The sequence below is a fragment of the Mycolicibacterium wolinskyi genome (assembly GCF_002101965.1).
Taxonomy (GTDB): domain Bacteria; phylum Actinomycetota; class Actinomycetes; order Mycobacteriales; family Mycobacteriaceae; genus Mycobacterium; species Mycobacterium wolinskyi.
On the sequence record NZ_LQQA01000030.1, the window covers coordinates 569024 to 621490 of the forward strand.

Below are 52467 nucleotides of genomic sequence, written 5' to 3' on the forward strand. Positions count from 1 at the left end.
CGCAGGCCGCGGTGAACAAGCCGAGTAACTCCGACATCTACAGCGTCCCGATGGCGCGGTTCGTCGCCACATTCCGCCGGGTACTCGGAGATCCAGCGCTTCCGCATCTGTTCTTCGTCGACGGAGGTGCGCTTGCGGTGGAGAACGCCCTCAAGGTGGCGTTCGACTGGAAGAGCCGGCTCAACGAGGCCCGCGGCGTGGATCCCGCGTTGGGCACCAAGGTGTTACACCTGCGCGGCGCCTTCCACGGTCGCAGCGGCTACACCCTGTCGCTCACCAACACCGACCCGGTCAAAGTGGCCCGCTTCCCGAAGTTCGACTGGCCGCGCATCGACGCTCCCTACATTCGGCCCGGCGCGAACATGGCCGAGATCGAAGCCGAATCGCTGCGTCAGGCGAGAGCGGCGTTCGAGGCCAACGCCCATGACATCGCGTGCTTCATCGCCGAGCCGATCCAGGGCGAAGGCGGCGATCGGCACTTCCGTCCGGAGTTCTTCGCGGCGATGCGCGACCTGTGCGACGAATTCGACGCGTTGCTGATCTTCGACGAGGTGCAGACGGGTTGCGGGATCACCGGAACCGCTTGGGCTTACCAGCAATTGGGCGTCACCCCCGACGTCGTGTCATTCGGGAAGAAGACGCAGGTGTGCGGCGTGATGGCCGGACGGCGCGTCGACGAGGTCGCCGACAACGTGTTCACCGTCAGCTCACGGATCAACTCGACCTGGGGCGGCAACCTGGTCGACATGGTTCGGTCTCGGCGCATCCTCGAGGTGATCGAGTCCGACGGACTGCTGGGCAACGCCGCCGCGATGGGCGACCACCTGCTCGCTCAATTACGGCTGTTGGCAACAGAATTCCCGCACGCGGTGCTCGACCCGCGGGGCCGCGGACTGATGTGTGCCTTCAGTATGCCCGCCGCCGCCGACCGCGACGAACTCATCCGCCGACTTTGGGATCGCCACGTCATCATGCTGCCCAGCGGCTCGAATTCGGTGCGGTTCCGGCCGGCGCTCACCGTGACGCGCGACGAGATCGACGCTTGCATCGGCGCTGTGCGGAACGTACTGACGACGCTGACTTAACCTGCACCGCAGCGTCAAATGGTCGGCCCCGCTTCCCGAATACGGGAAGCGGGGCCGCCTTCCCCCACTGAGCGTGGCTACCGGGTCACCGCCGGTCGCCAGCCATTGGTTTTACTTGTCGCCCGAATCCGACTTCGAGCTCTTCGAATCCGACTTCGAGTCGGAGCCCTTCGAGCTGCTCTTGGAGCTCTTGGATTCGGAAGCTCCGGAGGACGCCTTCGAATCGGACTTGGTGTCGGAACCGGTCGAGCCGCTGCCGGAGTCCTTGCTGCCGGAATCCTTGGTGTCGGTGTCCGAAGAGGGCTTCGACGGCTTCGCCGGCTTGGTCGACTCGCTGTCGTCGGCGTCGCGATCCTTCGGCGAGAAGACGTTCTTGACCGCGTCGGCGACGCCGTCGATGGTCTTCTTGAGCTCTTCGGCCGGCTTCACGACGGCCTTGACCGGCTTGGTCTCCGCTGCGGGCGCAGTCTCGACCGTTTCCTCTGGCGCGGCCACGGTCTCCTCGGCGGTCTTGTCGGTGACCGACACCTTGACCAGGGACGCATCAGCGTCGGGCAACGACGCCGGTCCGGAATCCGACTTGCCTGCCTTGGCCGCTGCGGCCAAAGACGCGGTGGTCGAGTCGGTTTCGGTCTCCTCCTGCGGCGGCGCGACGATGTCGAGGATCGTCCCGCCGACCGTCTCGACGACCTGCTTGAAGACGTCGATGCTGGCGTTGACCAGGGTCACGGCGGTGGCCGCGGCCAGGGTCAGCCCGCTCTTGAAGGCGTCGAGCGTGCCGCCGGTGGCCGTCCACACCGCGAGTGCGATCGACCGGAACGCCTGCTGGAGATCGGTGGTCGTGGGCAGGGACGCCGTCGCCGAATCGGTCTCGGGCGTGGTCTCCACCGCGGCCACCGGGGTGACGCTGCCGGACTCGGTACCGGTACCCGTCTCGTCCGGTTCCTGCTCGACCGGCGGCGCGACGATGTCGAGGATCGTCCCGCCGACGGTGTCGACGACCTGCTTGAAGACGTCGATCGTGGCGTTGACCAGGGTGACGGCGGTGGCCGCGGCCAGGGTCAGCCCGCTCTTGAAGGCGTCGAGTGTGCCGCCGGTCGCGGTCCACAGTGCCAGCGCGACCGCCCGGAACGCTTGCTGCGCACCGGAAATCAGACCGGTCGACGCGACGGAGGCGTCCGCCGGGTCTGGCGCAGGCGGGGCGATGATGTCGAGGATGGTCCCGCCGACCACGTCGACCGACTGCTTGAACACATCGATACCGCCGTTGACGAGCGAAACCGCGGTCGCCGTCGCGAGGGACAGCCCGCTCTTGAAAGCGTCAAGCGTGCCGCCGGTGGCCGTCCACAGTGCCAGTGCGACCGCCCGGAAGGCTTGCTGCGCACCGGAAACCACGCCACCCGCGGTGGTCGCGGCCGGGGGAGCGATGATGTTGAGGATCGTCCCGCCGACGAGATCGACGGCCTGCTTGAAGGTGTCGATCGTGCCGTTGACGAGGGTGAGCCCGGTGGCGGTCGCGAGGACGAGGCCGCTCTTGAAGGCGTCGAGGCTGCCCGCGACGGCCGTCCATGTCGCCAGCGAGATTGCGCGGAACGCCTGCTGCGCGTCCGAAGGCGACGGCAGCAGAGCCGTTGCGGCCGAAGCCTCCTGCGGCGGCGCGATGATGTCGAGGATGGTCCCGCCGACGAGGCTGAACGCCTGCTTGAAGGTATCGACGCCGGCGTTGACCAGCGTGACCGCCGTGGTCGCCGCGAGGATCAGCCCGCTCTTGAACGCGTCGAGGGTGCCGCCGGTGGCGGTCCACAATGCCAGGGCCACGTCACGGAACGCCTGCTGGGCGCCGGTGAACAGCCCGCTGCCCGCGACCTGCTCGGGCGCGATGACATCGAGGATCGTCCCGCCGACCAGATCGAAGGCCTGCTTGAAGGTGTCGATGCCGCCATTGACCAGGGTCACGCCGGCAGCGGTGGACACCACCAGCCCGCTCTTGAACGCGTCGAGGGTGCCGCCGGTGGCGGTCCACAGCGCCAGCGCCAGTTCACGGAACGCTTGCTGGGCGTTGGTCGCGGCCGCCCCGGGCACGGCTGCCAAAGCGGCGGTCGGCGCATTCTGCAGTGTCGCCGCGAACAACTGATTGGTGGTCGGCGAACTGAACGCGGCCGGTGTCACCGCGGCGACCTTGATGTCCGGCGGCGGCGGAGCGATCGGGCTCGCGATGATCGCACCGGCAGCCAGCATCGCGATTCCCGCTGTGGCGTATGGGCGGACAGCTAAGTGCATTGCATTCCCCTCTAGACGAATTAAAGAACCCCCGAATGCGGCAAACAGTACCTGAGAAGAACCTTAGGGCCCAACTTATTAAGAAAAAATCTCGGAGAAGCTTTGTGTTAACCGATGCTCCTCTTCTGATTACCTGGGTTGTCGCTTTGCCATTAATGCCGACGTGCGCCACGCATACGAAATTGGCAAATGCACGGAAAGATTGCTGAAACTCATGCGGGGCGGCGGCGGACATCTGAGCGACACCGATGGTTAACCCATCAAAATTTTGCCAACGCAACCGAGATGGCGAGAAAAGCAGCCTGTCAGGCCAATTATGGCCCAGCAGGCTTTGCGAAGTCTGCGTAGCGTCAGATATGCATCCAAAGTGTCGAACGGTGGGTGCGGATGCTGTGGGACGGTCGGCAATCGGTTTTCCGCCCATCGTTCGAGGCGCTTTTGTTCGCTGTTTGTGATTTTGCTCCGATGTGCCCCTATAACGGTGCGCGGCGTTGTCCGTGTGAGTTGTGTCGCGACCCGGCGACTGACGCTCAGGTAGAAACCTGAGAAGCGCAGCTAACCTCTGCGCGACCGTCATCTGGCGTCGCGCCTATTTCGTACCGGAACGCGTGAATCCAGCTAACAGCTCCGCCGGGCAGGCGTGGCATCTTGACCTCGGCATGGTGACCCCGCGCCGCCGTTTGGGCGACCTCACAGCCCGTACGCCGGGTCCCCGGCACACGGCAAAGCCGTGCATCATGCCGTAGCAACCCACTTCGGGGCCTCGGCTGCGGCGTCAAACCGTCGGATCGGGTGGAACCTCGGTGATCACCCTGCGGAGGATGGATTTCAGGCGTGGCAGTTGGGCTCCGCCGACCAGTTCGCAACCATGTAGCGCGGCGAGCTTGTGAGCGGCCGGGGTGAACTCGTGGTTGGTCACCACCATGGTCTTGGCGCAGTCCTGCATCGGGGCGCCCGCCACAACTTCCTGTACTGCGCCCGCCCCGACCGGGCGGGACTGCCGCTTGCATTGGATCGCAACACGATTGGGTCGATGGCCGACGATCAGATCGACCCCCCAGTCACCGGTCACCGGGGTCATGATCACCGGCAAGCCACAGGAGCGGGCGATGCGCGCGACGTGGTCCTCGAACTCCAGCCCGGACATCTCGGCGCCCGGCTGCTCACTCGGTCCGGGGGTGCGGGCGCCGTCCCACGCCCCCGCAAGGAAATGGGGCGCGGTAACGAGCACGAGCGGCACGGCGACGCCGATGGTGAGACTCCACGGCACATCGACCCCTGCCGCATAACCCGCGATCGCCGCGCAGGCCCCCGCCGCGAGGTACAGCTTGGTCCGGAGTCGACGCACGCGCCGAATGTTAGATGGCCTGTGCGACAAACGATCACTCAATTCCCAGGTCGGCGGGATAACCTTTTGCCATGACGAACGAACCGACCCAGCTCGGCATGCAGTCGTCTGTCGAGCATGCCCTCGCCGGGGGAGAACCCCAGCGGGTCGGATCGTTCCGGTTTTATTTCGCCGACGAGCGCTGGGAGTGGTCGCCGCAGGTGGAACGGATGCACGGGTACGAACCGGGCACCGCGCAACCGACCACCGAGCTGGTGTTGTCGCACAAGCATCCCGATGACTACGGGCAGGTCGCTGCCACGCTGGACGAGATCCGTCGTACGTCCGGGGCGTTCAGCACGCGCCACCGGATCATCGACACCGCCGGCGCCGTCCACGAGGTGGCCGTCGTCGGCGATCAACTCTTTGGCGACGACGGCAGCGTCATCGGCACCCACGGCTTCTACGTCGACGTCACGCCCGCCATCACCGAGGCGCGGCAGCAGGTGGTCACCGAAGCGGTGGCCGAGATCGCCGAGGCCCGCAGTGGTATCGAGCAGGCCAAGGGCATGCTGATGCTCATCTACCGGATCAATGCCGACTCGGCGTTCGAATTGCTGAGATGGCGGTCGCAGGAGACCAACACCAAGCTGCGTCTGCTGGCCGAGCAGCTCGCCAAGGACTTCCTGGAGCTCGACTACAACGAGATCCTGCCCAACCGCGTCGTGTTCGACAGGCTGCTGCTCACCGCTCATCTACGGGTCGGGGGCGAGGTTTAGCCGGTCCCTGTCCCGGGAACGCTCGTGTCGCTTGAGTCAATGCGAACCGGGAGATGGAGCAATGGCGACGTGCGCCACGTGCGGCAACGACTACGACAAGGCGTTCACGGTGAGCTGGGGCGGTCACACCGAGACGTTCGACAGTGTGGAGTGCGCAGCGGTCCGGATCGCCCCCGAGTGCGCGCACTGCGGATGCCGGATTCTCGGCCATGGCGTCGAGGCGGCCGACACGATGTACTGCTGCGCTCACTGCGCCCGTGAGTCGGGGCACTCCGAGCTTGTCGACCGCCAAGCGGTGGCCAAGTAGGCCGCGCCGCGATGTACCACGACGCACAAGACCTGCGTAGCGGTGATGTCGACGTCTGGCAGGCGGTCCGGTTCGGGTTGGTCGCTGCGGCGGCCGGCCTGGGCTTCCTCTTGATGGCCGTCACCTGGGTGAGTACGTGCGCGGGTGCCACGGCCGACTTGGCGGCGTGCGGAGCGCCCCAGCGCACCGCGTTGGCGCTCGGCACACCACTGATCCTGTTCGTCGCCGGGCTCCGGGCGTTCGCCCGGGCTTACCAGGCGTGGAAGAGGCGTGAGACCTGGTGGGCGTGGCACGGTGCCGGGTGGCTCTTGACGTTGCTGACGCTGCTGGTGCTCGTCACGTCCCTGCCCGCGTTCGCTGGCACGGGGATGACCACGGGGTTGACACTGTGACCGCGTCGTCGAAGCTAAAGGCGCTCGCCTTGGTGTGCAGCCTGAAACCGAATCCGGCCGAATCCAGCAGTGAGTTGATCGCCGAACAGGTCCTCGACCGGCTCGGCGCGCTCGGGGTCGGCACCGAGTGCCTGCGCTGTGCCGATTTCAAGATCGATCCGGGTGTCGAGGCCGACATGGGAAACGGCGACCAGTGGCCAGAGATCAGGCAGAAGATCCTCGGCGCCGACATTCTCGTGCTGTCGACGCCGGTCTGGCTCGGACATCCGTCGAGCATCGCGCAGCGGGTTCTGGAGCGGCTCGACGCCGAACTGTCGAACACCGACGACGCCGGCCGTCCGGTGCTGGCAGGCAAAGTCGCGCTGGTGTCGGTCGTGGGCAACGAGGACGGTGCGCACAAGACGGTCGCGGATATCTTCCAGGGACTCAACGATATTGGGTTCAGCATCCCTGCGCAGGGGTGCACCTACTGGAACGGCGAGGCCATGCAGGGCGTCGACTACAAGGATCTCGACGAGGTTCCCGACCCGGTTGCGAGCGCCACGTCGGCCGCGGCCCGCAACGCGGCGCATCTTGCCGGGCTGCTGAAGGCGGGTCAATACCCGAGCTATGAATAGCGGTGTCCGACAAAGAGTTACGAATAACAAGCGAAGGAGAAAGTGGTGACTGATTCGCGCGATCCAGTCGATCATGCCCGAACCACCCGCCCGCATGCCGGTGAGTCGATGAAGGACAATCTCGCGATGCCCGCACTCGTCCTTATCGGCGTCGGCCTGGTGTTGTTCGTCAGCTGCCTGGTGGCGTTCGCCACCGGAAACGCCGGAGTCGGGGTGGTGCTGGCGGCATTGGCCGCCGTCGGTGTCGGGGCAGGCGCGGTCTGGCTGGCGGTCGAGCACCTCAGGGTACGGCGCGTCGAAGATCGTTGGTACGAAGACCATCCCAGCGCGGCGCGGCAGGGCCACAGCGGTTGATCGCCGAAACAACGCGAGCAAAAAGATGACCCAGCCGGATGGCTGGGTCATCTTGTTTGCGGCCTACGGACGCTGGCTGGCCTGCTCGCGCTTCTCGGCGGCTTTCGCGCCGGCGCGGGCGGATTCGGCTTCAGCTTCCTTCTTGGCGGCGTCCTGCTGGGCGTCTGCCTTGTCCTGCTGAGCCTTGCCCTCGCGGACCAGGTCGTCACGGCCGGTTACCGTGCCAACGGCCTCCTTGGCCTTGCCCTTGACGTCCTCGACGGCGCCCTTGATGCCTTCTTCAGGTCCTGAGTTCTTCTCGGTCATGGCTACCTTTCCGCTACATGGAGTGGAGTGGTTTTCAACACGCATCTTCGCGCGCACCCATAGATTTCCCGGCGGTGGGCGGGCCGAAACGTGACCTGACGAATACCAGTTCCAGTAAATCAACCGAGTGGTCGTGTCAACGAACTGCGTTCAGCTGACCAGCTTTTCAACAGATGTTCGGTGAGCCGGTCTTCCAGGGCGGCAAATGCACGGACACCGAAGACGACATCGGCCTCCAACTCCGGTTCGCGTGTGACGAGATCACCGATCACGTCGGTGCGAACCACCTGCTCGTGCGCCGCATCGGTCTTCGCGTGTTCGCGGTAGAACCGCACGCAGGCCTCGGGCGCTGCCAGCCGCTGCAGTGCGGCGACCATGCGCTGGGAAACCGGTGACGACGTGATCTCAGTGGCGGCGAAAAGGCCTGCCGCCGCGCCCCGGAGTCGGCGGTGTAACCCGAACAGCGACATCAGGTTCACCACGGCGAGCGATTCGGCGGTGACCGTGCCCAGATATCCGAGGTAGGTGCTGTCGAGATCGGCTGCGTCCATGAGATCGACGAACAACTGTTGATGGCCGCGGGTGCCGCGGCCTGCGCCGTAGTCGTCGAATTCGACGGCGACGAACGACGCTTTGGCTTGACCGGCGAGCCGCGGGATCAGCCACGCGTGGGGATCACCTTCTTTGAGGTGGTAGAGCGATCGATGGACGAAATACTCTCGCATCTGTTCCCAGGTCCCGCCGTCGCGCAAATGGTGGGACGGGCCAAGACCGCCGATCGGTTCCGCCGAGAGCCGGTCCAGCTCGCTTTCCGCGGTGACGTCCGGCGGGATGAGCCCCACCTCTTTGTGGACCGCGGCCAGAAAGACCCGTTCGAACTGCGAACGCAGGTGAAGTAGCCCGGCATTCCACTCCCAGGACGGGTCGACGCCGGCGAACCCCCGGTAGTGCAACTCGTAGCAGACGTGAAGGGCCAACTGCACGTCTATGCCGAGCGGATCCGAATCCCGTAGCGGGACCCAGACGGGCTCGAGGTGATTGTGCGGGGGACGCCCCCTGAGTTGCTCGATGACAGCTGCGGAAACACGGCCCTGTCCGTCGGGTAGCTGCGGCTGTGCCGTTGCCGGGGGGAGAGTCGTCATAGCACGTGGTGAATTCCCTTCCAGGCGAACGGCAAACCTCGTCGCAACGGCCACGCGGGCACGATGCGCGAGATCAACGCACGTCGACGTCCGGGTCGTCGTCGGCGGGCGGCTCAGGGTCGCGCCACTCCTCGACCCGGCTCGACCGGTTGCCCTGCAACGTGCCGCGCAGTTCGTCTTTCAGCTGATCGTCTTTACGTGGGCTGTTCTTGGCGCTCTCGCGTTCCATCACGCGCCTCCTTCGAGTTCATGTGCACACCGGCAGGGCGGTGCGGCACTGCGAGATCGTTGTCCGATTCGGATCGCAGCCAGTCCGACAGCTCGCGCGACGACACGGCGGCGGCGCGGTGGAAGCCGTCCCACAGCGCCGTGTCGAGGCCCGTTCCGGCGGTCATTCGATCGTCCCCGGCGCTCCGGTGCCCAAGCCATGCGTTGTCGTGCTCGCGGTCTGGCGTCCCAAAGCCACTCCGAGCAGGATCATGACGAGCGCCAGCCCGAAGTGCAGCCAGTTGTCAGCGGTGTTGACGGGGATGAAATTCGCGGCGCTGTCCCGGTCGATCACGAGCCCGTAGAGCCACAGAACCGCGTAGATGATGCCGCCGCCGACGAGGAAGGCGCGCGCGGCGCCGGCCGTGCGGGCCATCAGCAGGCCCGCGACGCCGAACAGCAGGTGAACGACGTTGTGGAGGACCGACACGGCGAACACCCCGAGAAGCATGGCGTGGGAATGATGGCCGGCAAAGCTCATGTCGCCGTAGTCCGATGTGATCCCCGGGATGAAGCCGAGGATTCCGACGAGCAAGAACGTCGCACCGACGACAAGCGCGGCCACCTGCACGGGTGTCGCCCTCGTCGTTCTGCCGGGACTACGCGGATTTGGGGTAGTCATGATGCAACCTCTTTCTCCTACATCGGCCGCGGCAGATCGCCGCCGGGTGACCGAACGCATCAAGCGGGTGCGTCGCGCGCGTACCCGCTGGTGATGGGTTACCCTCCGCGGCCCGACCCCACACGCCGCAGGGCATCGGATTTCGTCGTCCGGCCCGGGAGGTTTACCGGCCGAGGAGCACGGGGATCTCCACTGAGGCCCGCCATGCGATGACGGCGGTGCTGTGACGAACGGCTGCAAGCAGATGAAGACGACCCTGTATCACGAGATCGAGCCCCAGACGCTCGACGATGTCAGACGGAACGGCCTCAAACGCAAGGGCGACGGCGAAAAGAGCGATTCCGACACGAAGACGGCCGACGCCTACCTCGATACGCATCGTCCGCCTGAGACGATCCGGGCTCAGCTCTGCCGCGACGGCGTTCTCTACGGGTTCTTGCCGGCCGGCGACGGCATCGTCGACATCAGAAACGGTGCGGCGGTCGATATCGCGACCTTCGACAGGGACCGTCCGCAGACGCTGCTGCGGATCGCGGTGGACCCGACGCACTGCTTCGTTTCAGATCTCGACCTGTACGACCGCGTCAAGCGGGCCTTGAAAACCGCCGAGTCCGACGACGAATGCCATCGACTGGCACAGGTCTACTGGCAGCGGGTCATCCCACTGCTGGACTACGAACCCGGCTCTATCAGGCGGCCCGAGGCGATGGTGGTCGCCGACATCGAACCGGCCGACATCGAGGTGGTGTCGCCCGACGGCTGACCATGCCGCCAGGTTTGGCGCGACCGGCGGCGGGTAACTGCTTCGCATGGCTATCGATGGACCGCGATTGCATGGTGCCTCCGCCCTCATGACGTTGAGCGATCTCGGCTTCGCGTCGATTTCGGCCGGGGTGATCGCTCGGCGCCGCCCGGTGCTTCGGCTGCTGGAACGCATGCAGGCCGATACCCGCGCGGTGAAGCGGTTGCAGCGGTTGCGACGCCAGTTCGGCCGCGGCCCGGTCGAACTCGTGATCCCTGGTCGCCGGATCGTCGTGGTACTCGACCCGGACGACGTAGGGACGGTGCTGAGCCGGTCGCCCGCGCCGTTCGATCCGGCCAACCGCGAAAAGCGCAAGGCGCTGCAGTGGTTTCAGCCGCACGGTGTGCTGATCTCGCAGGGCGCCATCAGATCGCGACGGCGCGCGGTCAATGACGCCGCGCTGGACTCCGGGTCGGACCTGCACCGGTTGGCTGACGCGTTCGCGACGAAGATCGCCGACGAGGCACGCGATCTGGTGAGCGAGGCCACCTCACTCGGGCACCTGGATTCGTCGATGTTCATGTCGGCATGGTGGCGTCTGGTCCGCCGTTTGGCGCTCGGTGAGAGAGCCCGCGACGACGAGGCGGTCACCGACGACCTGTTGCGGCTGCGCAAGGCAGGCAATTGGTCATTCCTGGCACTGCCGCACTACCGGGCCCGGGCTCAGTTCACGGAGCGGCTCTACGGCTACGCAGAGGATCCCGAACCAGGAACCTTGGTGGGGGCACTGGCCGATACGCCTGCCGCCGGGGCAGTCGACCCGGTCGGGCAGATGCCGCAGTGGCTGTTCGCGTTCGACGCGACGGGCATGGCGCTGCTGCGCGCGATCGCGGTCCTGGCGACCCACCCGGTCCACCTGAACCGCGCCGTCGACGACTGTGCAGAACCAGAGCGTCCGCTACCGCGGCCCTATCTTCGAAGCTGTGTGCTCGAGTCGGTGCGGCTGTGGCCGACGACGCCGACGATCCTGCGCGACACCACCGAGGACACCCACTGGCGGGACGGCGCGGATCAGTTCACGATCCGCAAAGGTGCCGGGGTGATGATCGTGACGCCGGCATTCCATCGCGACGAGTCGTTGCTGCCGTTCGCACACGACTTCACGCCGGACATCTGGCTCGACGGCCGGGCTCGCCGGTACCCGCAGCTGGTGCCGTTCTCGGCAGGCCCCGCTGAGTGTCCTGGCCGCAATCTGGTGTTGTTCAGCACCAGCACGCTCGCCGCGAATCTGCTGAGTCGATTGCGCTTCGAGCTGCGGTCCACACCACGCCCGGCGCCCGGCGAACCGCTACCGATGACACTCAACCAGCTCGATCTCGAGTTCTCGGTCCGCGCCGCCGAACCCGCACTGGCCGCCGGTCGGTGAATTCAGCGTGATCGGCGCCGCGGGACCTCGATTCGCGCCAGGTCTTCGGCGACGACGAGGTCGCCGTCGAAACCCTTGGCCGCCAACACCTCAGCGGCTTCCGCGCGGTGTCGGTCCGTGTCGGGGTAACGCTGCGAGAAGTGGGTGAGGACGAGCCGCCGGACGTTGCACTCGGCCGCGACCTGCGCGGCCTGACCGGCCGTCAGGTGCCCGTAGCGGCGCGCGAGCTCGGCCTCCTCGCCGAGAAACGTCGCCTCGATCACCAGAAGGTCCACGCCGTCGGCGAGTGCGTACACGGCCTCGCACATTCCGGTGTCCATCACGAAGGCGAACCGTTGCCCACGCCGCGGCTCACTGACATCCGACAACCGCACGACGCGCGAGCCCGCGCGAACCGAACCGGTCCGTTGCAGCTCGCCGACCATCGGGCCACTGATGCCGAAGCGTGCCAGCAACTCTGGCACCATGCGGTGACCGTCGGATTCGACGATTCGGTAGCCGATGGACTCCACCGAGTGGTCGAGCCGCCGGGTCTCGAGTACGCCGAACGGTCCCGTGGCCACCGGGCCGTCGACCGCGATCGGATGCTCGTGAACCTCCGTGACATCGTGAAAGATGCTGGCGTTGCGGAGCCGACTGAAGAATTCCCGGCCGGACGCCGGATAGTACGCCTGGAGCGGATGGGGTGTTTGGTCCAACGACATGCGTTGCAGCACACCGGGTACACCGAGGCAGTGGTCGCCGTGGAAGTGGGTCAGACACAGCCGCGTGACGGTGCCGGCTGACAGGCCGGCGAGCAGGAGCTGGCGTTGCGTGCCTTCACCGGGGTCGAACAGAAAACCCTCGCCGTCCCATCGCAGCAGGTATCCGTTGTGGTTTCGCTTGCGGGTGGGCACCTGGCTCGCGGTACCGAGCACGACAAGTTCGCGGACCGACATGTGTCAGTTCGCCGCCGTGGCACGGGCATGCCGCTCCTGCTCACGCTTCCCGTACGTGGCATTGCGGACCGTGTAATCGCTTTCGAAACTCGAGCCGAGCGCCCCGGCGAAAGTGCCGAGCGAACTGGCGAGCCACGCGAGTTCGGCGTAGTCGCGCCACGTGACCGGGTGTTCCAGCGTCGCCGCCAGGTAGCTTGGCGGGACTATCGTCAACGCTCCCAACAGCACCACACAGAACAACATGACATACATGGATGCGATGCCGACACCCAAGGTCAGCACGGTCGCGCCGTTGTACAGCACGGCGTTCTGGCGTTGATCGAGGTCACGCGGCCGCTCCCACAGGCCGTTGTAGAGCATGAGCCACAACATCATGGCCAGGATCGCTACGACGCTGACCGCGGCCAGCCGCGTCGTACTCATCGAATCGGCCATGTTCCAGATGCTGGAGTAGAACACCCCGAATGCCGCGGCCGCGACGCCCGCCGCGATCGCGCTGGAGAGGCTGGGCAGGAGCCGCCACGGGCGGTTGACCCGGACCATTCCCAGCAGGAGGCGCAGCCTCCCGTGCACGCGCGTCAGCTCCAGGTAGGCATTCTTCCCGCCATCGGTGACCTCTCGCTTCGTCGGCTCGAATAACGGCCCGACGGTGGCGCGGTTGCGGTCCCTGGCGCCCGCCGTGGTGAGCGCGCCGACGACGTGCACGATGGCGCCGGCGACGTGGCGGCGTAGCCGGACCGGGCCAAGCGCGGGCAGCGATATCAACGCTGTGCCCTCGGCGATGTTCGCCTCGCAGACAACCAACGTCTCACCGAGACGTCTCGTCAACTCCGTCACGCACACCACGAAATCCCATCCGTACCGGGACTTCAGCTCGTCGCTGTGCTTGCGTATCTCGATGTTGCCGTCGTCTTCGAGCGGCAACGCGTAACTGTGGACCGTTACTTTCCAGCACACGTCATCGCGCACGCTGCCCGCCAGCATGGCCGGAAGGGCCGCGGTCAGAGATTCGACCACTTTTGTGGACAAACCCGGATCGGTCACCAGGCCGACGTGTCGCTGCGGCCTCGTTGAACCAGGCATGGATTGCCACTACCCGCGGCTCATCGGGCCGAAACTGCCGCCGCAGGCTGATTGGGGGAGCGCTGAACGGGTAGCCGGGTCGGACGATGCAAGGGCGAGCATCAACAGCTGGAGGACAGATGAACTCGACACGCCCGGGCGACCGCGACGATGCCGGTCATGATCCCGACGCCGACCCCGAAATGCTCCAATCGAAGCGGACTCAACCCGATCAGGCCGAGGGCGCCGACGATCCGGAGGAGACCGGCTCGGGCGATGACCGCTAGCCGCCGAGATCGTCATATCGGCTCCCGTCATCGGTATCGGCGCTGTAGCTATGCCCGTTCTGCGGGCCGGCTATGCGGGTCGCCCGCCGAGCGGGCGAGTTTCGCCGGTGCGCCCCAGGGGTACCTCTCAGGCACACCTGCCCCGCAGTGGCGGCAGTAGCGCGCCGAGAGGAGTAGCGACGATGGGCGACGACGCCAAGGACCCCGTGGACCATGCCAGGACGACGCGTCCGCATGCCGGTGAGACGATGAAGGACACCGCGAACTTTCCGGCGCTGATCATGCTGTATTTGGGCGGTGCGTCCTTCGTCGCGTGCCTGGCCGCGTTCGCCACCAGCCACCATGGCGTCGGCATAGTGCTGGCGTGCATTGCCGCCGTGCTGTTCGTGGGATCGGGTTTGTGGTTCGGTATCGAACATTGGCGCGTGCGCCGCAAGGAACGCGCATGGAATGCCACTCACCCGGAAGTGCACGAACAGCGGCCGTGATCCGCAGTCCGGCCGTCGATCATCCGTCGCCGTCGTGCAGCAGCGGGGAGTGGCGGCGGTAGCCCGGCCGTAGTGTGACGTGGTCGGCGCATACGCGCCCGACATCCTCCCAGGCCGCCAAGAATGTCCCGCGGTGGCGCCAGCGCGCGATCGCCGCGATGAGTGCGGGCGAATCAAGGCTCGTGCGTTCGTATCCGAGGTAGGACGAGCGGGTGCGCGGGCTGACGACGAGACCGGTGACGCGCGGTGTGGGTGGATGGTCGGCACGGTCACCGGCAATACCGAGCCGCACGTCGACCACGATGCCCACCGGATGGTGGCCGGCGTCGATGACCTGTAACCCGAGCAGACTACTCAGCTGCATGAGTGCCCCCGGGAATGCGGGCCACGATGTGATCTCGCAGCCATCTCTCCATCCATTGCACATCGAATTTCATGTCGGTGGGCGCCAGTTTTACTGTCACGCCGATGGAAGCCACGAGTTTCCAAGGGATTTCCCGCAGCCGTGACCGGGGTGGGGTGCCGCCGAAGATGCGGGTCGCCACGACCTGGCCGGACAGCAGCCCGGTGACGCGCGGCGCCGGGCTGCCCGGCTCGATCTCTCGATCGACCTCGACCCCCTCGAGCTCGAGGTCGTCGACGATGCCGACCGGATCGCCGTTGTCGTCGACCAACTGACGGTCCAGCAGGTGCAGGCGTGCGTCCAGTGTCGTCATTGTCCGGCTCCGGTCACGATCATCAAAGGGATGGCAGCCAACGATGCGGCCAGGATGATCACGAGATAGATCGAACCCAACACATTCGTCACCCTTCCGTTCGTCTTGTCGCCCATGTATTCCGGGTCGTTGGACACGATGAGAATCGGCAGATAGGTCAACGGCAGCGCGATGGCGGAGAACACCACGGAGTACTCGGTGACCATGACCGGGTCGACACCCGTGAACAGAACCGCGGCGCCGACGACGATGCTCACGAACATCACCACATGGAATCGCGCCGCCTCGGCGGGGCGGCGGAATTTGCCCCATGGCCAGCCGAGAAACTGCGCGAGGGTGTAGCCGCTGGACAGCGTGGTCTCCAGGGCCGCCCCGAAGGTGGCCGCCACGATGCCGACGATCGCGAACGCCAGTGCGAGCTTTCCACCGGCCACGGCCACCGGCATCACGACCTGGGACAGCGACGTCACCTCGATTCCGTTGGGCAGCAGCACCAACGTGGCGCACGCGGCGATCGCGATCGACAGGATGCCGCCCAGCGGGAAACCGATCATGACGTTGAGTCGCGAAACACCGAGATCCTTTGTCTTCCAATGTTCCTCCACGGCCCCGGAGGAGAAGAAGAAGACTTCGTACGGAGTCATCGCAGCGCCGAACAGCGCGATGGCGTAGTACCAGTAGGTCGCCGACGACTCCGATTCCGGGATGGCCGGCTGCAGCGCCTGATGCGTCAGGTCCGACCAATTCGGTTGCAGGAGAAAGACGCAGACCGCGAACACGATCAGGCTCAATCCCATGATCCCGGCGACGTTTTCCATGATGCTGAACTTCACCCGCCAGATCACGATCCATACGGCGAAGGCGGCCACCGGAATCCACATCATCGGGCCCACGTCGGTCGCGAGTTCCAACGCGATCGCGACGCCGCCGATCTCGGCGGTCAGCGTCATGAGGTTGATGAGGAACGAGGCGCTGAGATTGGCCGCCGCGGTCCGCGGGCCCAGCCGTTCACGGATGATCTCGAAGGTGGCTCGGCCACTGACCGCCGCCACCCGGCCGGCCATCTGCGCGAACAGGCAGATCCCGATGACGCCGACCACCACGACCCAGGCCAGCGCGAGGCCGAACCTGGACCCGACGACCGCGTTGGTGACGAGGTCGCCGATGTCGAGGAATCCGCCGATGGCGGTAAGGATGCCCAGCGCTACCGCGAAGAATTTCTTCATCAGCGGTATCCGGTCTCCAGGGCGTCGGCCGCCGCCACCAGGTCGGCACGGAGCTTGCCGAGGTCGGGTGTCACGGTGACCTCCCGCAGCGTCGCAGACGCGGCGTTGAGCTGCCCGACGATGGTGGTCATCGACTCGGTGAGCAGCGTCTGCCTGGCGATGTCGACGGGGTCCTCGGCCTTGAGTTCGGCGATGCCCTCATAGGCCTTCACGACATCGCTACGCGCGTCCGAGATCTGCACGCTCGCCAGTTGCGGTGTGGACCGGTCCCGCATCCGCAGATCGAGCGCCATGGCGGCGCTGCGGGCTGCCGACACCGTTTCTTCCATCGCCGATGCCAGCTGACCCGGCATCCCGTCGCGATTGGCCGGACAGCGGGTGAGTAACAGCCCCAGCGCGGCAATCATCAGGGCGGTCAGCACAACCGCCCGGATCCGCCGGATTCTGTCGGCTTTCTGCGCCACGGCCGCCCCCTCAGCCGGGGAGCGTCTCGCCGCCGATTGGTGCGAGCACCTCGCCGCTGTAGTACGACGACAGCTGCCCGGACGCGAAGAAAACGTATGACGGCGCGATCTCGTCCGGCTGGGCGGCGCGCCCGAAAGGCGCTTGCTCACCGAAGGATTCGACGCGCTCGGCATCCATGGTCGCCGGGATCAACGGCGTCCACACCGGGCCGGGTGCCACACAGTTCACCCGGATTCCGCGATCGGTCAGGGATTGCGCCAACGAGTAGGTGAGCGCGATCACCGCCCCTTTGGTGGCCGAGTAATCGATCAGGGTCTTGTTGCCCCGCAGCCCGTTGATGGACGCGGTGTTGATGATGGCCCCGCCCTCCGGCATATGTGCGAGCGCAGCTTTGGTCACGTGAAAGAAGCTGTCGATGTTGACGGCGAACGTGTGGCGCCATTGCTCGTCGCTGATCGCGGTGAGGTCTGCCGTAGGTTCCTGGTAGGCAACATTGTTCACAAGAATGTCGATGCCGCCCAGCGCGCCCGCGGTCTTCGTGACGATCGCCCGGCACTGGTCCACTTCGCTGAGGTCGCCGGGCAACCGCAGGCACCGCCGGCCGGCATCCTCGACGAGCGACGCGGTATGGGTGGCGTCGTCGTGCTCCTCGAGGTAGGCGATCGCGACGTCGGCACCCTCCTTCGCGAACGCGACGGCCACTGCCCGGCCGATTCCCGAGTCTCCGCCCGTGATCAGCGCCCGCTTGCCCTCCAACAGTCCGCGGCCCACGTAATCCCGCATCTCGTCGCGCGGTTGCTGGGCCATATCGGACGTATGTCCCGGATACGGGATCACGGTGTCGTTGTCGGGCGTCTCTTTCCGGCTGTCTCCGGTGTTCTCGTCGCTCATTGCCGTTTGCCCCCTATTCCTCGCGGCCGAACTCGTCGAGCTCCGGATCGAGATCGACGGCTTCGCGCTGCTCCTGCCAGTCCGGTTCGGTGGCCTCCAGCGGCGGGGCGTCGGCGGATGGGGTGAAAGCCTCCTCATCCTCGACCGGCCCGGTGGTTTCGCGTTGTTGCTCGACAGCGTCGGCGACTGGCACCTCGTCGGGTAGATCCTCGCGGTCCATGGAGCGTCGGATACCCGGAGCGCTCATGATCAAACTCTTCGCGTGTTTAAGAGGCACTTCGCCGGGTACTTCCGCCCCATGGATGAAGACTTCACGCGGACCCTGCTCGCGTGGCATGTGCACGGCTCCTGGATGGAGTCGTTCACCGCTGGTCGACATCGCTATCTGGTTCCGCTCAACGCCGAGCGGGACGCTGACGGGCGTGGGTTGTGCGGACGGGATTGGCCACGCGCGCAAGAGATTTCGATTGGCGAGCTGCGTGACCAGGATGTCGACCTTGTCGTCCTGCAACGACCAGAAGAGCTGGAGCTGGCGGCAGAGTGGCTCGGGCGCCGGCCGGGTATCGATGTGCCCGCCGTCTACGTCGAGCACAATGCGCCCCGCCCGTTTGCGGTGGACAGCACCCACCCGCTCGCCGGACGCCGCGACATCCCGCTCGTCCATGTGACCGACTTCAACCGGCTGATGTGGGACAACGGTGTCGCGCCGACGACGGTGATCACTCACGGAATCGCCGATCCCGGCAATTTCTACACCGGCGACGTCGCGGCCGCCGCCACGATGATCAACGAACCGCTTCGGCGCTGGCGAACAGTCGGCGCCGATCTGCTGTCCGAATTGTGCGCGCACGTGCCGATCGATGTCTGGGGCATCGACACTTTGGAGCTCAATCGCCCGGGCGGTCGATCCGCGGTCCGCGGCAAGGGAGACGTGCCGCGGAACAGGCTGTGGCGTCAGATCGCCCGGCGGCGGGTGTACGTGCACACCGCCCGGTGGACTTCGCTGGGGCTGTCGCTGGTCGAGGCGATGTATCTGGGAATGCCCGTGGTGGCCGTCGCATCGACGGAGGCCCCGCAGGTGGTTCCGGCCGAAGCGGGGGTGGTGAGCAGCGACGTGGCGACCCTCGCCTATGCGTTGCAGGGCTTCGTCACCGACACGGCCGCGGCGACGGTGGCGGGCAAGGCCGCCCGTGAATTCGCCATGGCTCACTTTTCACTCGACCGGTTCCTCGGTGAATGGGACCGGGTCATCGAGGAGTGCTGCCGATGAGATTCGAAGGAGGAGGCGAATGAAGATCGCGATGGTATCCGAGCATGCGAGCCCGCTGGCGGCACTGGGAGGCGTCGACGCAGGTGGACAGAACGTCCACGTGGCGGCGCTGTCTGCGGCGCTGAGCCGGCAGGGCCACCAGGTCAGCGTGTACACCCGGCGCGATGATCCCGACCTCCCCGAACGGATCGACACGCCAGACGGATACCGCGTGATCCACGTGCCCGCCGGGCCGGCGGAACCGATCCCCAAAGACGAACTGCTGCAGTACATGGGGGATTTCGCGCAGTTCCTGGACCTGGACTGGTCGATGGACCGGCCCGATGTCGTGCACGCCCATTTCTGGATGTCTGGCGTGGCCAGTCAATTGGCCGCACGCCACCTCAATCTTCCCGCTGTGCAGACATTTCACGCGCTAGGCGTGGTCAAACGCCGTCACCAGGGAGCACAGGACACCAGCCCGCCCGAGCGGTTGAAACTCGAGGCGATGGTGGCGCGCTGCGCGACGTGGGTTGCCGCCACCTGCACCGACGAGGTGTTCGAATTGATGCGGTTGGGCCGGTCGCGGTCGCGTACGTCGGTCGTGCCGTGCGGGGTGGATCTGAAACTGTTCAAGCCGGACGGCCCGATGGCACCGCGTGGCTCGCACTACCGCATCGTGAGTGTCGGCAGGTTCGTCGCCCGCAAGGGTTTTGATCTCGCGGTCCGCGCGCTGCCCGGTATCCCGAACGCCGAGTTGGTCATCGTGGGCGGTCCGCCGCCGTCAGCGCTCGAGAACGACCCTGAGGCCGTTCGACTTCGGCAACTCGCCCGCGAACTGGGCGTCTCGGATCGCGTGAAGCTGTGCGGATCGGTGGCGCGCGCCGACATGCCCGCGGTGCTGCGTTCGGCGGACGTCGTGGCATGCACGCCGTGGTACGAACCGTTCGGGATCGTGCCGCTGGAGGCCATGGCATGCGGTATTCCGGTGGTGGCGTCCGCGGTCGGCGGCATGCTCGACACGGTCGTGCACGACGTGACCGGGCGCCTGGTACCGCCGAAACGCCCGGACCTTCTCGCCGACGCCGTGGCCGGCCTGCTGCGCGACGAGTTCCTGCGCAAGAGCCTCGGCGCGGCCGGTCGTGATCGGGCCCGGTCACGCTATTCGTGGGACCGGATCGCCGCCGACACGCTGCGGGTGTATGACCGGGTCGGTCCCAGCGGATACATGCGTCAACCCACGACCAACGCATCGTCGGGATGACGGGGTCAGCGATGACGCCCGTTTCCACGCTCGAGAACCGCGAGCGCGTCCTCGACACCTGCGGGCAGCGTGCGCCGATGCGCCAGCACTGCGGGCAGCCGAACCATCGCCTCGGCCGCCGCGCGGGCATGCTCGCCGTCTCGGGCCGCGGCGCGCAGCAGCGAGCCCGTCGCGTCGACGCACTGTCGCATCGGCCGGCGCAGCCACGTGGTGAGCACGGCATTGCGCAGGCTTCGAGCGTCCTGGGCCGCGGTGGCCGGTCGCTGGGAAGACGGCTGATGGATGGCTTTCAGCTCGGGGCAATAGCACAGGTGCCAGCCCAACGCCGCGAGATCGAGCGCGAGCAGTTGCTCCTCGCCACGGAAGTGCAGGATCTCGCTGAACCCGCCGGCCGCCTCGAACGCCGATTTGCGGACCATCGCCGAACAGGCGAGGAATCCGAGGATCGACGGTCCCGGCAGATCCGGGCGGTGACCCAGCGCGCTGTTGGCCAGCTCCTCGACCATCGGATCGTCCCGGCGCTGCGGCCAGACCTCGGTACGGGCCGCGAGGACCGCGGTGTTGGGGTACCGGTCGAAGATCGCCGCACCACGGGCCGGAGCCGGCGGGTCCCACCACGAGTCGTCATCGCAGAACGCGATGTACGGCGTACGGCAGGCTGCGACACCGATGTTGCGGCCGACGGCACCGAGATTCGATTTCAGGCCGATCAGGACAACCCGGCCACCGGACCGCGACGCGATGCGTCTGACGGCCTCGACCGAGTCGTCTTCGGAGCCGTTGTCGACCACCGTGATGGGGCACTCGGTCTCGTCGAGCAGACGGTGTATCACCGACACCAGTTCGGCCGACCGATTGCGGCTCGCGATCACGAACGAGACCTTCTCGCTTACCGGGGCGCTCTCTTCGGTACAGGTGCCGGTTCGTTCAACAGAGTCCATGGAGTCCATAACCCGGCGAACTACCCGCGACGACGAACGGCAAACCCTCATGCATGAACTGAAGCGTGTCTTGGTAACCGGGGGCGGCGGCTTCCTCGGCGGTCATCTGTGCGAACGCATGCTCGATGAGGGCCTCGAAGTGATCTGCGTCGACGATCTGTCGACCAGTGCCCCCACCGCCGCCGGCCTGCTGCGCGACCGCGAGGGCTACCAGTTCGTCCAACACGACATCAGTGACCCGCTGACCGAGATACCAGCCGTGGACACGATCTTCCACCTGGCATCGCCCGCGTCGCCGGTGGACTATCAACGCCTGCCGTTGCAGACCCTGCGCACCGGTGCGCTCGGCACGGCGAACGCACTCGAGGTCGCCGAACGCTGTGGCGCGCGGCTGGTGCTGGCGTCGACGAGTGAAGTCTATGGCGACCCGCTGGAACATCCACAGCGGGAAAGCTATTGGGGCAATGTCAATCCCGTCGGCCCGCGCAGTATGTACGACGAAGCCAAACGATTTGCCGAGGCGTTGACGTTCTCCTATCAGCGGGCGCGAAACGCCGACATCGGGGTCGCGCGGATATTCAACACATACGGCCCGCGCATGCGCGCCGACGACGGCCGCATCGTGCCGACGTTCTGCCGCCAGGCTCTGGCCGGGGAGCCCATCACCGTACACGGTTCGGGCAGGCAGACCCGGTCGCTGTGCTACGTCGACGACACCGTCGCGGGCTTGCTGGCGCTGGCCCGAAGCGACTGTGCCGGGCCCATCAACATCGGAAACCCGCACGAGCTCACGGTTCTGCAGATCGCCGAACTCATCCGTGAGCTGGCCGGCAGTCAGTCGCCGGTCGAGTTCGTCGCGCAGGGAGATGACGATCCACAGCGGCGCTGCCCCGATATCACCGCGGCGTCCGAACAGCTCGGCTGGCGACCGCGGGTCGATTGCCGTCGTGGTTTGGCGATGACCCTCGAATGGTTTGCCGAACAAGGACTTTAGGAGGCTTTTGTGCGCATACTCGGAATCAACGCAGTGTTCCACGACCCGGCCGCGGCCCTGGTCGTCGACGGACGGATCGTGGCGGCGGCCGAGGAAGAGCGGTTCAGCCGCCGCAAGCACGGTAAGCAGGCAGTGCCGTTCTCGACGTGGGAGATCCCGGTGCAGTCGGCTCGCTGGTGCCTGGACCAGGCGGGCTTGTCGCCTGCCGATCTCGACGCGGTCGGGTACTCCTACGATCCCCGGCTGATGCAGGGCCAGGACACCGATCTTGCCGGGCTCGACCGGGATTGGGAGTACCTGCGGACCCTCTACGCCGAACGGGCACCCAAGTTCATCCAGTCGGCGCTGCCCGGGCTTGACCCGTCGATCGTCCAATATGTCCGTCACCACGTGGCGCACGCGGCGTCCAGCGCATTGGCCTCACCGCATCCGGACTGCGCGGTGCTGGTCGTCGACGGCCGCGGCGAACGTACCTCGATGTTGGCCGGCACCTACACCGAGCACAAGCTCGACGTGCTGGCCACCCAGCAGCTGCCGCATTCGCTCGGTCTGCTCTACGAGGAACTGACCGAACACCTCGGGTTCAAGCGGTCCAGCGACGAGTACAAGGTCATGGCGATGGCTTCCTACGGAAAGCCGCGATTCGCCGACGAATTCCGTGAGCTGGTGTACGCCACCGGGGACGGCGGGTTCCGCACCGAGCCGGTCGACTGGCAGAAGTTCGGAACCGGGTGGGACGACCGGGTGGACCTGGCCTGCAGCGTGCAACGGGTCCTCGAAGAGGTTCTGCTCGATCTGGTGCATTGGTTACGCGCCCGCACCGATCACGACAACCTGTGCCTGGCCGGCGGGGTGGCGCTCAATTGCGTTGCCAATACGAAGATTCACAACAACGGCGGCTTCCGCAATGTGTGGGTGCAGCCGGCGGCAGGCGATTCCGGCACCGCGCTCGGCGCAGCGCTGTCGCTGGCGGCCGAAGCCGGTGAGAAGCTCGAGCCCATGCCGTCGGCGGCGCTGGGCCGCGGCTGGTCCGACGACGAGATCGGGGCGGCGCTCACCGAAGCCGCGGTGCCGCATGAACGCCCCGCCGATCTGGCCGCCGTGGTGGGCGACGCGCTGGCCGACGACCAGGTGATCGGATGGTTCCAGGGGCGCTCGGAGTTCGGCCCCAGAGCACTGGGCAGGCGGTCACTGCTGGCCGATCCCCGGCGCGCCGAGAATCTGGAGCGGCTCAACACGGTGAAGGGGCGCGAACAGTTCCGTCCGGTCGCCCCGATGGTGCTCGCCGAACGCGCGGCTGAGATCTTCTCGGGCGGCCCATTGCCAAGTCCCTACATGCTTTTCGTCCACGACGTCGCCGAGGACTGGCACTCGAGGATTCCGGCGGTGACCCATGTCGACGGCACCGCCCGGATCCAGACCATCGAGCCGAGCGACGCTCTGATGCACGCCACGATCAGCCGGTTCGCTGACCGCACCGGCGTGCCGGTGGTCGTCAACACGAGCTTCAACACCGCTGGGCGTCCGATGGTCGACAGCCCCCGCGATGCGCTCGAATGCTTCGGCAGCGCACCGATCGACATGCTGGCGATCGGCCCGTTCGTCGTGCGGAGGCCCCGGTGAGCGGTCCGGTGAACTTCGCGATCGTGGTGCCCACCATCGGCCGGAAGACGTTGCAGCGCTTGTTGGCAGCGCTGGAGAAGTCGGATGGCCCGACGCCGGAAGCGGTGATCGTCGTCGACGATCGCCCCGAACCGGACCCACCGCTGCTCATCACGGCGAACCTGCCCGTCACAGTGCTCCGCAGCGGGGGCCGCGGACCCGCGGCCGCGCGTAATGTGGGCTGGCGCAGCAGCACCGCCCGCTGGATCTGCTTCGTGGACGACGATGTGCGGCCTCATCCCGGCTGGCTCAAGGCGCTCGCCGAGGACCTGAAGGCCGCTGAAGCCGCCGGTGCGGTGGGCTCGCAGGCCGTCATCGATGTGCCGGTGCGGCCCGGGCGCCGCAGCACCGACGACGAGCGCCGTACGCAGCGATTGGCCACGGCCCAGTGGATCACCGCGGACATGGCCTACCGGCGGTCGGCCCTCGTCGAGGTCGGTGGGTTCGACGAGCGGTTCCCACGGGCCTACCGCGAAGACTCCGATCTCGCGTTGCGAATCACCATGGCGGGCAACAGGATAATCCAAGGCGCGAGGCGATCGAGGCACCCGGTCGCACGTGCGACGTGGCTGAGCAGTATCCGGGCGCAGCGCGGCAACCGCGACGACGCCCTGATGCACCGCAAGTACGGCCGGGGCTGGCGTCCGGCGATCGGCGAAGGACGTGGGCGGTTGCCCGCCCACCTGGCCACGACAGCCGCCGCAATGTTCGCCGTCGCGGGCCGGGGGCGTCCCGCAGCACGGTGGGCGGCACTCGGATGGCTCGCGCTGACCGTCGAATTCGCGGTGCGCCGATTCCTGGCCGGGCCGCGCACCGTCACCGAAGCGGCGCGCATGCTGATCACGAGCATCCTGATCCCGCCCGTCGCGGTGTACCACCGGCTGCGCGGTGAGTGGGATTTCCGTGGCGCGCATCGGGATCCACCACTCGCGGTGCTGCTGGACCGTGACGACACCATCATCGAGGACGGTCCGTACCTCAACGACCCCGACGGGGTCCGGCCTGTCGCGGGCGCAGTCGAGGCGCTGAACAAGTTACGTGAGCGCGGGTTGATGCTGGCCGTCGTGTCCAATCAGTCCGGTATCGCCAAGGGCCTGATCAGCACCAGTCAACTCGCCGATGTCAACGCCCGGGTCGACGCGCTGCTCGGCCCGTTCGACTCCTGGCAGATCTGCGTACACGATGCCGGCGACAACTGCTCGTGCCGTAAGCCGGCGCCCGGGATGGTCATGGCCGCCGCTGAGGCGCTCGGCGTCCAGCCGAGCCGGTGCGTGTTGATCGGTGATACGGGCGGTGATGTGCAGGCGGCGCTTTCGGCGGCCGCCGATGCGGTCCTGGTGCCGACGGATCGCACGTTGCCACAGGAGATCTCGGACGCCCGGGCCAGGGCGCGCGTGGCCTCGACTCTGGAGGACGCGGTTTCTCTCGTCCTGAGGGATGCCCGATGAGTGCGCTGGTGGCCAGGCTGGACAGCGCCGGTGACGTCCTGATCACCGGGCCGGCCGTCCGTGCCGTCGCCGCTGCCCACGGCCCGGTGACGTTTTTGGCCGGACCACGGGGCCGGGCCGCGGCCGAACTGCTGCCAGGCGTTGGTGACATCGTCGAATGGCAGGCGCCCTGGGTCGATTTCGATTCGCCGGAACTGACGGCGGGCCATGTGGAAGCACTGGTCAAACAGCTTCGGGACATCGCACCGGACCGGGTCTTCATCTTCACGTCGTTTCACCAGTCGCCGTTGCCGTTGGCGCTGCTGTGCCGGATGGCAGACGTCGGCTGGGTCGGCGCGATCAGTGAGGACTATCCGGGCACGCTGCTTAACCTCCGCCACCATGTCCAAGGGGGTGTCCCTGAGCCCGAGCGGGCGCTGTCGCTCGTCCGGGCCGCGGGTTTCGACCTGCCGGCAGACGACGACGGGTCGCTCATGGTGCGAACTCCACCGCCGCTGAGCGGTGAGCTGGCCCGAAAGGTCGGCAGCGAGCCATTCGTGGCGTTCCACCCCGGTGCCGCGGTCCCGGCCCGACGCCCGACGGCGGCGCGCAGTGCGGGTATGGTGCGCGCGCTCACCCGGGCGGGTCACCGCGTCGTGGTGACGGGCGACGAGCACGAGCGTGAGCTGACGGCCCAGGTCGCCGCCGGTGTCGCCGTGGACCTGGGTGGGGACACCACGCTGACCACGCTGGCAAGCGTGTTCGCGCAAGCCGACGTCGTGATCGCACCGAACACCGGCCCCGCACACCTGGCCGCCGCCGTCGGAGTGCCGGTGGTATCGCTGTTCGCACCGGTGGTACCGGCTGAGCAATGGAGCCCATACGCACGCAACGTGATTCGCCTCGGCGACCAAGAGGCGCCGTGCCGGCTGACCCGGGCGAGGACCTGCCCGGTGCCCGGCCATCCGTGTTTGGACGGCATCACCGACGCCGAGCTACTGGCTGCGGTCGATCGACTGGGAGGTAGGAAATGATGATCGACACCCATATTTCGGCACTCGCTGCCGCAGTGGACCGCATCGATGGTGAGGCGGCCCGGCTGACCCGGTGGGGCCGACACCTCGCCGAGGTGCTGACCGCCGACGCGCGTCTGCTGGCGTGCGGCAACGGTGGCAGTGCGGCCGAGGCGCAGCACTTGACCGCCGAGCTGGTCGGCAGATTCCGCGACGAACGAATACCGTTGTCGGCCATCGCCTTACATGCCGACACCTCGGCGCTGACCGCAATCTGTAACGACTACGGTCCGGACGAGATGTTCGCGCGCGGCGTGCGGGCACATGGCAGACCGGGCGATGTGCTCGTCGCGCTGTCGACGAGCGGCACCAGCCCGAACGTGCTGGCGGCCGTCAAGGCCGCGCACGAGATGGGCCTGACGACGTGGGCGCTCACCGGGCCCGCGCCGAACCCGTTGGCGGCGATGTGCGACGACGCGATCTGCGTAGAGGCGCCCAGCACGGCGACCGTTCAGGAGATCCATCTGCTCCTGGTGCACTCCCTGTGCATCGCACTCGACGATGCCCTGCCGAACAGTGGCGGTGTGTTGGGAGCCTGCGGTGGGTAGGCCGGTGGTGATCGTCGGCGACTGCATGCTCGACGTCGACATCGAAGGAAGCGCAACCCGGCTGAGCCCAGAGGCGCCGGTTCCGGTCGTCGACGCGGAGCGGGTATGGCAACGGCCCGGCGGAGCGGGCCTGGCGGCAGTGCTGGCAGCGCGGGGCGAGGACGACGTCGTACTCGTGACCGCCATCGCCGACGACGCGGACGGCCGCAGGCTGGCTGATCTCCTCGCGTCCGCGGGCGTCACCGTGGTGGCACTGCCCATGACCGGTACCACGGTGTGCAAGACCAGGATTCGTGCGGTCGGCCAGTCCATGCTGCGTCTCGACCACGGTGACGGCACAGTGACCGACGGGCAACTGCCGGACCGGGCCGCCCAGGTGCTCGCCGATGCGCGTGCAGTCTGTGTGGCTGACTACGGCAGGGGAGTGGCCGCTCATCGCGGTCTGCGGCGGTTGCTCGAGCGCGCCGCCGAACGGGTGCCGCTGGTCTGGGATCCGCATCCGCGTGGCGCCGCCCCCGTCCCCGGCTGCCATCTGGTGACCCCGAATCAGGATGAGGCGCAAGGTCGGTCAGCAGAATCGTTGCGCCGCGACTGGCAGGCGCGCGCGGTGTGCGTGACACTGAGCAGCCGAGGGGCGGTGCTGGCAACCGACGCCGACGGCAGCGTGCATGTGCCCGTCCCCGCCGCCGCGGCCGCGGGCTCCGGACGATCGGACACGTGCGGTGCGGGCGACCGCTTCGCCGTCGCCGCGACGCTCGCCCTGGCCGATGGTCATGACGCCGAGGCCGCGGTCGCCGCTGCTGTCGAGGCGGCGAGCCGCTTCGTCGCGACCGGCGGCGCGGTCGGAGTGTCGAGCCCAACCGATTTCGGTGCGCACTCGGGCGCCATGACCGAACCCGCTGCCATCGTGGGTGACGTCGTCGAGGTGCGCGACCGGTTACGCCGGCGGTCCGGCAGGCTCGTGGCCACCGGAGGGTGTTTCGACCTCCTGCACACGGGCCACGTCCGGCTGCTGCACCAGGCCCGTCAGCTCGGCGACGCGTTGGTGGTGCTGCTGAATTCCGATTCCTCGGTACGGGCTTTGAAAGGCCCGACCCGGCCGGTGATGGCAGCAGCGGACCGGGCCAGGGTGCTGTGCGCGCTGGCCTGTGTGGACGCGGTCGTCATATTCGACGAGTCCTCACCCGAGCATCAACTCGAGCGGTTGCGCCCGGATGTGTGGGTCAAGGGCGGCGACTACACCGAGGCCGACCTTCCCGAAGCGCAAGTGGTGCGCAGGCACGGCGGTGAAGTCGTTTTACTGCCGACCGTTGCGGGCTATTCATCGACCAATCTGATCGCCGCGATGCGGTCATGATCGAGAGGGGCAATTCGTGAACCTTGGCAACATCATCATCACCGGTGGTGCGTCGGGCCTCGGCGCGGCAACCGTCAAAGCCGTTGCGCGCCACGGTGGTACGCCGATGGTCATCGACCGCAAGCCGCCCGCGGCCGGAGTCGCGTACGAGTGCGCAGACCTCGCCGACACCGAAGCCGTCGACGCGGCGGTGCGCCGGCTGGCCGAGCAGGCCGGCGGCGTCGTCAACGGGGTGTTCACGGCGGGCGGCACCGACGCATGCGGCAAGCTCGGCGATGTCGCCGTGAAGGACTGGGAGCGGGTCGTTCACGTGAACCTGCTCGGGACCGTCGCCGTCATCCGCTCCGCGCTGCCCTACCTCAAAGCCAGCAGTGGGCGCATCGTCACGTGCGCCTCGACGCTGGGCATCAAGGCCGTCAGCGACGCGACCGCGTACTGCGCCTCGAAGTTCGGTGTCGTGGGTTTCAGCCGGGCGCTTGCCGCCGAGCTCGCCGGGGAGGTCGGGGTGACCATGTTGATTCCCGGCGGGATGCACACGGCGTTCTTCGACGGCCGTGACGAACAGTACAAGCCGCCGCCGGATGCCAAGCTCAACGATCCCGAGAACGTCGCCGAGACCGTGGTTTTCGCGTTGACCCAACCGCCCGGCTGCGAGGTACGCGAACTGGTGGTCTGTGCGTCCACGGAGTCGTCGTGGCCATGAGGCCCGCCACGGTGACGCCCGACGTGCAGAACATCCTGGTACTGCGCGCGTTGGGTCTCGGCGATCTGTTGACCGGCATCCCGGCGCTGCGCGGTTTACGTCGCGCGTATCCGGCGGCTCACATCGTCCTCGCGGCCCCGCAGCGGTTCGGTGAGCTCGCCATGCTGTCCGGTGCGGTGTCGGGAGTGGTGGACACGCCGGCCCTCGGCCGGCTGCCGGGTTGGCGGCAACCGCCCGACATCGCGGTGAATCTGCACGGCCGCGGTCCCGAGAGCATCGCCGACCTCATTGCGCTGCAGCCGAAGTCGGTGCTGAGCCATCGGCACGCGGACTATCCCGAGCTGGCCGGTCCGCCCTGGCGCACCGACCTGCACGAGGTCGACCGCTGGTGCCACATGCTGGAATGGCACGGAATCGCCTGCGATCCGGCCGATCTGACAGTCGAGCGGCCGCACGGTTATCCGGAGCGGCCGGGGGTGGTGGTGATCCACCCCGGTGCTGCCTTCGCCGCGCGCCGCTGGCCGACCGATCGATACGCCGCGGTTGCCGCCGCGCTGCACGCCGCCGGGCACGAGGTCGTGGTGACCGGGGACGCCCGCGAGATCGACCTCGCCCGGTCCGTCGCCGAACAAGCCGGGTTGCCCGAAACGGCGGTCTTGGCAGGAACACTCGACGTTCTCGGGCTGGTGGCACTGATCAGCGATTGCCGGTTGTTGGTGTGCGGCGATACGGGCGTGGGCCACGTCGCGACCGCCACGTCGACACCGTCGGTGTTGCTGTTCGGACCGACCCCGCCCAGCCGGTGGGGTCCTCGCGGGGACGGCCCGCACGTGGCCCTGTGGGCCGGTGACAAAGGCGATCCGCACGGCGGTGAGCCGCACCGCGGGCTGTTGCTGATCACCGTTCCCCGGGTGCTCGAAGCCGTCGAGGGGGTGCTGGGAGTGCGAACATGAAAGTTGGAGTCGTTGGTGCCGGCTACGTCGGCCTGACCACCGCGGTATGCCTCGCCGAGCGCGAGCATGACACGGTCTGTGTCGACATCGACGTGGACCGGTTGCAGCGGTTGACATCCGGCGAGGTGCCGGTCGACGAGCCGGGTCTGCCCGAACTGCTGGCGGCGGGCCTACGAGCGGGGACACTGCGATTCAGCGGCGAGTACGGCGAACTGGCCGACCGCGACGCGGTCTTCGTATGCGTGCCGACGCCCAGCGGCCCGGACGGGTCCGCCGATCTCACCGCGATCGACCGCGTCGTCGAACAACTCGCCGCGACCCTGCGGCCGCAGGCGATCGTCGTGCTGAAGTCGACCGTGCCGGTGGGGACCACCCGCCAGGTCGCAGACCGGCTGCGCGGCACCGGTATCCGCGCGGTGTCCAATCCCGAGTTTCTGCGGGAGAGCCACGCCGTATACGACTTCCGGCACCCCGACCGCATTCTGATCGGGTCGGTCGATGAATCCGCCGCCGACACCGTCCAGAGTTTGTACGGCGCCGGTGAAGGCGAGACGCTGCGGATGAGTCCGGAAAGCGCCGAACTGTCCAAGTACGCCAGCAACGCATTCCTCGCGGTGAAGATCTCCTACACGAACTCGTTGGCGCAGTTGTGTTCCCGTGTCGGTGCCGACATCGGCGACGTCACGCGGTGCATGGGAGCCGATTTCCGCATCGGCAGGCACTTCCTGCAACCGGGGCCGGGCTGGGGAGGATCCTGCCTGCCCAAAGACACCGCTGCGTTGTTGCACACCGGGCGGGAGCACGGCGTCGCATTGCCCGAGGTGGAGTCGGCCCGCACGACGAATCATGCGCAGACCGACCGGATTGCCGCGGCGTTGAGCCGGTCCATGTCGGCACCGCTTGCCGCCTCGCGCATTGCCGCACTGGGTTTGACATTCAAGGCCGGTACGTGCGATATCCGGGATTCGCCTGCGCTCGCGATCAGTGGTGAACTGACCAAGCGGGGAGCCCAGATCGTCGGCTATGACCCGCGCGTCGCGATGATTGACCACGCTGCTCTGCGTCGCCACGCCGTTGCGGCAGTGGATGATCCGTACGTCGCCACGAAGGAGGCCGATGCCATCGTGGTGTTCACCGAATGGCCGGAGTTCTGCGACCTCGACTGGCGCCAGATTGCCGAGCAGGCGCCGGGCGCGGTCGTGGTGGACACGCGAAACTTACTGGAGCCGAGGATGATCCGGGACGCGGGACTGCCGTACTTGGGCAATGGCACGGTCTCAGGTTTTTGAGGCGGTGTCGTCGCCCTCGTGGTGATGCGCGTCGTGTAGCTGCTCCTGCTCACGCACCTCATGCTTTTCGAGGTCCATGAAATCGTCCCTGGCATCGGTGGTGGCCTGGATCAGTTCGTCGAGTTTGATCAGGATGGCCTTGGTCTCGCGGTTGGTGGTGTACTGAAGCACGAACAGCATGGGAAGGGTGACCACGGCGGCGGTGGAGTGGATCAGCGCCTGCCACCAGTGATCGAACCCGACGACGGTACCCGCTACGACGTAGCAGGCCATGATGGCCAGGACAGCGATCGCGGTCCACCGCGCACCGGTGAACCTGCTGATGGCATCGAGAAGAGCGCTCAGCGCGCGGTGTCGGCCATCTGCGCCTGGAGCCGCAGGCTGGTCGGGTGTCATCACGGTCGCCCTCGAGATCCGGGCCTGTCGGCCCGCAAAGGTGATACCGCATCGGAGGCGTGGTCAAACATCGGGTTTGAGCAGTACGACCGCGGGTACCCAACCGCGGTCGCGCAATTGAGTGGCGAACTGAAGGCCTGCGACGCGAGCCGCATCGCCTCAGCGGGCCATCTCGGACGCGCCGAAGCCACGGGGGCCGCCGACATGGCGGCGTCCTCACCCGGTGGTGAGGGCAGGCGCTAGGAGATGGGAATGCACATGCGGCTCGGAGTTCTGGATGTCGGCTCGAATGCCGCCCAGTTACAAGTGGTCGACGCATTCGCCGGTGCGCCGCCGTTGCCCATTCGGGCGGTGAAGATACCGACCCGGCTCGGCGAGGAGGCCAGCAGCGACGGTGCGATCGGTCAAAGCGGTATGGACCGGATAGTCGCAGCCGTCCGGGTGGCGATCGAATCAGCACATGCCCTGCATGTCGATCAGCTGTATCCATTCGTCACGGCGGCCATCCGCGACTCGAGCAATCGCGACGAGGTGCTGCAGTTGGTCGCCGACGAAACGGGAACACGTCTGCGTTACCTGAGCGGTGAGCAGGAAGCCAGGCTGACCTATTTCGCGGTGCGCAGTTGGTATGGCTGGCAAGCCGGACGGCTGCTCAACATCGACATCGGCGGAGGCTCGATGGAACTCGCGTTCGGGCGCGACGCGATACCCGATCTCGCGGTATCCCTGCCGCTCGGGGCGGGCCGCGTCAGCACCATGTTCCTGCGGCCCGACCCCCCGTCGAAGGCTCAGGTCAAAGACCTGCGCCGGCATGTGCGTCAGCAGGTGCGCGAGGTCGCCAACCGGGTGCAGTGGGAGGGAACGCCACGGCGCGTGGTCGCGACGTCGAAAACGTTCAAGCAGCTGGCCCGGTTCGGTGGCGCGGCGTGCGGGCGCAAGGGACCGTTCGTGCGTCGTACGGTATCGAGAACACAAGTCGCACAGTCCATTCAGAACCTGATGGGCGTCAGCGTGCAGGAGCGGGCCCAGTTCCGCGGCATCAAGCCGGCCCGGGCATGGCAGATACTCGGTGGCGCGGTCGTGGCATACGAGGCGATGCGCTGTCTGGGTATCGACCAAGCCGAGGTCAGCCCATGGGCGCTGCGTGAAGGCATCATGCTGGAATACCTGTCCTCACTGCGTATCCCGGAAGGTGAACTGTCCTTGCAGCCGTTGGCATTCGACCGGTCGAGCGAGGATCCCGCGCAGGCGAATGTCACCACGCTCCCGCGTAAGGTCTAGCTCGCGGCGACCTTGCGGATCATCCGTGCGGTGCTGCGCTCCACGACGGCCTGACGTTCGTCGGCGTCTTTGATCCGCTCGGCGCGGCGGAGGCCCGCGGCGATCGTGATGCCGTCCCGATAGCCCTCGACCACACGCGGATCGACGTACGCGCTGCGCGCGACGGCCGGCGTGTTGCCCAACGCTTCGGCGACTTCGCGCATCACCGCGGACTCGACGCGTTTGATCACCTTGTCATCGACGGGCGGATCGGCCTCGGCGAATGACTCCGCCGCCAGCACCGTCCCGTGCCAGGTCCGCAGATCTTTGACCGTGTATTCCTCGCCGACCATCTCCTTGAACCTGATATTGAGGTCCTCGGCGTGAATATCGGCCCAGTCGGCGGAGTTTCGGCACACCAGAAAGCGATCCCCGGGCTTTCTGCCGCGTTGCAGTGCGCGGGCCGCCCGCACCACCTCGCTGTCGGAGACGATCAGTGTGCGCCGCACGCCGCTCTTGGCCGGATAGTCGAACTCGACCGAATCGGTGTGCACGGTGACGTGTTCGCACTGCAGGGTGGCGATCCCGAAGGAATTGTTCTCCTCGGCGTATTGATCGCCGCCCGCCCGGAAATAGCCGAGATCGAGCAGTCGCAGGCCGAGCGCGAGGACACGATCCCGCGCGAGGCCTCGGGTCGTGAGGTCTTTCGCGATGTGCTTGCGCCAGTCCGGCAGGGCGTCCGACAACTCGAGGACGCGGTCGAACTTCTCCTCACCGCGTTCGGCCTGCCACTGTTGGTGGTAGAGATACTGGCGCCGCCCGGCGGCGTCCGTTCCGACGGCTTGGATATGTCCGTTGGCGTACGGACAAATCCACACTTTCTTCCACGCGGGCGGTATCACGAGGGCCTCGATGCGCTGCAACGTCGCCTTGTCGGTTACCGTTCGGCCGTCGTCGTCCTGGTAGCTGAAACCGCGACCGCGCCGCACCCGGTGCAGGCCGGGCCCGCGCACTACGCTACGGCGAAGGCGCATGTTGATCGGCTCGCGGTGCGTTTAACCTGGGGTTCACCCGGGGTACTAGCCAAACATGACATCGTTAGGTCGTCACTTCGGCGGGAATGGCGAAGTTCGCCGGACACCGGTTGACGGCAACCTTGATGGCGGGGTTGACGGCGGGCTGCCTTTCCCGCGTCCGTTGAGTCTGCTTCACGCGAAGCGTTTACCCCGCGGCACGGTCGATCACACCCATCCGCACGACACCCTGGAGTTCCGCGTACCGGCGCGAATGGACAGGTTGTCGACGGTCCGAACGGTGCTGGCCGCCCTGGCCGCGTTCGATGATCTCGACCTGGACGCGGTCGCCGATCTACGCCTCGCGGTCGACGAGGCCTGCGCCGTGCTGATCGACTCGGCAGCGCCCGGCGCTTTACTGACATTGGTCGTGGAACCACACAGGGATGCGCTCGTGATACACGCATCCACGCCCCGCGCCGACGCCGAGATCCCCGCCCTGGGCGGATTCAGCAGGCACGTGCTGTCGGCATTGACCGACGACGTCCGGACGTTCCATGCCGGGCAGGTGTTCGGCATCTCGCTGACGACGCGGCGAAGGTGGGCGTCGGCGAACTAGTCAACGCTCCTTCGCGACTAGTTGCAGCGGCCGGGGTTCGGTGCGCAGCGACGAGAGAGCCGCCGCCGCGTCCGACGATGTCGGCAGGGCCGCATCGGGGTCGCAGATCCGCAACACCCGGGATACCGCTTTACTCGGTATCAGCACCCAATCGACGTTCTCACCGACGCACCGCACGTTCACGGTGTGCAGCGAGGCGAAGCACGCGGCCCCGAAGAACGTCACCGCACTGAGGTCGAGGACGAGCTTTCCGTCCGTCCGGACGTGCTCGAGGCCGTAGTCGGTGAATTCGGCGGCATTGGCGGCGTCCAGTTCGCCGGTCGCGCTCACCATGGCGGTCGTCGGCCACAGCCAACGAGAGCTGAACTGTGCGCGGTCGTTGCCATCGCCTGGTATCGGAGTCGCCCTTTTGGCGACGCTTATGGTTGGCATTTTGGTGACTCCATCAGTAGAAAAACACGCTTCGTACTGCGGTCACGTCAGAATTAGGCTCTGCTCGCTTAAAGCCCCCAGCGCAGGAGACCCACTGCCTGCACGTCAATGACGATTCCAGCTGGCTGTGAACTCAACCTAGATCAGACTCTACGCCCCATGGTGACGACCAACAATCGATGTAAGACGGTTCTCATAAACTGCTTGTTGACCGGCGACAATGGGCCGAAAATTCTTGCCGGAGAAAAGAAATGACGTGGTTACCCGCGTAAGGGCGGACTGCTCTCCCCGAGCCCGCCCCCGCGGTTCAGCAAACCGCAGCGGGGTTACCGGCAGGACCCCCAACTGCGGAATGGGCAATTGCATGACGTCTGAGTCAATATCACCCAACTGACCCATGGTTGACTGCTCAAACAATCGGCACTGCCCCGGGCATCCGTCGGCTGCCGCGATCTCGACGGGTCCCGGTTTGCCCGCCCGTTCACCGTCGCACCACCAAAGGTGTTGGCAGCATCAAGAATTCCGCCCAGGGTTCGTCGGCCATGCCAGTAACGGCCGGGCAGGCCGAATCGAACCACTCGGGTCATAAAGCTCTGTGACACTGTCAGTTTGGCTGAAATGCAGAGTGGCCAGACTGGTGTCCAGGGCTGTGGTGGCACCGCGGGGGGTGATCGCGTCGGCGTCGTCGACCACCCGCGATGTCGACGATGATCAAGGAGCGGACGCCGTGCGCGGTGCGGTTTGCCGAATGTTTGACAGGCGAACCGTCGGGGTAATCGCGGGTCATGAGACTTGGTGGATTGTTCGGAACACTCGTACTCATCTGGTTGCTGATCGGTGTGCTGGCAGCGTGGCAACGCGACTACTTCCGCACCGGGTCGACAAGTTGCGCGGCGGCGGGCGATATCGCACTCACGGTGCTGGCAGGCCCGCTCAACTACGCCGGCGTGAATCCGAAGGTAGGCGAATGCCGCCTACCCGAACCGAGCGCGATGAACGTCATCGCCAACGTGAAGTGAGGTTGTCATGATTGTCCTCGGAGCGATTTTGCTCATCCTCGGGCTGGTGCTGAACATCTACTGGCTGTGGGTGATCGGCGTGATCCTGTTGGTGGTGGGTGCCGTGTTCTGGCTGCTCGGGTCGATCGGCCGGCCGGTCGCCGGACGCCGGACCTGGTATTGAACGACGGCGGGCACCGAGTAAGGAGGTGAACGATGCCGAATTCATCGATCAAAGACGAGAAGTTGTACGAGGATTTGCGCAAGCAGGGCAACTCGAAGGAGAAAGCCGCGCGCATCTCCAACGCCGCGGCGGCCAAGGGCCGGTCAAAGGTCGGGCGGTCGGGCGGCAAGTCCGGATCGTACGAGGACTGGACCGTTTCCGATCTTCGTGATCGCGCGAAAAAGCTTGGTCTGAAAGGCTATTCGGACAAGAACAAGCGCGAACTGGTCGGCATGCTCAGGAATCACTGAGCGCTTTCCGTCAGCAACTGGCGCCGGTTGCCCGTACCCAACTGGGGATGGGGAGCCGGCGCCAGTTTTCGTGATGTCCGTTTGGCCGCCAGCTGCCGCAGATCGATCTACCGTGGAAAGTGCCCACACCAGCACGGGGCGTGCTATGGCGGAAGGAGCAGCCATGAAAGGCCCGAAAGATCCAGTCGACCATGCCAGGACGACCCGGCCGCACGCTGGCGAGTCCATGAAAGACAACGTCATAATGCCCGCGCTCATCGTGATCGGACTCGCGTTGGTGTTGTTCGTCGGGTGCCTGGCCGCGTTCGCCAGCGGCCACCCGGACGTGGGATTCACCATCGGCGGCCTGTCCGCGGTCGGCTTCGTGATCGGTTCGCTTTGGCTGGCCCTTGAGCACATGCGGGTTCGGCGGATAGAAGACCGCTGGTATGCCGATCACCCCGGCGTCATGAGGCAGGGCCCCAGCAGCTGAGGCCCGCTCGTCCGACCGGCCCAGGCAGGCCGGGCGATAGAGTGCGGCGTGAATGAGGGCCGCGGATCAGAAGGTCAGCGCCAGGACGGCGAAGTCGATGGCCAGCAGGGCCAAACCGGCGATGGGCACGAGGATTCCGTTCCTCAACCGTGCGGTGAAGATCGAAACCGCGATGGTAACCACGGGTACCACCGGCGCACCGTAAAACAGCACACCAAACCAGAATTCGCCCGGCCCCTGGTTCGCGCACGCATCGTCGGCGCATCCCGCCATGCTCATGACCGCGCCCATTCCATACGCGAACACCGCGATGGCCGCCGGTATCGTCAGGAACGCGAGCAACCAGGTGGCAGAAAGCCGGAAGCGCTGCGGACGTTGATCTTGACGTTCCTCGATCTGTGATTCGGTCATGGTCCTCGGGTACCCAGTTTCGTCGCCGCCTGCACGGGTAACCGTCCGATATGACGAGATTCGGATACACCCTGATGACCGAGCAGAGCGGGCCAAAAGATCTTGTCCGCTATGCCGTTTCGGCTGAGCAGGTCGGATTCGACTTCGAGGTGTGCAGCGATCACTTCTCGCCGTGGCTTGCCACTCAAGGACATGCGCCGAGCGCGTGGCCGGTGCTCGGCGCCGTCGCCCACGCCACCGAAGCCGTGCAGTTGTACTCGTACGTGACCTGCCCGACGATCAGGTACCACCCGGCGGTGGTCGCCCAGCAGGCCGCGACCCTGCAAATCTTGGCCGACGGCCGGTTCACCCTCGGGCTGGGCAGCGGCGAGAACCTCAACGAACACGTCGTCGGCCGGGGATGGCCGACGATCGAGCGCCGTCTCGACATGCTCGCCGAGGCGATCAAGATCATCCGGGAGCTGCTCACCGGTGAGCTCGTCGATTTCCGGGGCGAGTACTTCGAGGTCGACTCCGCACGGATCTGGGATCTGCCCGCCGAGCCGCTGACCATCGGCGTCTCGATGACCGGTGAGAAGGCGGTCGAGAAGCTCGCCGTCGCAGCCGATCACCTCATCAATGTCGCGCCGGACCGCAAGATCATCGACGAGTGGCGAAGCCTGCGACAGTCCACCGGCGTGCTGCCCGAAGGTCGCGTCATCGGCCAGATCCCGGTGTGCTGGGACACCGATCGGGATGCGGCGGTGAAGCGTGCGCATGATCAGTTCCGGTGGTTCGCCGGCGGCTGGTCGGTCAACGCCGATCTCCCGACGCCCGCCGGTTTCGCGGGGGCGACCCAGTTCGTGCGCCCCGACGACGTCGCGTCATCCATACCGTGCGGGCCCGACCTCGACGCCATCGTCGCCGCCGTCGACGAATACCGCCAGGCCGGTTTCACCGACATCGCTTTGGTCCAGATCGGCGGCGACAGCCAGGAGCGCTTCCTCGACGAGGCCGCCAAACCGCTACTTGCCGCGCTCCGCGCCGACGCGCGGTGACGGGTCGGCGGGCATCGGCTCACCCGAGCGCATCGCCAGCGGCAGGACGAGCCAGAAACCCAGGTAGATCACCAATGTGGTCACCGCGGCGATTACCCCGGCGGTGCGCCCGGCCACGGTGTCGAATATCAGCTGGGTGACCCCGGCCATCGTGAGGCCGAGGAGCAGTAAACCGGCATAGGCACAGCGGTGTGCGCCGGACACCAGAAGATTGAGCCTGCGCCGGCGGAACAACATTCGATGCATGCCGACCGGTGCGATCAGCAGTGCGGTCGACGCCACCGAACAGGCGACGGTCACGAGGTACACCATGCGCATGGTGTGGTCGACCTCCTCGAAACCGTCGTGGAACGGCAGCGTCAACAGAAGGCCGGTGAGAAGCTGAACGCCGGTCTGCACCACGCGCAGTTCCTGCAACAGGTTTGCCCAGTTGCGATCCAGCCGTTCGGCTTCCGTCTCGTGTCGCGCGGCCTCGTCCCAACGTTGGTTTGCGTCGAAACGGTCCGCAGCCATGGTGTTCATGATCGCACCGCGCGGGTTTCGACGCCGTGGCTTTAGCGCACGGACCAGCCGCGTCAAGTGGGCCGACGCGTTGGCCGAAGGCATCGTGGGTACTCCACTGAACATGGAACGTGCGACGTCGGAAACCCTCAAACGGTTGCTCATCGCGGCCGGCCTCGTCGCGCTGGCGCTGATCCTCGCGGCGGTGGCGGTGTATGCGATCGCGTTCATCATGCTGGCACCGATGATGAGCTGAACGGACTCCGAAATCGGGGGTTTCCCGGGGCGGCCGTCTGGGCATCCCCAGAATCGACCCAACGAGAGGAGTGTTGACCGTGCCGAAGACAACCAAGCAGGGCAAGGCGAAGAAAGACGAACTGCCGAGCACCCTGCAGAAGTCGGAGGCCAAGGCACAACGGACTTTCGCCAAAGCGCACGATTCGGCGGTCGAGTCGTACGGTGAGGGCCAACGTGCCCACCGCGTTGCCTACTCAGCGCTCAAGCACAGCTATGAGAAGGTCGGCGATCACTGGGAAGCCAAGGATCACCGCGGACCTTCCGACACACGGGCGCGCAGCGGTGGACCCAACGCCTCCGGAAAGTCCGCTGAAGGTGTCGATGCCTCTGCCAGCAAAAAACATCTGATGGACCTCGCGCGGCGCCTCGACATCAAAGGCCGGTCCACGATGAGTAAGAGTGACCTCGTCGGGGCCATAGAGAAGGCCAACCGCCGCGAAACGCGGTCCGCCCGTTGAGCCGCCGGGTTCTGATCGGTCGTGAACAGGGCAAACCCGGAGCCGCGCGGTGAGCCCGCGATCGCGCCTACGGTACTGTCGATCAGAAACTCCAGGAGGTCAGATGGCCCAAGGACCAGGCCAACATCAACCGCGCGCCCGCGGTGAGCGGGCGATGGAAGTACGCGTGGCGGCCAGGCTGGAAAACCTCGCCGTGCTCCGGACGGTGGTCGCCGCCGTCGCGACGTTCGAAGACCTGGACTTCGACGTGGTCGCGGACTTGCGGCTCGCGGTCGATGAGGCGTGCACCGCGTTGATCAGGTCGGCGTTGCCGGAATCGACGCTGGCGTTGCTGATCGATCCCCGCCAGGACGAGGTGGTCATATCTGCGTCGACCACGTGCATGGGCAGCGAGGTCGTCGAGCCGGGCAGTTTCAGCTGGCACGTACTGAGTTCGCTGACCGATGAGGTGCACACCTTCACCGACGGAGATGGGCCTGACAAGGGCCGGGTATTCGGGATCGCACTGACCACAAGGCGAGCGAGCCTGCTGCGGTGACGTCGGAATACGCGGACGTTCTGGACATGTTCCGCGAACTCGGTGCCGCAGCCGAGGACTCGCCGGAATACGGTCGCCAGCGGGAGAAGATCGTCGAGCGCTGCCTACCGCTGGCCGATCACATCGCCCGGCGGTTCGACGGGCGTGGTGAACCCCGTGAGGATTTGGTTCAGGTGGCCAGGGTCGGCCTGGTCAACGCGGTGAACCGGTTCGACGTGGAAACCGGATCGGATTTCGTGTCTTTCGCGGTGCCGACCATCATGGGCGAGGTCCGCAGGCACTTCCGGGACAACAGCTGGTCGGTCAAGGTGCCGCGGCGACTCAAAGAGCTGCACCTGCGGCTCGGTGCGGCCACCGCGGAACTGTCGCAGCGGCTGGGGCGTGCGCCCACCGCGTCCGAACTCGCCGAGGAACTCGGGATGGACCGCGACGAGGTGCTGGAAGGGCTCATCGCCGGAAGCTCGTACAACACGCTGTCGATCGACAGCGGGGGCGGCGGCGACGAGGAAGCGCCCGCGATCGTCGACACGTTGGGCGACGTGGACGCGGGCCTGGACCAGATCGAGAACCGGGAGTCGCTGCGGCCGCTTCTGGCCTCGTTACCCGAGCGGGAACGCACGGTTCTGCTACTGCGGTTCTTCGAGTCGATGACGCAGACGCAGATCGCCGAGCGGGTCGGCATATCGCAGATGCACGTGTCGCGGCTGCTCGCGAAGTCGCTAGCGCGGCTTCGTGACCAACTGCAGTAGCTGCGACTCGTTGCGCAGCGCGGTCAGTGCCGCAGCGACCGTGCTGCTGTGACGCAGGTTGCCGTCGGGGTCGCAGATGTGGAGCAGGCGGGTGACCGCATCACTCGGCACCAACATCCAGTCGACTTTGCCGACCGAGCAGCGCGTCTCGACGGCCTTGAGTGCGGAGAATCCCGCGGTCCCGAAGAAGGCGACACCGCTCAAGTCGAGAACGAGACCGTTCGCCTGGGCAGTGTGGCACATCGCGTACTCGGTGAAGCCCGAGGCGTTCGCGGCGTCGATCTCGCCGTGTACGGTGATCACCGCCGTAGCCGGCGGCAGCCAGCGGGTATCGAAGGTTGCGGGTGACCGCTCGGTGCGGTCGATCATCGCGGCCCGCGAGAATGCGGTCATGGCGACTCCATCAGTCGTAATACGTGTATTCGTACTGATGCGCGCGTCAATCTACGGCAGGCGGGGAGTTCCTGCCCGCTTGTCGATGACGCTCGCAGCGGCTGTGAACTCAACCTGTTTCGAACCATACGCCCATCAAGGTCACTCGACAATCGACTTCAGCGGATTCCCATAACCGCAGGTCAGGCCGGTCGACCGCGGCGCATGTCCACCTGTCCGGCGGGGTCGGCATGACCGGAGAATCGGACCGGTTCACACTGTTCGCATGTCGGACATCGGCACGGTCGCAGGCGTGGTGCTCGCCGCGGGCGCAGGCACGCGGTTCGGGATGCCGAAAGTGCGCGCCGCGCAGGGGGAGTGGCTGAGGACGGCTGTGCATGCCCTGTCCGGCGGCGGCTGTGACGTCGTCGTGGTCGTGCTCGGCGCCGCCGTCGTCGACGTGCCCGCGCCCGCCCGCGCGGTCGTCGCCGCCGACTGGGGGGACGGGCTGTCGGCGTCGCTGCGCGCCGGGATATCTGCCGCAGGCACCGCCGATCTTGCGGTGCTGCATCTCGTCGACACCCCTGATGTGGGGCCAGAGGTGGTGCGTCGGGTCCTGGCTGCCGCACCGGAATCGGGGCTGGCCCGGGCGACGTATGCCGGCCGGCCTGGGCACCCCGTGGCGATCGCGCGCAGGCACTGGCCCGCGTTGCTGGAGTCGCTGCACGGTGACGAGGGTGCGCGGCCGTTCCTGCGCGGCCGCACCGATGTGGTCGCGGTGGACTGCACCGACCTCGCGACGGGCGCCGACGTCGACGTCAGTCCGTGACGGCGGTGTCCGTGTCGTCACGCACCGTCAGTCCCAGCATCGCGCCCGCGAACCGGCGCACCGACACTTCGGCGATGGCCGCGGCGTCGGCGTGCCCCGCTCGAGCTCTGCTGTGCAGGGTGGCCGCGACGGGGTCCAGCGTGACCTCCGCGAGCAGCTCCCCGGTGGTGGGTTCGCACACCGCCCACGAGTAGTAAGTGTCCGAGGCCCATTGGGCTTCGCGGCGGGTGACGTAGTCCGGATCGGTTTCCCCGAGATCGGCCAGCGCGGGCCGGTCGTCGATCAGATCGTCATCGCGCAATGCGCGCAAATACCATGAACCGGCGTTGATCTCGACGGGTTCCATGCTCAGAGCAGCCCGAGTCGTTCGACGGCCGCACGCTCGTCGAGCAACTCGGCGACCGACGCGTCGATGCGTGCCCGGGAGAACTCGTTGACGTCGAGGCCCTCGACGATCTGCCATGCACCGTCGACAGCTCGCACGGGCAGTGAGGCCACCACGCCCTCGGGGATCCCGTACGCGCCGGGGGACGGCAGGGCAACCGATGTCCAGTCGTCGGGGTCAGTGCCGTCGACCCAGTCCCGGACATGGTCGATGGCGGCGTTGGCGGCCGACGCTGCCGACGACGTACCGCGGGCCTCGATGATCGCGGTACCCCGCTTGGCGACCGTCGGGATGAAATCCGTTGTCAGCCATTCGGTGTCGGCCGCATACTCGGCGCCCGGCCGGCCGTCGACCACGGCGTGGAAGATGTCGGGGTACATGGTGGGCGAGTGGTTGCCCCACACGGTCACCCGGGACACGTCGCTGACGTGCGCGCCGGCATGGGTCGCCAGCGCCGCGACGGCGCGGTTGTGGTCGAGCCGCGTGAGGGCGGTGAACCGTTCGGCCGGGATGTCTGGCGCGTGGGCGGATGCCACCAGGGCATTTGTGTTGGCCGGGTTTCCCACCACCACGATCCGCACATCGGTGTTCGCTCCGGCGTTGAGCGCCTTGCCGGCCTCGGCGAAGATCGCGGCGTTCGCGGCCAGCAGGTCAGCGCGTTCCATGCCCTTGGAGCGCGGCCTCGCACCGATGAGCAGTGCGACGTCCACACCGTCGAACGCACGCACGGGATCATCGTGGATCTCGATGTCGGTGAGCAGGTCGAGCGCACTGTCGACGAGTTCCATGACCACGCCCTCGACGGCGCGCAACGCCGACGGCAATTCCAGGAGCCGAAGCTTCACCGGCACATCGCGGCCGAGCAACGCGCCCGCCCCGATCCGGAAGAGTGCGGCATAGCCGATCTGGCCGGCGGCGCCGGTGACAGTGACTACCTGGGGTCGAGTCATCGTTGGTTCTCCCCGATTGCGGTGCGTGCTACCAGACCCAGTCTTTCAGCCCGCGGATTGTCGCGGTGGCTGCCGAGACTGAAGTCACAGTAGCGATCGGGGCTACGCGGCGTCGGCCTTGTCCGACTCCTTGCTGTCGTCCTTGCTGTCCTCTTTGGCCGTCTCGGAGTTCTTCGCGGACTTCTTGTCAGACTTGACTTGCTGCTTCTTCGCCGGCTTGTCACCGGAATCCTTGGCGGCGTCGGATTCCTTCTTCTTGGTTTCCTTCTTGCTGACCTCTTTGGTGTCGTCCTCGGACTCATCCTCGGATTCGGTTTCGGTGGCCTGCTTTTCGCGGTCACGATCGAGACCGAGGTCGGCCGCGACGGAGTCGATCCCGTTGCGGATCCGTTCCGAAACCTTGGCCAGCGGCTTCGTCGTCGGCTTGGCGGTGCTGCCGGGCTTCGTGTCCACCGCGGTGCCTTCTTCTTCTTTTTCTTCTTCGGTCGTCGTCGCCGCGTCGGTCTTCTCGGTGTCGGCCTTTTCTGTGTCGGTTTCCTCGGCGTCGTCCGCACCGTCGGCGGTGTCGGGCTTGACGCCGGTGATGCTCTCCACGGCGTCCGCGATGCCCTTGGCCACGGCATCGGCGAGGTCGGCAGCGACCTTGGCCGGGTCGTGCTTCGGGAACAACTGTGCCGGCAGATGTTCGCCGACGGGCACTTCACGGTTGTAGCCGAGATCCACCAACACCTTGAGGGTCGGCTCGATCAGCTTGAGCACGGGCTCGATGAAGGGCTTCAACGGCGGGAGGGCGTCGGCAACCATGTACGCAGGCATCAGCAGCGGCAGATGTGGTGCCGCGATGGTGATGTACTGAATGCCCTTTTCCTCGTCGTAGTACGTCATGTTCGGGTTGTCGATCGCGTTGTCGAGGTCGGATTCCACACCGCCATAGGAGATGTGCAGAAGCTGCCAACCGGCGAGCGAATTCAGCAACGTCAGCGGCATGAGCGGATATGCCGGGAAATCGGAGATCGGGTCGTACTCGTAGCCGATGTCGGTCAGCTCGTATTGAGTGTCCGGGTTCGTCTCCTCGAACGGGATGCCCATCAGGTTGAAACCCGGAAAGCGGCCGAAAATCCCGCCGTTGGGCCGGTGCGGACTTCCCAGCACCATGAATTTGATCTGATCGGGTGACGGCGCGGCCTCGCCGAGGCTGTCCAGATGCTTCATCTCGCGAATGACGACATTGGCGCTCGAGGAGTAGCCTGCCGCGACGATGTAGTCGTCCTCACCGTCATCGACATTGAGGTACTTGGTGATAGCGGTATCGAGCTTTTCGACACCGTCGTCCTGGGATACCTGGTAACCCGGATCGTCGTCGAATGAATCGGACATCCACGGCACTTTCACCATGTCGTAGCCCGGAAATCCATAATTGGGGTCCGTGGGGTTGAAGTAATTGTTCAGCCCGTACTCGAGGTTGTCGCCGTTCGGGTTGTCGTTGCCCGGCATCACCAGCAATGTCCTTGCCAGCAAGCGGCTTTCGATGTGCACCGTCGGATACAGGGCAACGGTGGCCGCGGTTGACAGCGCGGCCAACGAAATTGCGATCGGACGCGCGACTTTGCTACGTTTGCCCATTCTGATTCCCCCCACGAATCAATCCGCACACGGTTAGCGAAAACCGTAGCAGTAGTGCAGGATTCGCGCGCATCGAATGTCGGGCAGCAAAAACTCGGTGGGTGCAGACGGCTGCTCGGCCCTCGAATCGCCGGTGATCGCAGACCAGTTGGGCCGGTGGTCGGCGGAGAAGTCTCGTCTGTTCGCTGCCTGCGGACAGGTTCGTTGCTCCCGATGGCAGAAAGCGGCATCGGGCAACCCGTTTCATTGCCATAACTTCCGCAGCGTGCGCGACGCGGACATCTGAAGATCACATGCTCGTCAGGTGCCGCGGCGGTGCCGCGTCGGAGGCGGCATTCGGAGCAACGAAAGTCGGTGCGCCGATTCCGGCCTCACGGCCCGCCGTTTTACCGCGCGCAACGACCGTCGTGTCGAAAAACGGCGGCGGCACACACAAAAGCAACGAGGCTGTAGTCGTCGCGAGTGCGCGATAACTACAGCCTCGTGCCTATGGCTGGTGTCAGTCCTTGATCTCGGCGATCACGGTGCCCTGCGTGATGGCCGCACCCGCCTCGACTGCCAGGCCGGTGATGGTGCCGTCCTTGTGCGCGGTGACCGGGTTCTCCATCTTCATGGCCTCCAGCACCACGACCAGGTCACCGGCGGAGACCTGCTGGCCCTCCTCGACGGCGACCTTGACCACGGTGCCCTGCATCGGCGCCGTCACCGAGTCACCCGACGCGGCCGCGCCGCCTGCGCCACCGCGCTTGCGGGGCTTGGGCTTCTTGCGGATGACACCGGGAGCCGCGGCACCGCCGCCCCCACCGAGCGCGAGGTCGCCGGGCAGCGACACCTCGAGCCGGCGGCCGCCGACCTCGACCACAACGGTCTGGCGCGGAACGGTGTCCTCTTCTTCGATCGGGTCGCCACCGGTGAACGGCTCGACGGTGTTGTTCCACTCGGTCTCGATCCACCGGGTGTGCACGTCGAAGCTCTCACCGTTGCCGATGAACGCGGGGTCGGAGACCACCGCGCGGTGGAACGGGATGACGGTGGCCAGGCCCTCGACGTTGAATTCCGCAAGCGCGCGCCGCGAGCGCTCCAGTGCCTCGTCGCGGGTGGCGCCGGTGACGATCAGCTTGGCCAGCATCGAGTCGAACTGGCCGCCGATGACCGAGCCGGCCTCCACGCCGGAGTCCAGGCGCACGCCCGGGCCGGTCGGGGTCTCGTACTTGGTCACCGGACCGGGGGCGGGCAGGAAGCCGCGGCCCGCGTCCTCGCCGTTGATGCGGAACTCGAAGGAGTGGCCACGCGGGGTCGGGTCTTCGGTGATGTCCAGCGCCTCGCCGTTGGCGATTTTGAACTGCTGGCGCACCAGGTCGATGCCCGAGGTCTCCTCGGTCACCGGGTGCTCGACCTGCAGACGGGTGTTGACCTCGAGGAACGAGATCAGGCCGTCCTGGCCAACCAGGTACTCGACGGTGCCCGCACCGTAGTAGCCGGCCTCCTTGCAGATCCGCTTGGCGGACTCGTGGATCTCCTTGCGCTGCGCGTCGGTGAGGAACGGGGCCGGGGCCTCCTCGACCAGCTTCTGGAAGCGGCGCTGCAGCGAGCAGTCACGAGTGCCTGCGACGACGACGTTGCCGTGCGTGTCGGCGATGACCTGGGCCTCGACGTGGCGCGGCTTGTCGAGGTAACGCTCGACGAAGCACTCGCCGCGGCCGAACGCGGCGACGGCCTCACGGACCGCCGACTCGTAGAGCTCAGGGATCTCTTCGAGGGTGCGGGCCACCTTCATGCCGCGCCCGCCGCCGCCGAACGCGGCCTTGATCGCGACCGGCACGCCGTACTCCTTGGCGAACGCGACGACCTCGTCGGCGTCCTTGACCGGGTCCGGGGTGCCCGGCACCAGCGGGGCCTTGGCACGCGCGGCGATGTGGCGTGCGGTGACCTTGTCACCCAGGTCGCGGATCGACTGCGGGCTCGGGCCGATCCAGATCAGCCCGGCGTCGAGCACGGCCTGTGCGAAGTCGGCATTCTCCGACAGAAAGCCGTATCCGGGGTGGATGGCGTTGGCGCCCGACTTCTCGGCGGCGTCCAGGATCTTCTCGAAGACCAGGTAGGACTCGGCGGAAGTCTGGCCGCCGAGCGCGAAGGCTTCGTCAGCGAGCCGCACGTGCGGCGCGTCGGCATCGGGCTCGGCGTACACGGCCACGCTGGCCAGTCCGGCGTCCTTGGCGGCGCGGATCACCCGAACCGCGATCTCCCCGCGATTGGCGACCAGCACCTTGGAGATCTTTGAGCTGGCGTGGTTGGCCACGGTGCCTCCTCGGCAGTTCTCTAAGAAACGTCTTTAAGAATCTATCGCGGGCAGTTTATGCGGCGCACCTGGAGCCTCACCCAGCCGGTGTCGGTTACTCGCGGGTAAGGTACGCCGGAAGTTGTTGACAGCGTGGGTTTTCGGCCGCAGATACGTCGCTGGCCTGCGGAAATTGCGGCGGTGCCGCTCGCCCGACGCCGTTACAGTTGCGTCCGTTGGTGAGCCGATCTTCATCGTTGGCCTTCGGTGTGTTGCCGCGCGGATCAACCCGCGCGCAGGCGCCGCTTGATCCGCGCGAGCATGGCCGACATCCCACGTAGCCGCAGCGGGCTGATGAGCGCGGCAAGGCCCAGGTCGGTGTAGAAGTCGTCGGGCACCGCGAGGATGTCGTCGGCGGACTGGCCGTCGAGCCCCGTCGCGAGTATCGCCGCGAAACCCCGGGTGGTCGGAGCCTCGGCGGGCGCACTGAAGTACAACCGGACCTGGTCGCGATCGGACGCGTCGACGTCGAGGAACAACGGCGACTGGCATTCGGGCACCGGCTCCATCGCCGCCTCTTCGAGATGAGCGGGCAACGGCGGCAGGTCGTTGGCGAACTCCAGCAGCAATTGCAGCTTGTCCTGACCGGCCACTTCCTGGAAGTCCGAAACCACCTCCGCCAGAGCGGCCGGCATGCTCACGGCGCCGAACCCGGATCGGGCCCGACCGCGACGGGAACGCGCACGGCGTTGCCCCACTCGGTCCAGGAGCCGTCGTAGTTACGCACGCCGGGCAGACCCAGCAGATGGGTGAGGACAAACCACGTGTGGCTTGAGCGCTCGCCGATGCGGCAGTACACCACGGTCTTGTCGTCCGGCTTGAGGAAGCCGTAAAGCTCCTCGAGCTCGGCGCGGCTGCGGAACTGGCCGCTGTCCTTGGCGGCCTTCGCCCACGGGATCGACTTGGCGGTGGGGATGTGGCCGCCGCGCAGTGCGCCTTCCTCCGGGTAATCCGGCATGTGGGTGCGTTCGCCCGTGTATTCCTGCGGGGACCGGACGTCGATCAGCGGCTGCTTACCGAGGATCCCGAGCACGTCTTCCTTGAACGCGCGGATCGGCGCGTCGTCACGCTCGACCACCGGATAGCCGCTCGTCTGCCTGGTGGGCACGTCGAGGGTGGTGTCGCGGCCATGCGAGACCCACAGGTCGCGGCCGCCGTCGAGCAACCGCACGTCGGGGTGGCCGAACAGGGTGAACACCCACAGGGCGTACGCGGCCCACCAATTGCTCTTGTCGCCGTAGATCACGACCGTGTCGTCGCGGCCGATGCCCTTGCGGTCCATCAGCTCGGCGAACTGTTCGCCGTTGATGTAATCCCGGACGTGCGGATCGTTGAGGTCGGTGTGCCAGTCGATCTTCACCGCGCCGGGGATGTGGCCGGTGTCGTAGAGCAGGACGTCTTCGTCGGACTCGACGATGGCCAGTCCGGGCCTGCCCAGATTGCTGGCCAACCAGTCGGCGGTGACCAGGCGTTCCGGGTGGGCGTAGTCGGTGAGAGTGGGGCTGGGGTCTGCAGGCAGCGGCACAACCATGAGCGTACCGCGAGCTGGGAAATTGCTGATTCGGCAGGTTGCCGGGTGCCCTTACGATCCGTCCATGGGCGTCGCGATCCTCTGTCTGGTCATCGGCATACCGATCGGCCTGTACCTGCTGCTGCGGCCGCGCAAGATCTGGTGGGCCCTCGAATCGTGGAAGTACAAGAACCCCGAGGCCAACGAACCCAGCGAGGCCGGCTACGCGATGCAGGCTCTCGGCGGCGTCGGGGTGATCGCCGCCGCGATCATCTTGGCCGTCCTGGCCTGGTCGACGGAGAGCGACCGGAAGGCGGCCGAAGCCGAACAGCAGAAGAAAGAAGAGTGGGAGCGGGCCGTCGCCGCCTATGACCCGCCGGGACCCGAGCATCGCGGCGCGCTTCCGATCATCGGTTACGTGGAAAGGCCGCGTCCCGGTTCGCCGCACGTTGGGTACGAGGTGTTCTACCTGCAACCGCCAAACGCGTTTCCCGCCGGCTTCAAAGACTTCACGCATGGCCCCAAGGGTCGCTACCAGTGCGTCACGCACGTCAGTCGGTACGTGCGCAGCGGCGTCAATCCGGCGCCGGTGCAGGCCAATCTGAGCTGGGAACCCGATGTGCCTCAGGTGGACAGCGCGGCTTCAGACAAGTGCACCACCCGCGATCTGACGCAGGGCAACGAGATGAAATCGCAAGTCATTTCCGTCGACCCCGGTACCGCGCTGATCACCGACTCACCGATCGTCGACGCACACGGGACGATTCTGGTGCCCGCGGGGCCCGGCAACCCGGTGCCGAAACTCGACGAGCCTCCGCGTCGGTGAGCTAAGCGGTGAACGCCACCTCGTATGCGACGGCGTAGCGGCGCGGTCCGGTTTTGGTGCGGAACAGTGAACCGCCGTCCTGACACCAGGTGACCACACGCAGCAGGCGCTTGCCCGGTGCGAGCCGCTTGGCGATGACATCGGCGAAGGCGGCGCGCAGCCGCTCCAGGTCATAGCTTTCGATGTCGCGTTCCACGCGTACATCCCACATGGTTTCTTCGACCGGCATTGGCCCAGTGTCGGCCCGCGCCAGCGGTAAACCGGACCTTTGACACCGGCGCGCCGTCGCTCAACATTGTTGCAATTTGGTCACTGCCACCCTCGCGCGACCAGCGCTAGCTGTAGTCGACCGTGCACAAACCTTCATTGCGTGAGCAGAACGTCGCGCAGATCGACATGTTCCTGTCGTTCTTCTCGCACCAGTCGGGATTGTCGTTGAAGAACTTGGCGCGGTCGCGAACTGCCTTGACGGCCTTGCCTTCTGCCGTCGCCACGGAATTACCGGGCTTACCGGCCGAGGCGACTTTGTCGTTGCAGTTCAGGTTCACCAGGATGGTGCCGCCGCGCTTCTTGCCGCTTGAGTCCAGGAAACCTGCTCGCTGCCAATTGGTCACGATGCAGTCGTCGGTGGCGAGAATGCCGCCGATCACCGTCGAGATCACCGGTTCTGCTTTCCACTCACCGATCTTCGCGGCGGCATCGGCGTAGGTCATCCCGACCAGGGGATCCTTGGCTGCTCCCGTCCCCGTCCCCAAGAAGGCCATCAGCATGACGGAGCCGGCGATGGCACACAGGGTGCGGACGAGCAATCTCATTAATCCCCCTCGGATCGAAGATCGGCGTGAACGCCGTATTCGCTTGGATAGTAGAGGGTTTCGCGAGATGGCGCGCTCGTGGGGGTCCTGCCATGATTTTGCGGGCAGCGGCGCGATCGGTGTGAAATTTGCTGATTCTCAACGGGTTAGAAAATCAGCGAAGTCAGCCCCGATTCGCTGACCACAGGTCGGCGATCGACAGGCCGAGCTCATTCAGCAGCCGTCGCAGCAACGGCAGGCTCAGCCCGATCACGTTGGACGGGTCACCTTCGATGCCGTCGACGAACCATCCGCCGAGACCGTCGAGGGTGAAGGCGCCTGCCACCCAAAGGGGTTCGCCGGACTCCACATAGGCGGTCAGGTCACCCGGCGTCGGCTCGCTGAAATGAACTGTGGTGCTTGCTGATTCGGCGTTCCGGCCGACGACGTCCCCGTCGCGCAGGCGGATCACGCAATGACCGGTGTACAGGTCGCCGGAGCGCCCGGCCATGGTCTGCCACTGGCGCTGCACGGCGTCGGGCGAGCCGGGCTTGCCGCACAGCCGACCGTCCAGCAGCAGCATCGAATCGCAACCGACCACGACTGCGTCGGCAGCGATCGAATCGGGCACCCGTGCCACTACTGCGTCGGCTTTTGCTGTCGCCAACGCCGTGACGACATCGTCCGGCGGCGCGCCCCGGCGTGCCGCGATGATTGCGTCCTCGTCGACGTCGGAGACGATGACGAGCGGATCGATGCCGGCTTGGCGCAGCACGCCAAGCCGGCCCGAGGAAGCCGAGCCCAGGACGACCCGGGTCATGACGTTTTCTAGCGCCGCATGTGGGTGCGTTCCAGCAGCGTGACTCGCTGCCAGCTGAACAACGCGTAGCGCAGCTTGTCGACCGGGTGGCCCCACAGGTTGCGCTCGCGGGTACCCGGCTCGACGGCGCCGCCACCGGCGGCACCGAGGACAGCCATCAATGCGGCCATCTCCTCGGCGGTCGGCTCACCCCGAAGCACCTTGATGTGGGCCTCGTGGTCTTCTTTCGCACCGTCTGTTTCGGGCACGGTCGCCTCGTTGTCGGTCACAGTGGCTGAATCGTTCGCCCCGCTCACAGTGGCTGAATCGTTCGCCCCGCTCACAGTGGAATGTTCCCGTGCTTCTTCGGCGGCGTCTGCACGATCTTGCGCTCCAGCAGCCGCAGGGCGGTCGCGACGTAGCCACGGGTGTGCGACGGCGGGATGACCGCGTCGACGTAGCCGCGCTCGGCCGCGATGTAGGGGTTGACCAGCGTGTCCTCGTAGGTCTGCTGCAGCTCCAATCGGAGGGCATCAACATCACGGCCGTCCTTCGCCGCTTCTTTGAGCTCAGAGCGGTACACGAAGCCGACCGCGCCCGAGGCACCCATGACCGCGATCTGCGCCGTCGGCCACGCGACGTTGACGTCGCAGCCCATGTCCTTGGAACCCATGACGCAGTACGCGCCGCCGTAGGCCTTGCGGGTGATGACGGTGATCTTTGCGACCGTGGCCTCGCCGTAGGCGTAGAGCAGCTTGGCGCCGCGGCGGATGATGCCGTTGTACTCCTGGTCGGTGCCCGGCAGGAAGCCCGGCACGTCGACGAGCATCACGATCGGGATGTTGAAGCAGTCGCAGGTCCGGACGAACCGGGCGGCCTTTTCCGAGGCGTTGATGTCGAGGCAACCGGCGAACTGGGTGGGCTGGTTGGCCACGATGCCGACCGGGCGACCCTCGATGCGGCCGAACCCGATGATGATGTTCTGGGCGTAGCCGGCCTGGATCTCCAGGAACTCGTCGTCGTCGAGGATGCGCGAGATGACCTCGTGCATGTCGTACGGCTGGTTCGGCGAGTCCGGGATCAGCGTGTCGAGCTCGAGGTCCTCCTCGGTGAGGTTGTCCTCGATGGCGCCCTCGGCCGGCGGCACGGGGTAGTGCGGCGGCTCGGCGTAGTTGTTGGGAGGCAGGTAGCTCAGCAGGTCGCGGAC

General features: G+C 66.5%; 68 protein-coding genes (2 of these 68 only partly in view). 35 read left to right on the forward strand and 33 right to left on the reverse strand.

Translation table 11 applies throughout. The features are described from left to right. Positions 1–1085: the 3' portion of an L-lysine 6-transaminase gene (gene lat, locus AWC31_RS26410; protein ID WP_067843263.1), read on the forward strand. It extends 241 nt beyond the left edge of the window; only the last 1085 of its 1326 coding nucleotides appear in the window; its start codon lies beyond the left edge, outside the window; the stop codon is at positions 1083–1085. A gap of 111 nt (positions 1086–1196) precedes the next feature. Here the strand turns inward: lat and AWC31_RS26415 are convergent, their stop codons facing one another. Together AWC31_RS26415 and AWC31_RS26420 are read right to left on the reverse strand one after the other, a co-directional pair. Next, on the reverse strand, positions 1197–3365 hold the full coding sequence (locus AWC31_RS26415) for a hypothetical protein (protein ID WP_133060228.1): 2169 nt from the start codon (positions 3363–3365) through the stop codon (positions 1197–1199). A gap of 775 nt (positions 3366–4140) precedes the next feature. Then, on the reverse strand, positions 4141–4713 hold the full coding sequence (locus AWC31_RS26420) for a restriction endonuclease (protein ID WP_085146970.1): 573 nt from the start codon (positions 4711–4713) through the stop codon (positions 4141–4143). A gap of 71 nt (positions 4714–4784) precedes the next feature. Here AWC31_RS26420 and AWC31_RS26425 point away from each other — a divergent pair, with 71 nt between their 5' ends. The 5 genes from AWC31_RS26425 (at position 4785) to usfY (AWC31_RS26445) (ending at position 7141) form a co-directional block, all read left to right on the forward strand. Then, the gene (locus AWC31_RS26425) at positions 4785–5471 is read left to right on the forward strand and encodes a PAS and ANTAR domain-containing protein (protein WP_085146972.1); all 687 of its coding nucleotides are present in this window, start codon (positions 4785–4787) and stop codon (positions 5469–5471) included. Positions 5472–5532: 61 nt separating this feature from the next. Then, on the forward strand, positions 5533–5778 hold the full coding sequence (locus AWC31_RS26430; protein ID WP_085146974.1) for a metallothionein: 246 nt from the start codon (positions 5533–5535) through the stop codon (positions 5776–5778). A gap of 11 nt (positions 5779–5789) precedes the next feature. Continuing rightward, entirely contained in the window at positions 5790–6170 is a 381-nt protein-coding gene (locus AWC31_RS26435) for a hypothetical protein (RefSeq protein WP_085146976.1), read from the forward strand. After that, on the forward strand, positions 6167–6787 hold the full coding sequence (locus tag AWC31_RS26440; protein ID WP_067843282.1) for a flavodoxin family protein: 621 nt from the start codon (positions 6167–6169) through the stop codon (positions 6785–6787). The genes AWC31_RS26435 and AWC31_RS26440 overlap by 4 nt, the downstream gene beginning before the upstream one ends. 45 nt (positions 6788–6832) lie before the next feature. Then, the gene (gene usfY, locus AWC31_RS26445) at positions 6833–7141 is read left to right on the forward strand and encodes a protein UsfY (RefSeq protein WP_067843746.1); all 309 of its coding nucleotides are present in this window, start codon (positions 6833–6835) and stop codon (positions 7139–7141) included. A 63-nt stretch (positions 7142–7204) separates the two neighbouring features. On the opposite strand, the gene mbp1 is transcribed toward usfY (AWC31_RS26445), so the two are convergent. From mbp1 to AWC31_RS26465, 5 genes are all read right to left on the reverse strand, one after another. Then, positions 7205–7447, reverse strand: coding sequence for a microaggregate-binding protein 1 (gene mbp1 / locus AWC31_RS26450; RefSeq protein ID WP_067843285.1), 243 nt, complete (start codon positions 7445–7447; stop codon positions 7205–7207). 119 nt (positions 7448–7566) lie between these two features. Then, entirely contained in the window at positions 7567–8589 is a 1023-nt protein-coding gene (locus tag AWC31_RS26455) for an iron-containing redox enzyme family protein (RefSeq protein ID WP_085146984.1), read from the reverse strand. Between the two features lie 73 nt (positions 8590–8662). Beyond that, a complete protein-coding gene (locus AWC31_RS37535; RefSeq protein ID WP_165766058.1) occupies positions 8663–8818 on the reverse strand; it encodes a hypothetical protein in 156 nt (51 codons plus the stop codon). Beyond that, positions 8784–8984, reverse strand: a complete 201-nt coding sequence (locus AWC31_RS26460) for a hypothetical protein (protein WP_067843289.1) — start codon at positions 8982–8984, stop codon at positions 8784–8786. The genes AWC31_RS37535 and AWC31_RS26460 overlap by 35 nt, the downstream gene beginning before the upstream one ends. Continuing rightward, on the reverse strand, positions 8981–9478 hold the full coding sequence (locus AWC31_RS26465; protein WP_085146993.1) for a DUF4383 domain-containing protein: 498 nt from the start codon (positions 9476–9478) through the stop codon (positions 8981–8983). Before AWC31_RS26465 ends, AWC31_RS26460 begins: the two co-directional genes overlap by 4 nt. Before the next feature lie 244 nt (positions 9479–9722). Between AWC31_RS26465 and AWC31_RS26470 the strand changes: the two genes are divergently transcribed. Both AWC31_RS26470 and AWC31_RS26475 read left to right on the forward strand, forming a co-directional pair. After that, positions 9723–10241 carry a hypothetical protein gene (locus AWC31_RS26470; protein WP_133060229.1) on the forward strand — a complete coding sequence of 173 codons (519 nt, stop codon included), beginning with the start codon at positions 9723–9725 and terminating at the stop codon, positions 10239–10241. A gap of 46 nt (positions 10242–10287) precedes the next feature. Next, positions 10288–11646: a cytochrome P450 gene (locus tag AWC31_RS26475; RefSeq protein WP_085146995.1), complete on the forward strand. Its 1359-nt coding sequence runs from the start codon at positions 10288–10290 to the stop codon at positions 11644–11646. A 2-nt stretch (positions 11647–11648) separates the two neighbouring features. Here AWC31_RS26475 and AWC31_RS26480 read toward each other — a convergent pair whose 3' ends face one another. Together AWC31_RS26480 and AWC31_RS26485 are read right to left on the reverse strand one after the other, a co-directional pair. Continuing rightward, positions 11649–12584 carry a ribonuclease Z gene (locus AWC31_RS26480; protein WP_085146996.1) on the reverse strand — a complete coding sequence of 312 codons (936 nt, stop codon included), beginning with the start codon at positions 12582–12584 and terminating at the stop codon, positions 11649–11651. A gap of 3 nt (positions 12585–12587) precedes the next feature. Then, positions 12588–13667, reverse strand: a complete 1080-nt coding sequence (locus tag AWC31_RS26485; RefSeq protein WP_085146997.1) for a hypothetical protein — start codon at positions 13665–13667, stop codon at positions 12588–12590. Positions 13668–13786: 119 nt separating this feature from the next. Here AWC31_RS26485 and AWC31_RS37540 point away from each other — a divergent pair, with 119 nt between their 5' ends. Then, the gene (locus tag AWC31_RS37540; RefSeq protein WP_165766059.1) at positions 13787–13933 is read left to right on the forward strand and encodes a hypothetical protein; all 147 of its coding nucleotides are present in this window, start codon (positions 13787–13789) and stop codon (positions 13931–13933) included. A gap of 182 nt (positions 13934–14115) precedes the next feature. After that, on the forward strand, positions 14116–14421 hold the full coding sequence (usfY, locus tag AWC31_RS26490; protein WP_085146998.1) for a protein UsfY: 306 nt from the start codon (positions 14116–14118) through the stop codon (positions 14419–14421). Between the two features lie 19 nt (positions 14422–14440). Here usfY (AWC31_RS26490) and AWC31_RS26495 read toward each other — a convergent pair whose 3' ends face one another. From AWC31_RS26495 to AWC31_RS26520, 6 genes are read right to left on the reverse strand one after another with little or no spacing between them, the layout of a single operon-like run. After that, positions 14441–14785: a hypothetical protein gene (locus AWC31_RS26495; protein ID WP_085146999.1), complete on the reverse strand. Its 345-nt coding sequence runs from the start codon at positions 14783–14785 to the stop codon at positions 14441–14443. Continuing rightward, positions 14772–15137 (reverse strand): hypothetical protein, encoded by a 366-nt coding sequence (locus AWC31_RS26500; RefSeq protein WP_085147000.1) that lies wholly within the window; start codon positions 15135–15137, stop codon positions 14772–14774. The genes AWC31_RS26495 and AWC31_RS26500 overlap by 14 nt, the downstream gene beginning before the upstream one ends. Further along, positions 15134–16363, reverse strand: coding sequence for an NRAMP family divalent metal transporter (locus AWC31_RS26505; RefSeq protein ID WP_067843318.1), 1230 nt, complete (start codon positions 16361–16363; stop codon positions 15134–15136). Before AWC31_RS26505 ends, AWC31_RS26500 begins: the two co-directional genes overlap by 4 nt. Then, positions 16363–16827 carry a hypothetical protein gene (locus AWC31_RS26510; protein WP_085147001.1) on the reverse strand — a complete coding sequence of 155 codons (465 nt, stop codon included), beginning with the start codon at positions 16825–16827 and terminating at the stop codon, positions 16363–16365. The genes AWC31_RS26505 and AWC31_RS26510 overlap by 1 nt, the downstream gene beginning before the upstream one ends. Before the next feature lie 10 nt (positions 16828–16837). Further along, positions 16838–17719, reverse strand: coding sequence for an SDR family oxidoreductase (locus AWC31_RS26515; RefSeq protein WP_085147002.1), 882 nt, complete (start codon positions 17717–17719; stop codon positions 16838–16840). 13 nt (positions 17720–17732) lie between these two features. Next, positions 17733–17966, reverse strand: coding sequence for a hypothetical protein (locus AWC31_RS26520; protein WP_234790695.1), 234 nt, complete (start codon positions 17964–17966; stop codon positions 17733–17735). A gap of 51 nt (positions 17967–18017) precedes the next feature. Here AWC31_RS26520 and AWC31_RS26525 point away from each other — a divergent pair, with 51 nt between their 5' ends. Together AWC31_RS26525 and AWC31_RS26530 are read left to right on the forward strand one after the other, a co-directional pair. After that, entirely contained in the window at positions 18018–18989 is a 972-nt protein-coding gene (locus AWC31_RS26525) for a glycosyltransferase (RefSeq protein ID WP_067843331.1), read from the forward strand. Between the two features lie 19 nt (positions 18990–19008). Further along, positions 19009–20232 carry a glycosyltransferase gene (locus AWC31_RS26530; RefSeq protein WP_085147010.1) on the forward strand — a complete coding sequence of 408 codons (1224 nt, stop codon included), beginning with the start codon at positions 19009–19011 and terminating at the stop codon, positions 20230–20232. Between the two features lie 5 nt (positions 20233–20237). On the opposite strand, the gene AWC31_RS26535 is transcribed toward AWC31_RS26530, so the two are convergent. Then, positions 20238–21173, reverse strand: a complete 936-nt coding sequence (locus tag AWC31_RS26535; protein ID WP_110775263.1) for a glycosyltransferase family 2 protein — start codon at positions 21171–21173, stop codon at positions 20238–20240. Positions 21174–21222: 49 nt separating this feature from the next. Between AWC31_RS26535 and AWC31_RS26540 the strand changes: the two genes are divergently transcribed. The 9 genes from AWC31_RS26540 to AWC31_RS26580 are packed head-to-tail and all read left to right on the forward strand — an operon-like array spanning position 21223 to position 31179. Continuing rightward, on the forward strand, positions 21223–22167 hold the full coding sequence (locus AWC31_RS26540) for an NAD-dependent epimerase/dehydratase family protein (protein ID WP_067843342.1): 945 nt from the start codon (positions 21223–21225) through the stop codon (positions 22165–22167). A gap of 9 nt (positions 22168–22176) precedes the next feature. Continuing rightward, positions 22177–23790, forward strand: coding sequence for a carbamoyltransferase family protein (locus tag AWC31_RS26545; RefSeq protein WP_085147011.1), 1614 nt, complete (start codon positions 22177–22179; stop codon positions 23788–23790). Further along, positions 23787–25277, forward strand: a complete 1491-nt coding sequence (locus AWC31_RS26550; protein WP_234817001.1) for an HAD-IIIA family hydrolase — start codon at positions 23787–23789, stop codon at positions 25275–25277. Before AWC31_RS26545 ends, AWC31_RS26550 begins: the two co-directional genes overlap by 4 nt. Beyond that, complete coding sequence (locus AWC31_RS26555; protein WP_085147015.1) at positions 25274–26290, forward strand: glycosyltransferase family 9 protein; 1017 nt, start codon at positions 25274–25276, stop codon at positions 26288–26290. Before AWC31_RS26550 ends, AWC31_RS26555 begins: the two co-directional genes overlap by 4 nt. Beyond that, positions 26290–26877, forward strand: a complete 588-nt coding sequence (locus AWC31_RS26560; protein ID WP_067843749.1) for a D-sedoheptulose-7-phosphate isomerase — start codon at positions 26290–26292, stop codon at positions 26875–26877. The genes AWC31_RS26555 and AWC31_RS26560 overlap by 1 nt, the downstream gene beginning before the upstream one ends. Beyond that, positions 26870–28234 (forward strand): PfkB family carbohydrate kinase, encoded by a 1365-nt coding sequence (locus AWC31_RS26565; protein WP_234817002.1) that lies wholly within the window; start codon positions 26870–26872, stop codon positions 28232–28234. Before AWC31_RS26560 ends, AWC31_RS26565 begins: the two co-directional genes overlap by 8 nt. 16 nt (positions 28235–28250) lie before the next feature. Further along, positions 28251–28937: an SDR family oxidoreductase gene (locus AWC31_RS26570; protein ID WP_085147018.1), complete on the forward strand. Its 687-nt coding sequence runs from the start codon at positions 28251–28253 to the stop codon at positions 28935–28937. Next, the gene (locus tag AWC31_RS26575) at positions 28934–29890 is read left to right on the forward strand and encodes a glycosyltransferase family 9 protein (protein ID WP_085147347.1); all 957 of its coding nucleotides are present in this window, start codon (positions 28934–28936) and stop codon (positions 29888–29890) included. Before AWC31_RS26570 ends, AWC31_RS26575 begins: the two co-directional genes overlap by 4 nt. Continuing rightward, a complete protein-coding gene (locus AWC31_RS26580) occupies positions 29887–31179 on the forward strand; it encodes a UDP-glucose dehydrogenase family protein (protein ID WP_085147019.1) in 1293 nt (430 codons plus the stop codon). The genes AWC31_RS26575 and AWC31_RS26580 overlap by 4 nt, the downstream gene beginning before the upstream one ends. Here the strand turns inward: AWC31_RS26580 and AWC31_RS26585 are convergent. After that, on the reverse strand, positions 31168–31575 hold the full coding sequence (locus AWC31_RS26585; protein ID WP_085147022.1) for a low affinity iron permease family protein: 408 nt from the start codon (positions 31573–31575) through the stop codon (positions 31168–31170). The genes AWC31_RS26580 and AWC31_RS26585 overlap by 12 nt on opposite strands. Positions 31576–31692: 117 nt before the next feature. Between AWC31_RS26585 and AWC31_RS38175 the strand changes: the two genes are divergently transcribed. Next, a complete protein-coding gene (locus tag AWC31_RS38175) occupies positions 31693–31818 on the forward strand; it encodes a hypothetical protein (protein WP_272937913.1) in 126 nt (41 codons plus the stop codon). A 9-nt stretch (positions 31819–31827) separates the two neighbouring features. Further along, positions 31828–32856 (forward strand): Ppx/GppA family phosphatase, encoded by a 1029-nt coding sequence (locus AWC31_RS26590; RefSeq protein WP_234817003.1) that lies wholly within the window; start codon positions 31828–31830, stop codon positions 32854–32856. On the opposite strand, the gene AWC31_RS26595 is transcribed toward AWC31_RS26590, so the two are convergent. Beyond that, complete coding sequence (locus tag AWC31_RS26595) at positions 32853–33869, reverse strand: DNA topoisomerase IB (RefSeq protein WP_085147024.1); 1017 nt, start codon at positions 33867–33869, stop codon at positions 32853–32855. The genes AWC31_RS26590 and AWC31_RS26595 overlap by 4 nt on opposite strands. 169 nt (positions 33870–34038) lie before the next feature. On the opposite strand from AWC31_RS26595, the gene AWC31_RS26600 reads away from it, so the two are divergent. Further along, positions 34039–34467, forward strand: a complete 429-nt coding sequence (locus AWC31_RS26600) for a hypothetical protein (RefSeq protein WP_067843763.1) — start codon at positions 34039–34041, stop codon at positions 34465–34467. Here the strand turns inward: AWC31_RS26600 and AWC31_RS26605 are convergent, their stop codons facing one another. Then, on the reverse strand, positions 34468–34899 hold the full coding sequence (locus tag AWC31_RS26605; RefSeq protein ID WP_085147026.1) for an STAS domain-containing protein: 432 nt from the start codon (positions 34897–34899) through the stop codon (positions 34468–34470). Positions 34900–35684: 785 nt separating this feature from the next. Here AWC31_RS26605 and AWC31_RS26610 point away from each other — a divergent pair. The 4 genes from AWC31_RS26610 to usfY (AWC31_RS26620) all read left to right on the forward strand — a co-directional run bounded on the left by AWC31_RS26610 (position 35685) and on the right by usfY (AWC31_RS26620) (position 36843). After that, positions 35685–35918, forward strand: coding sequence for a hypothetical protein (locus AWC31_RS26610; protein ID WP_067843367.1), 234 nt, complete (start codon positions 35685–35687; stop codon positions 35916–35918). Positions 35919–35925: 7 nt separating this feature from the next. Continuing rightward, on the forward strand, positions 35926–36081 hold the full coding sequence (locus tag AWC31_RS36960) for a DUF6131 family protein (protein ID WP_110775264.1): 156 nt from the start codon (positions 35926–35928) through the stop codon (positions 36079–36081). Between the two features lie 32 nt (positions 36082–36113). Further along, the gene (locus AWC31_RS26615) at positions 36114–36371 is read left to right on the forward strand and encodes a DUF7218 family protein (protein WP_067843369.1); all 258 of its coding nucleotides are present in this window, start codon (positions 36114–36116) and stop codon (positions 36369–36371) included. 163 nt (positions 36372–36534) lie between these two features. Beyond that, positions 36535–36843 carry a protein UsfY gene (gene usfY / locus AWC31_RS26620; RefSeq protein WP_085147350.1) on the forward strand — a complete coding sequence of 103 codons (309 nt, stop codon included), beginning with the start codon at positions 36535–36537 and terminating at the stop codon, positions 36841–36843. 66 nt (positions 36844–36909) lie between these two features. Here usfY (AWC31_RS26620) and AWC31_RS26625 read toward each other — a convergent pair whose 3' ends face one another. Then, complete coding sequence (locus AWC31_RS26625) at positions 36910–37254, reverse strand: hypothetical protein (RefSeq protein ID WP_085147028.1); 345 nt, start codon at positions 37252–37254, stop codon at positions 36910–36912. A gap of 50 nt (positions 37255–37304) precedes the next feature. On the opposite strand from AWC31_RS26625, the gene AWC31_RS26630 reads away from it, so the two are divergent. Then, positions 37305–38291 (forward strand): LLM class F420-dependent oxidoreductase, encoded by a 987-nt coding sequence (locus AWC31_RS26630; protein WP_085147030.1) that lies wholly within the window; start codon positions 37305–37307, stop codon positions 38289–38291. Here the strand turns inward: AWC31_RS26630 and AWC31_RS26635 are convergent. Continuing rightward, positions 38259–38804 (reverse strand): DUF6328 family protein, encoded by a 546-nt coding sequence (locus tag AWC31_RS26635; protein WP_067843384.1) that lies wholly within the window; start codon positions 38802–38804, stop codon positions 38259–38261. The two genes, AWC31_RS26630 and AWC31_RS26635, sit on opposite strands and share 33 nt — an antisense overlap. Before the next feature lie 7 nt (positions 38805–38811). Between AWC31_RS26635 and AWC31_RS26640 the strand changes: the two genes are divergently transcribed. The 4 genes from AWC31_RS26640 (at position 38812) to AWC31_RS26655 (ending at position 40834) form a co-directional block, all read left to right on the forward strand. Beyond that, positions 38812–39048: a hypothetical protein gene (locus AWC31_RS26640; protein WP_133060230.1), complete on the forward strand. Its 237-nt coding sequence runs from the start codon at positions 38812–38814 to the stop codon at positions 39046–39048. Between the two features lie 79 nt (positions 39049–39127). Then, positions 39128–39547 carry a ChaB family protein gene (locus AWC31_RS26645; protein ID WP_085147352.1) on the forward strand — a complete coding sequence of 140 codons (420 nt, stop codon included), beginning with the start codon at positions 39128–39130 and terminating at the stop codon, positions 39545–39547. Between the two features lie 103 nt (positions 39548–39650). Then, positions 39651–40085: an ATP-binding protein gene (locus AWC31_RS26650; protein ID WP_067843389.1), complete on the forward strand. Its 435-nt coding sequence runs from the start codon at positions 39651–39653 to the stop codon at positions 40083–40085. 26 nt (positions 40086–40111) lie between these two features. Next, positions 40112–40834, forward strand: coding sequence for an RNA polymerase sigma factor SigF (locus AWC31_RS26655; RefSeq protein ID WP_234790711.1), 723 nt, complete (start codon positions 40112–40114; stop codon positions 40832–40834). On the opposite strand, the gene AWC31_RS26660 is transcribed toward AWC31_RS26655, so the two are convergent. Continuing rightward, a complete protein-coding gene (locus AWC31_RS26660) occupies positions 40805–41227 on the reverse strand; it encodes an STAS domain-containing protein (RefSeq protein WP_085147041.1) in 423 nt (140 codons plus the stop codon). The two genes, AWC31_RS26655 and AWC31_RS26660, sit on opposite strands and share 30 nt — an antisense overlap. 265 nt (positions 41228–41492) lie before the next feature. Between AWC31_RS26660 and AWC31_RS26665 the strand changes: the two genes are divergently transcribed. Beyond that, positions 41493–42035 (forward strand): nucleotidyltransferase family protein, encoded by a 543-nt coding sequence (locus tag AWC31_RS26665; protein ID WP_085147043.1) that lies wholly within the window; start codon positions 41493–41495, stop codon positions 42033–42035. Here AWC31_RS26665 and AWC31_RS26670 read toward each other — a convergent pair. From AWC31_RS26670 to AWC31_RS26695, 6 genes are all read right to left on the reverse strand, one after another. Next, positions 42025–42381 (reverse strand): hypothetical protein, encoded by a 357-nt coding sequence (locus tag AWC31_RS26670; RefSeq protein ID WP_067843402.1) that lies wholly within the window; start codon positions 42379–42381, stop codon positions 42025–42027. The two genes, AWC31_RS26665 and AWC31_RS26670, sit on opposite strands and share 11 nt — an antisense overlap. Before the next feature lie 2 nt (positions 42382–42383). After that, positions 42384–43370 carry a malate dehydrogenase gene (locus tag AWC31_RS26675; protein WP_085147045.1) on the reverse strand — a complete coding sequence of 329 codons (987 nt, stop codon included), beginning with the start codon at positions 43368–43370 and terminating at the stop codon, positions 42384–42386. A gap of 102 nt (positions 43371–43472) precedes the next feature. Then, on the reverse strand, positions 43473–44993 hold the full coding sequence (locus AWC31_RS26680; RefSeq protein WP_085147047.1) for a PE-PPE domain-containing protein: 1521 nt from the start codon (positions 44991–44993) through the stop codon (positions 43473–43475). 499 nt (positions 44994–45492) lie between these two features. Further along, positions 45493–47292, reverse strand: coding sequence for an acetyl-CoA carboxylase biotin carboxylase subunit (locus tag AWC31_RS26685; protein ID WP_085147049.1), 1800 nt, complete (start codon positions 47290–47292; stop codon positions 45493–45495). 263 nt (positions 47293–47555) lie between these two features. Further along, the gene (locus AWC31_RS26690; protein ID WP_067843412.1) at positions 47556–47966 is read right to left on the reverse strand and encodes a SufE family protein; all 411 of its coding nucleotides are present in this window, start codon (positions 47964–47966) and stop codon (positions 47556–47558) included. A 2-nt stretch (positions 47967–47968) separates the two neighbouring features. Further along, complete coding sequence (locus AWC31_RS26695) at positions 47969–48856, reverse strand: sulfurtransferase (RefSeq protein WP_067843769.1); 888 nt, start codon at positions 48854–48856, stop codon at positions 47969–47971. Between the two features lie 70 nt (positions 48857–48926). Between AWC31_RS26695 and AWC31_RS26700 the strand changes: the two genes are divergently transcribed. Further along, on the forward strand, positions 48927–49667 hold the full coding sequence (locus AWC31_RS26700) for a DUF6199 family natural product biosynthesis protein (protein ID WP_085147051.1): 741 nt from the start codon (positions 48927–48929) through the stop codon (positions 49665–49667). A gap of 1 nt (position 49668) precedes the next feature. On the opposite strand, the gene AWC31_RS26705 is transcribed toward AWC31_RS26700, so the two are convergent. The 5 genes from AWC31_RS26705 to AWC31_RS26725 all read right to left on the reverse strand — a co-directional run. Continuing rightward, a complete protein-coding gene (locus AWC31_RS26705) occupies positions 49669–49878 on the reverse strand; it encodes a hypothetical protein (RefSeq protein WP_067843771.1) in 210 nt (69 codons plus the stop codon). 124 nt (positions 49879–50002) lie between these two features. Next, a complete protein-coding gene (locus AWC31_RS26710) occupies positions 50003–50482 on the reverse strand; it encodes a hypothetical protein (RefSeq protein ID WP_085147053.1) in 480 nt (159 codons plus the stop codon). Positions 50483–50645: 163 nt separating this feature from the next. Continuing rightward, positions 50646–51281, reverse strand: coding sequence for a Maf family protein (locus tag AWC31_RS26715; protein ID WP_085147056.1), 636 nt, complete (start codon positions 51279–51281; stop codon positions 50646–50648). An 8-nt stretch (positions 51282–51289) separates the two neighbouring features. After that, positions 51290–51577: an acyl-CoA carboxylase subunit epsilon gene (locus AWC31_RS26720; RefSeq protein ID WP_085147058.1), complete on the reverse strand. Its 288-nt coding sequence runs from the start codon at positions 51575–51577 to the stop codon at positions 51290–51292. Positions 51578–51600: 23 nt separating this feature from the next. Further along, positions 51601–52467, reverse strand: the 3' portion of a protein-coding gene (locus tag AWC31_RS26725; protein WP_085147060.1) for an acyl-CoA carboxylase subunit beta. Its footprint extends 762 nt past the window's final position; 867 of the gene's 1629 nt are visible here — the last part of the coding sequence; the start codon falls outside the window, past its right edge — the gene reads right to left on this strand; its stop codon occupies positions 51601–51603.

What these genes read in the sequence shown, in the direction of transcription:
- mbp1 (WP_067843285.1), bottom strand. Translation starts at nt 7,447, where the DNA reads ATGACCGAGAAGAACTCAGGACCTGAAGAAGGCATCAAGGGCGCCGTC.
- AWC31_RS26455 (WP_085146984.1), bottom strand. Translation starts at nt 8,589, where the DNA reads ATGACGACTCTCCCCCCGGCAACGGCACAGCCGCAGCTACCCGACGGA.
- AWC31_RS26660 (WP_085147041.1), bottom strand. Translation starts at nt 41,227, where the DNA reads ATGACCGCATTCTCGCGGGCCGCGATGATCGACCGCACCGAGCGGTCA.
- AWC31_RS26640 (WP_133060230.1), top strand. Translation starts at nt 38,812, where the DNA reads ATGATCGCACCGCGCGGGTTTCGACGCCGTGGCTTTAGCGCACGGACC.
- AWC31_RS26700 (WP_085147051.1), top strand. Translation starts at nt 48,927, where the DNA reads ATGGGCGTCGCGATCCTCTGTCTGGTCATCGGCATACCGATCGGCCTG.
- AWC31_RS26690 (WP_067843412.1), bottom strand. Translation starts at nt 47,966, where the DNA reads ATGCCGGCCGCTCTGGCGGAGGTGGTTTCGGACTTCCAGGAAGTGGCC.
- AWC31_RS26435 (WP_085146976.1), top strand. Translation starts at nt 5,790, where the DNA reads ATGTACCACGACGCACAAGACCTGCGTAGCGGTGATGTCGACGTCTGG.
- AWC31_RS26495 (WP_085146999.1), bottom strand. Translation starts at nt 14,785, where the DNA reads ATGCAGCTGAGTAGTCTGCTCGGGTTACAGGTCATCGACGCCGGCCAC.
- AWC31_RS26475 (WP_085146995.1), top strand. Translation starts at nt 10,288, where the DNA reads ATGGCTATCGATGGACCGCGATTGCATGGTGCCTCCGCCCTCATGACG.
- AWC31_RS37535 (WP_165766058.1), bottom strand. Translation starts at nt 8,818, where the DNA reads ATGGAACGCGAGAGCGCCAAGAACAGCCCACGTAAAGACGATCAGCTG.
- AWC31_RS26580 (WP_085147019.1), top strand. Translation starts at nt 29,887, where the DNA reads ATGAAAGTTGGAGTCGTTGGTGCCGGCTACGTCGGCCTGACCACCGCG.
- AWC31_RS26480 (WP_085146996.1), bottom strand. Translation starts at nt 12,584, where the DNA reads ATGTCGGTCCGCGAACTTGTCGTGCTCGGTACCGCGAGCCAGGTGCCC.
- AWC31_RS26590 (WP_234817003.1), top strand. Translation starts at nt 31,828, where the DNA reads ATGCACATGCGGCTCGGAGTTCTGGATGTCGGCTCGAATGCCGCCCAG.
- AWC31_RS37540 (WP_165766059.1), top strand. Translation starts at nt 13,787, where the DNA reads ATGAACTCGACACGCCCGGGCGACCGCGACGATGCCGGTCATGATCCC.
- usfY (WP_085146998.1), top strand. Translation starts at nt 14,116, where the DNA reads ATGGGCGACGACGCCAAGGACCCCGTGGACCATGCCAGGACGACGCGT.
- AWC31_RS26630 (WP_085147030.1), top strand. Translation starts at nt 37,305, where the DNA reads ATGACGAGATTCGGATACACCCTGATGACCGAGCAGAGCGGGCCAAAA.
- AWC31_RS26650 (WP_067843389.1), top strand. Translation starts at nt 39,651, where the DNA reads ATGGCCCAAGGACCAGGCCAACATCAACCGCGCGCCCGCGGTGAGCGG.
- AWC31_RS26460 (WP_067843289.1), bottom strand. Translation starts at nt 8,984, where the DNA reads ATGACCGCCGGAACGGGCCTCGACACGGCGCTGTGGGACGGCTTCCAC.
- AWC31_RS26665 (WP_085147043.1), top strand. Translation starts at nt 41,493, where the DNA reads ATGTCGGACATCGGCACGGTCGCAGGCGTGGTGCTCGCCGCGGGCGCA.
- AWC31_RS26605 (WP_085147026.1), bottom strand. Translation starts at nt 34,899, where the DNA reads ATGCCAACCATAAGCGTCGCCAAAAGGGCGACTCCGATACCAGGCGAT.
- AWC31_RS26625 (WP_085147028.1), bottom strand. Translation starts at nt 37,254, where the DNA reads ATGACCGAATCACAGATCGAGGAACGTCAAGATCAACGTCCGCAGCGC.
- AWC31_RS26710 (WP_085147053.1), bottom strand. Translation starts at nt 50,482, where the DNA reads ATGAGATTGCTCGTCCGCACCCTGTGTGCCATCGCCGGCTCCGTCATG.
- AWC31_RS26415 (WP_133060228.1), bottom strand. Translation starts at nt 3,365, where the DNA reads ATGCACTTAGCTGTCCGCCCATACGCCACAGCGGGAATCGCGATGCTG.
- AWC31_RS26670 (WP_067843402.1), bottom strand. Translation starts at nt 42,381, where the DNA reads ATGGAACCCGTCGAGATCAACGCCGGTTCATGGTATTTGCGCGCATTG.
- AWC31_RS26515 (WP_085147002.1), bottom strand. Translation starts at nt 17,719, where the DNA reads ATGAGCGACGAGAACACCGGAGACAGCCGGAAAGAGACGCCCGACAAC.
- AWC31_RS26635 (WP_067843384.1), bottom strand. Translation starts at nt 38,804, where the DNA reads ATGGCTGCGGACCGTTTCGACGCAAACCAACGTTGGGACGAGGCCGCG.
- AWC31_RS26610 (WP_067843367.1), top strand. Translation starts at nt 35,685, where the DNA reads ATGAGACTTGGTGGATTGTTCGGAACACTCGTACTCATCTGGTTGCTG.
- AWC31_RS26595 (WP_085147024.1), bottom strand. Translation starts at nt 33,869, where the DNA reads ATGCGCCTTCGCCGTAGCGTAGTGCGCGGGCCCGGCCTGCACCGGGTG.
- AWC31_RS26505 (WP_067843318.1), bottom strand. Translation starts at nt 16,363, where the DNA reads ATGAAGAAATTCTTCGCGGTAGCGCTGGGCATCCTTACCGCCATCGGC.
- AWC31_RS26525 (WP_067843331.1), top strand. Translation starts at nt 18,018, where the DNA reads ATGGATGAAGACTTCACGCGGACCCTGCTCGCGTGGCATGTGCACGGC.
- AWC31_RS26555 (WP_085147015.1), top strand. Translation starts at nt 25,274, where the DNA reads ATGAGTGCGCTGGTGGCCAGGCTGGACAGCGCCGGTGACGTCCTGATC.
- AWC31_RS26430 (WP_085146974.1), top strand. Translation starts at nt 5,533, where the DNA reads ATGGCGACGTGCGCCACGTGCGGCAACGACTACGACAAGGCGTTCACG.
- AWC31_RS26715 (WP_085147056.1), bottom strand. Translation starts at nt 51,281, where the DNA reads ATGACCCGGGTCGTCCTGGGCTCGGCTTCCTCGGGCCGGCTTGGCGTG.
- AWC31_RS26680 (WP_085147047.1), bottom strand. Translation starts at nt 44,993, where the DNA reads ATGGGCAAACGTAGCAAAGTCGCGCGTCCGATCGCAATTTCGTTGGCC.
- AWC31_RS26560 (WP_067843749.1), top strand. Translation starts at nt 26,290, where the DNA reads ATGATCGACACCCATATTTCGGCACTCGCTGCCGCAGTGGACCGCATC.
- AWC31_RS36960 (WP_110775264.1), top strand. Translation starts at nt 35,926, where the DNA reads ATGATTGTCCTCGGAGCGATTTTGCTCATCCTCGGGCTGGTGCTGAAC.
- AWC31_RS26530 (WP_085147010.1), top strand. Translation starts at nt 19,009, where the DNA reads ATGAAGATCGCGATGGTATCCGAGCATGCGAGCCCGCTGGCGGCACTG.
- AWC31_RS26615 (WP_067843369.1), top strand. Translation starts at nt 36,114, where the DNA reads ATGCCGAATTCATCGATCAAAGACGAGAAGTTGTACGAGGATTTGCGC.
- usfY (WP_085147350.1), top strand. Translation starts at nt 36,535, where the DNA reads ATGAAAGGCCCGAAAGATCCAGTCGACCATGCCAGGACGACCCGGCCG.
- AWC31_RS26470 (WP_133060229.1), top strand. Translation starts at nt 9,723, where the DNA reads ATGAAGACGACCCTGTATCACGAGATCGAGCCCCAGACGCTCGACGAT.
- AWC31_RS26575 (WP_085147347.1), top strand. Translation starts at nt 28,934, where the DNA reads ATGAGGCCCGCCACGGTGACGCCCGACGTGCAGAACATCCTGGTACTG.
- AWC31_RS26465 (WP_085146993.1), bottom strand. Translation starts at nt 9,478, where the DNA reads ATGACTACCCCAAATCCGCGTAGTCCCGGCAGAACGACGAGGGCGACA.
- AWC31_RS26425 (WP_085146972.1), top strand. Translation starts at nt 4,785, where the DNA reads ATGACGAACGAACCGACCCAGCTCGGCATGCAGTCGTCTGTCGAGCAT.
- AWC31_RS26535 (WP_110775263.1), bottom strand. Translation starts at nt 21,173, where the DNA reads ATGGACTCTGTTGAACGAACCGGCACCTGTACCGAAGAGAGCGCCCCG.
- AWC31_RS26705 (WP_067843771.1), bottom strand. Translation starts at nt 49,878, where the DNA reads ATGTGGGATGTACGCGTGGAACGCGACATCGAAAGCTATGACCTGGAG.
- AWC31_RS26675 (WP_085147045.1), bottom strand. Translation starts at nt 43,370, where the DNA reads ATGACTCGACCCCAGGTAGTCACTGTCACCGGCGCCGCCGGCCAGATC.
- AWC31_RS26520 (WP_234790695.1), bottom strand. Translation starts at nt 17,966, where the DNA reads ATGAGCGCTCCGGGTATCCGACGCTCCATGGACCGCGAGGATCTACCC.
- AWC31_RS26540 (WP_067843342.1), top strand. Translation starts at nt 21,223, where the DNA reads ATGCATGAACTGAAGCGTGTCTTGGTAACCGGGGGCGGCGGCTTCCTC.
- AWC31_RS26585 (WP_085147022.1), bottom strand. Translation starts at nt 31,575, where the DNA reads ATGACACCCGACCAGCCTGCGGCTCCAGGCGCAGATGGCCGACACCGC.
- AWC31_RS26485 (WP_085146997.1), bottom strand. Translation starts at nt 13,667, where the DNA reads ATGCCTGGTTCAACGAGGCCGCAGCGACACGTCGGCCTGGTGACCGAT.
- AWC31_RS26655 (WP_234790711.1), top strand. Translation starts at nt 40,112, where the DNA reads ATGTTCCGCGAACTCGGTGCCGCAGCCGAGGACTCGCCGGAATACGGT.
- AWC31_RS26500 (WP_085147000.1), bottom strand. Translation starts at nt 15,137, where the DNA reads ATGACGACACTGGACGCACGCCTGCACCTGCTGGACCGTCAGTTGGTC.